Consider the following 55,363-nt stretch of genomic DNA (forward strand, 5'->3'; position numbering starts at 1 on the left):
CAAAAACCCACAACAGTTGAGCCTCGCAATATGCGGAAGCTGAACCGGACAGCCGTGGGTCAAGCCCGGCCATGACGACGTGGAGGGAGACGAGCACATAGCTGCGATGTTCGACGCGAGCCTTGCCTCCAGGGAGGTCGGCCGCTGCGTAGAAAATAGGGCGGGTTAGCCGAAGACGTAACCCGCCATCTTCGCGGGAAAACGGCGGATGACGCTTGCTCATCCGCCCTACTCCCAATCACGCCTGCTCGATCGCGGCAGGCATCTTGGCGACGGACATCAGCGAGCGGGCGACCTGGTTGAGGAGCTGATCGGCGTTCTCCTCCTCGGCCAGCGACTTCGACAGCAGGGCGACGACGGCGCTGTGGCGGAGCTGCTGGGCGAGATTGCGCGCGGTGGTGTAGCCGGACATCTCGTAATGCTCGACGCGCTGGGCGGCGCCGATCAGCGCCAGATCGGCGGCGGCATCCTCCTTGTCCTCGCCTTGCGCGATGATCTCCTGGCCTTCCTCGACCAGGCCCATCATGCCCTTGCAGGGTTTTGCCCGCGGCGTCTTGCCGAGCAGCTCGAAGCATTCGTTGATGCGCTCGATCTGCGCCTCGGTCTCGGCCAGGTGCTGCTCGAACAGTTCGCGGAGCTGATCGAAGCGCGCGGCCTCCGCCATCTTCGGCAGCGCCTTGGTGAGCTGCTTCTCGGCGTGGAGGATGTCGCGCAGCTCCTCGATCAGGAGATCGCCGAGGCCGGCCTCGTCGGCCGGCGGCGAGCTCTCGGTGACGATCGCATTGGCCGCGCCGTTGTCGGCCTGGATCGCCGGCGATTCCGTGAACACCCAGTCGCCGCCCTCGTTCCAGGGACCGCGGGTGTCGATCTCGCCGTGGTCGCCGGTGCCGGTGGAATCGTTGAAGAACTGATCGACCAGGCCCGGCGTCGGCGCGATGCGGCCGATGCTGAAGGCCGGCTTGTTCATGCTCTCCAACGCCAGCGCGAACGCCTTCATGTGGGTGATCTCGCGCGTCATCAGGAACTGCAGCGCGTCCTTGGTGCCGGCATCGTCGGTGAAATTGATCAGCCGCTCATAGACGATCTTGGCGCGGGCTTCGGCGGCGATGTTGCTGCGCAGGTCGACGTCGAGCTCGCCGGTGATCTTGAGATAGTCCGCGGTCCAGGCACTGCCCTGCGAGTTGAACAGGTTGACGCCGCCACCGCCGGCGATCGCGATCAGCGGATCGGCCTCGGCCGCCTCGCGGTCGAACTTGGCGGGCTTGAGATGCATGCGGGCCAGCGTGCCGACGACCTCGAGATGGCTCAGCTCCTCGGTGCCGATGTCCATCAACAGGTCCTTGCGATCGGGGTCCTCGCAATTGAGGCCCTGGATCGAGTACTGCATGGCGGCGGCGAGCTCGCCATTGGCGCCGCCGAACTGCTCCAGCAGCATGTTGCCGAAGCGCGGATCGGGCTCGTCGACACGGACGGTGAACATCAGCTTCTTGACGTGGTGATACATGGGAAGGCCTCGGACGTTTGCGGGGACGGCAAGCAAGGTCCGAACGGCCGGGCATCACGGTTGTTCCTTACCTCCGACTGATGGCCTTGCGCGTTCCTGCCGGCCGCGCGGCCCGGCAGACCGGCCACGGCACGAAGGGTCGGGGGGCCGCGTCAAACCAGCTCCCCCGCCGGCCAGGTCCATATGCACGCCGAAACGCACTTCACACCTGGGTTGCCGGCGTCATCGGCGCTTCGCGCGTTCGTGCCAGGGATCCGCAAGAGGAACCTGCCGGGGGTCAGCGCATGCGCCGCCGGGCGCCGGCTACTGCGCGACATCCTGTTGGCAGCTGAACGATGGCCTCTTGCTAAGGTTTTCCCTGCTCGCCTAAGCTGTTCCGCTGGAGAGTGACATGTTGATGCGAACACCGGCCAGGGAGAAGCCAGGTCTCGGCGAGCGAGTCCGCCGGGTCATCGAGCGACTCCGCGACCACGCATCGTCGTTTACGCTATCATCGCCCGCGAATGGGGCGACAGTGCGGAAGCCCTCCTACGTCGTCGAAGAGGAGCCTGACGACAGCAACATGGATGTCGCGCTGGCGGCGCTGATCGACCAGATCGAACGTCCCGCGCGGACGCCGCCGCCGCGATTTCCAGGTCTGGCACGCATCACCTCATCGCGTCAGGCGCCGCACATCCCGGTCTACGAGCGGCCGCCTTATTTCGACGTCGCGCCACGCCCCGTCGAGGTCGAGCCGCGGCGGATGCCCTATGATGAGCCAGCCGAGCGGATCGTGCCGGAGGACGAGCTGTCGGAGCTGCGCAAGGATCTGATGAGCGCGATCTCGGCGCGACTCGGATCGCCGGAGGATCATCTGGCGACGATCAGGAACCTGCTGAGGTCGGTGAAGTAGGATGTGGGGCCGCAGCAACATCGGCAAGACGGTCGAGGAGCTGACCGATCATCTGCGGCTGGTCGATCACGTGCGCGCGCTGCAGGACGGCCAGAAGGAGATCGCCGAGGCGATCCGGGCGGTGAACCAGCGCCTGACCTCGATCGAGGCCGAGTTCAGGGTGCTCAAGGCCGAGACCCAGCGCGACGCACTGCGCGAAGTGCAGCACGCCGTGCAGGGCGTTCAGGGCTCGGTCCATGACGAACTGACGCGCATGGCGACGCGGCTGGTGGTGCTGGAGCAGGCCCTGCGGCGCGAGGCCGTGCGGCAGCAGGCTCCGGCCGCTGCCTCGCGCGCAGCGCCCGTCCCCCGGTCCGACGGCGCCAAATAGGCGGCAGAGGCGGATCGATCGCGTGCGGCCGGTCGCGCCACGACGGGGCAGCCCGACGCCCGCGGGCCCTGCGGCGCGCCCAAACGCCGCGAGGCGCGTTGAGACATTGTTAACCCGGCGGCGCGAGCCTCGCGGCGGACCTCACGCACGAGGCCAAAGGCGACGACAGTCCCGTCGCAGGGTGCGGACGTCAGCACCGGATCCGCAGCCCGCATCGGCCTCACATCCGAGCGAGGCGAGCCATGCCCATCAATGCCATCGGCTCCGTCACCACGACGTCAGCAGCCCCGGCGGCGACCGCCCTGGCGCGAACGGGATCGCGCTCCGCGGTCAGCACGGCCGGCGTCCCGACGGCGAGCAGGATCGTGATCAGCAAGGTCTCGATCACGGTCGCCGGCGAGATCATCACCACGACCACCTATTCGGACGGCACAACCGGGGTGACGGTCTCCACAGCGCCGCCGAGCACGGGGCTGCAGACCTACACCGCCCGGGGAACGCTCAGCGGCGGCCGCATCGCCGCGTGAGACGGTGCGCTTGGCGTCGCCGTCGGCCCTCAGCGCAGCCTGGCCGCGCGGCTCGCGATGTCGATGACAACGCTGCCGGTCTTGGCGTAACCCTGCGGCACCGAGCCCTCGCCCGCCGCGGGCTCGCGCATGTCTTCCGCATCCTTCGGCTTCGGAAAGCCTTTGCCACAGGCTGTCTCGATCGTCTCGCGGTCGGCGTAGCTCACGTCCGCAACGACCGTTCCGGGGCTCGGCCCGGCCGCGAGCTTCGACAGATCGAAATATTTGAGCTGCTCCGAACAGGTAACGATGTTGGTCAGGTAGGCTCCCGTCGTGTCCTCGGCCTGCAGCAGAAAATCATAGGACATCTCGATGGGCCCGCCGCTGGCATTGGCGAAGCCGACGCGCGCCACGCCCGTCTCGACCACCCCCTGCCCCATGTGCCCGGTCAGGCAGACGAGCACGTCCTGCGCTTCGTTCCTGGTGGTGGAGATGACGCATTCATCCACCTGCATGCCCGGCTGGAAGCCGCGAAATTTGTAGGCGCCGCCGACCTGCTCGAACACGACCGCGCCGCCGAAATCGGTCGCGTGCGGCTCGCAGCCACTGCCATAGCTCACGAGCAGCAGCGGATTGCTGGAGGCCAGGAAACGTCCCTGCTGCCGCTCCGGCTTCAGGGTGACGTCACAGCGGCGCCCCTCGGAGTCGGGATAGGATCTGGCGCGCTTGCAGGTGGTGCCCGCGATCGCGCCGGGCGCGCAGAACAGCGACAGCAGCGCGCGGTCGGTGGCGGCAGCCTCAGCGATCCCCGGGAAGACCTGACAGAGCAGCGGCAGCGACAGCAGTACTGAAAAGAGCTTGGTCATCGAATTGCCTTGCAAAACATCGCAGTTCTGCGCGGGACGATAGCGGACGCCGATACTGTTGCAAACCAGTCGTAAACCACGGCGAGACTCATGGCGAACGCTCGCCTCCGGTCACGCCCGCATTCCCTTCGCGACCAATGACCGCTTCAGCCCTTGGCGCGACCAGCGGATGATGTAGGCTGCGGTGAGATGCAGGACTGGACAAATGGCCGGCGGCAACGCAGCGGCCGGCGCACACGCATGAGGAGCCCATGACCGACCATCTGATCGTCACCGACGAGGGCGAGACGCGGACGATCAAGCTCCGGCGTCCGGAGAAGAAGAACGCGATCACCCAGGCCATGTATCTCGGCATGAGCGATGCGATCGACACCGCGCAGAACAACCCGCTGGTGCGATGCATCATCATCACCGGCGGCTCCGGCGTGTTCACGGCCGGCAATGATCTGGAGGATTTCCTGCATGCCGGCAATGCCGGCAGCGACGCCGCGCGCACGTCGGCGGCGACCAAGTTCCTGTATTCGCTGGCGCATAACGTCAAGCCGATCATCGCCGCGGTCGACGGCGTCGCGATCGGCATCGGCACGACGATGCTGTTCCATTGCGACTACGTGCTGGCGTCGACCACGGCGACGTTCTCGACGCCCTTCATCCATCTCGGCCTGGTGCCGGAGGGCGCCTCGAGCCTGCTGATGCCGCAGACCATGGGCTATCAGCGCGCGTTCGCGATGCTGGTCATGGGGCGCACCATGACCGCGGAGGATGCGCAGATCGCGGGCTTCGTCAATACGGTGGTGGCGCCGGGCCATACCGAGGTCGAGGCGCACAAGGTGGCGCGCGACATCTGCCGGCTGCCGGCCGAGGCGGTCGCGATCGGGCGCAGGCTGATCCGCACCGCGCCGGACGAGCTGACCCGCCGCATCGACCAGGAGGCCTATCTGTTCGCCGAGCGCATGACCTCCGAGGAGGCGGTCGGCGCGTTCAAGGCGTTCCTGTCGCGCAAGAAGAAGAAATGAGCGGAGCCGCGGCGGGCGCGCATGGCGCAGTTTGATGTCATCGTGATCGGCTGCGGCGCCGTCGGCAGCGCCGCATTGCTGCATCTCGCCAAGGCGGGCAAGCGCGTGCTCGGCATCGACCGCTTCCAGCCGCCGCACAAATTCGGCTCGACCCATGGGGAGACCCGCATCACCCGCGCGGCGATCGGCGAAGGCGTCGACTACACGCCGCTGGCGCAGCGCTCGCACGTGCTGTGGCGGGAGCTGGAGCGCGAGACCGGCGCACGGCTGTTCGAACAATGCGGCTGCCTGTTCATCCCGAGCCAGGATGGCGGCGAGGTCCACGGCGTCAGCAGCGCGCAGTTCTTCGCCAACATCGAAACCGCGGCGCGGCTGCACGGCGTCGACGGCGAGACGCTGTCGTCAGAGCAGTTGCGCGCCGCCTTTCCGGCGTTTGCCACCGCGGCGAACGACCGCGCCTTCCTCGATCGCGAGGGCGGCTATCTCATGGTCGAGGACTGCGTGCGCGCCGAGCTTGCGGTGGCCGCGCGCCATGGCGCGGAGCTCGTGACCGGCCGGTGCGTGGCGGCGTTTCGCCGTGCCGCGGGCGCCCTCGTCGTGACCCTGGACGACGGCGCGACGACCTCGGCGGACACATTGATCGTCACCACCGGGCCGTGGATCACCGAGCTGATCGCGCCGCTGCGCCGCCGCGTCAATGTCACCCGCCAGGTGCTGTACTGGTTCGAGGTGCTGTCCCATCCGGAGCGCTTCGGTCCGGATGCGCCGGTCTTCATCTGGGACGTCACCGGCCGCGACCGCGCGGCCTCCGACATCTACGGCTTTCCGTGGCTGGGCTCGCCTGACAATGGCGTCAAGATCGCCAACGAAGTGCTGACCGGCGAGACCGATCCGGACGACGTCGCGCGCGAGGTCACGCCGGACGAAATCGCCGCGACCTATGAGACCTATGTCCGCCCCTTCGTGCCGGATCTCGGCCCGCGCTGCCTGCGCAGCGAGGTCTGCCTCTATACCAACGCGCCGGGCGGCCGCTTTATCATCGACCGCGATCCGGGCGATGCGGACGTGATCTACGCCTCGGCCTGCTCCGGCCATGGCTTCAAGCATTCGCCGGCGGTCGGCGAGGCGCTCGCCGCGATGGCCCGGGGCGAGACACCGAGGGTCGATCTCTCCGGCTTCACGCTGGACCGGCTGGCCGCCGCCGATCCGGCCTGACTACTTGCCGGACTGCAGCGCAGCCGTCTGCTTGGCCAGCCCCTCGTTGAACTGCGTCTCCAGCTTGTCGAGATAGGCATTGAACTCGCCCGGCTTGACGAACGGGTTGGCCGCGCCTTCCGCGATCTTCGCCCGCTTGCCGGCCATGTCGTACATCTCCGGATGGGGCGCCAGCAGGATGTCGGGATGCGCCGTCTTGGCCCAGGCGAAGGTCTTCTTGTAGTCGTCGACGATGCCCGGATAGGTGGGACGGCCGACCAGCCGGTTCAACGCCACGGTGGCGCTGCAGAAGAAGATCAGGCTGCGGGTGGCGTCGCCGTCCTTCACGTCGGTCGTCCAGCTGGTGCAGCCCGGCGAATGGCCCGGCGTCTCGTGCGCCGTCAACGTCACGCCGCCGAGCGTGACGGTGTCGCCCTCGCGCACGGCGCGGTCGACCTTGACCGGCGGGAAGCCGAGATAGCGCTCCTCCTCGCGGCCCGGATAGAAGCCGCCTTCGAGCAGCGGCACGTCCTTGGCGCCCGCCACCATCTGCGCCCCGGTCTCCTGCTTGATCTGCGCCAGCCCGCCGGTGTGGTCGATATGGGCGTGGGTGTTGAGGATGTATTTGATGTCGGCGACCTTGAAGCCGAGCTTGCCGATGCTGGCCTCGATCTGCGCGGTCGATTCCGGCATCACGGTATCGATCAGGATGTGGCCCTGCGGTGTCGTGATCAGGTAGGAGGCCAGCCCGTTGGTGCCGACGTAGTAGACGTTGTCGATCACCTTGAACGGCTCGGTCGGCTTATTCCACGCCGCGACCATCTGCTTCATCAGGTCCGGCAGCGATTGCGCTGCAGCGGAGCCGGCGGCCAGCGACAATGTCGCCGCGAGCAGCATCATTCTTTTCATTCCGGCCTCCCGATGTATTGTTGTTATGCAATCTTTTTATGTCATTGCGACCGCGGCGGGGCAATCGCGCTTCGGCCGTCGGACCTGCACCACACGTGACCCTGCCATGAGCCGTCTGTCCCGCTTTGCGCTTGCCTGCCTGCTGACCGGCGCCGCCGTTGCAAGCATCGCCGGCCGGCCCGCCTCGGCCGAGGACGAGCCGGTGGCGTTGCGCATCCTCGCCATCAACGACTTCCACGGCAATCTGAAGCCGCCCTCCTCCGGCATCCGCGTCGCCGATCCCGCCGACCCGACCAAGACCACCGTGGTTCCAGCCGGCGGCGCCGAGCACATGGCGAGCCTCGTCAAGCTGCTCGCCGACGGCCAGCCCAACACGATCTTCGTCGCCGCCGGCGACCTGATCGGCGCGAGCCCGTTCCTGTCGGCGATGTTCCACGACGAGCCGACCATCGAATCGATGTCGCAGATGGGGCTCGCGCTGTCGGCGGTCGGCAACCACGAGTTCGACGAGGGCAAGGCCGAGCTGCTGCGGATGCAGAACGGCGGCTGTCATCCGACCGACGGCTGCCGCGGGCCGCAGCCGTTCACCGGCGCCAAATTCCATTATCTCGCGGCGTCGACGTTCCTCGCCGGCACCGACAAGACGGTGTTTCCGCCCTACGAGATCCGCACCTTCGAGGACATCCCGGTCGCCTTCATCGGGCTGACGTTGAAGGGGACTGCGGGCATCATCTCGCCGGCGAGCGCGGCCGGCCTCGACTTCCGCAACGAGGCCGAGAGCGTCAACGCGCTGATCCCGGAATTGAAGGCCAAGGGCGTGCAGGCGATCGTCGTGCTGATCCACGAGGGCGGCTGGCCGTCCGGCGGCATGAACGAATGTCCCGGGCTGTCGGGGCCGATCGTCGACATCGTCAAGGACCTCGACAGCGCGGTCGACATCGTGATCTCCGGCCACACCCACCAGGCCTATGTCTGCACCATCGACAAGCGGCTCGTCACCTCGGGCGACAAGTTCGGCACGCTGGTGACCGCGATCGACGTCAAGCTCGACCGCACCACGCGCGACGTGATCAGCGCGACCGCCACCAACATTGTCGTCGACACCACGCTGCCGAAGGATCCGGCACAGACCGCGCTGATCGACGCCTATGAGAAGCTCGCCGCGCCCTACGCCAACCGGCCCGCCGGCGTGCTCAGCGCAACGCTGTCGCGGATGCCCGATGCGTCCGGCGAGAGCGTGCTGGGCGACGTCGTCGCCGATGCCCAGCTCGCGGCGACGCGGGCGGCCGACAAGGGAAGCGCGGTGATCGCGATGACCAATCCCGGCGGCATCCGCACCGATCTCGTCCGCCGCGACGACGGCGCGGTGACCTATGCCGACGTGTTCGCGAGCCAGCCGTTTCGCAACCAGCTGATGACGGTCACCCTGACCGGCGCCGAGATCAAGGCCGCGCTGGAGCAGCAATGGCTCGACCCGGCGCGGCCGCGCATCCTGCAGGTCTCCAGCGGCTTCTCCTATGCCTTCGACGCCAAACAATCCGCGGGCGCGCGGATCGATGCCGCCAGCATGATGCTCGACGGCAAGGCCATCGATCCCGCCGCGTCCTACCGGGTCACCATCAACAACTACCTCGCGCTCGGCGGCGACGGCTTCACCGCGTTCAAGAGCGGCCGCGATCCGATCACCGGCCCCTATGACGACGAGGCGCTGTTCGCCTATCTCAAGGCCAACGGCCCGCTGGCGCCGCCACCGCGCGGCCGCATCGTCAACAAGGCCTCGTGACGCCCCGCACGCTGGGCGGAAAGCCGGTCATATCGCCCGCGGGGCTCTTTCCGAGGCTGCGTTCAGCGCATAGATTGGGCACTCCCGCAACGCGCGAGTGGCAGAGCCCTGATGTCGACGCTGTATCTCTCTCATGAAGCCTGCCTCGATCACGCCACGCCGTCCGGCCACCCCGAGCGCGCCGACCGCCTGCGCGCGGTCGAGGAGGCCCTGACCGAGGAGCGCTTCGCCCTGCTCGATCGCGACGAGGCCCCGGAGGCGGACATCGAGCTCGCCCTGCTCTGCCACAACGAGCACTACGTCACCGAGCTGCGCCATATGGCCCCGACCTCGGGGATCATCTATCTCGACGGCGATACCTCGATGTCGCCGGGCACCTGGGAAGCGGTGATGCGCGGCGTCGGCGGCGCGGTCGCGGCGACCGAGTCGGTGATGTCCGGCCGCCACCGCAACGCCTTCGTCGCGGTGCGCCCGCCCGGGCACCATGCCGAGATCGCCAAGCCGATGGGCTTCTGCTTCTTCGACAATGTCGCGATCGCCGCGCGCTACGCCCAGCGCACCTTCGGCATCGCGCGCGCCGCCATCGTCGATTTCGACGTCCACCATGGCAACGGCACCCAGGACATCTTCTGGGCCGACAAGAGCGTGATGTACTGCTCGACCCACCAGATGCCGCTGTTCCCGGGCACCGGCGCCCGCGGCGAGCGCGGCGAGCACGACACCATCGTCAACGCGCCGCTGGCCTCCGAGGACGGCAGCCTCGAGTTCCGCTCCGCCTTCGAGAACCTGATCCTGCCGCAGCTCACTAAGTTCAGCCCGGAGCTCGTGATCATCTCGGCCGGCTTCGACGCCCACTATCGCGATCCGCTGGCGTCGCTCAACCTGCGGGCCGAGGATTTCGGCTGGGTCACCCGCAAGCTGATGGATCTGGCTGACAAGACCGCCGGCGGCCGCGTCGTCTCGGTCCTGGAGGGCGGCTATGACCTTCAGGGGCTTAAGGAATCCGTCGCGGCCCACGTCGCGGCGCTGACCGGGGCGTAATCCCCAGGTTCCGGCCGATCCACCCCGGCAGGGCCTGACAGGGCCGCGAGCGGGGTGTAAAAGCACGGCCCCGGAGTTGAGTGAGCTGCAGGGAACCCGCATGGCGGACAACACCGTAACCGACGTCAAGAAGCTGTCGTTCGAGCGCGCGATCGAGGAGCTGGAAACGATCGTGAAGCGGCTCGAGGACGGCAAGGTGCCGCTCGAGGAGTCGGTGACGATCTATGAGCGCGGCGAGGCGCTGAAGCGGCGCTGCGAGGAACTGCTGCGCCAGGCCGAGGCCCGGGTCGAGAAGATCACGACCGACGCCAGCGGCCATGCGGCGGGAACCGTGCCGCTCGACGTGCAATAGCCGCTTGCGGCGGGCCCCTCCGGGCAACAGTCCGGATTTATTTCGCTGCCGTCCGGCGCGACTTTCACGCGCGGTCGGAGCGCCTCTCAATCGTGCAATTCGGCCGCACATCGGAGCAGCTGCATTGTCGACGGGCTTGGCCGCCAAGTGCCCCCTGGCGAAGTCTCTGCCCCGCGTTCACCGATCGAGAGCCGCCGCTACGTGCTTCGTTTACCATGCGACACGATTGGATCCTGGCAGTTCGACCATGGCGTCCCCGATCCCATGATCGCGCCGGTCCACGGCTGCAAGCGTCCGGGCCCGATCATGACAACGTGCTGCGCTCATAGGCCTTCCGCGTCCGCTTCGTGACGGCCCACGAAAGGCCGCACGCCGGCGACTTCTTCATGATCTTCCGCGGACCGATCCCCTTACGCGAACGCATGGCTCACCGCGCCGCGGCGCGCGCAATCGCCGCATCGGCGGATTCTGTGCCGCGGGAAAAAGCCTGGACCGAGCTCGCGTCCCCGGTCTATTGCGGAGCGCTGGCTGCCGTCGATTTGAGCAGCGCACTGGAACCTCCGGCACGCCGCCGCGGTTGAGACGTGGCGCAAAGGTACCGTTTGCGGGCTTGCCAACGCCCGCCGGGTTGGCTTTAAGACGCACTTTGGTGTAAAGCTTCTCGCAACTGCGGGTTTTTGGAAGTGTCCATCCTCTCCAGAGAGAGGAATCTAAGCGCTTGCAAGAGCTAGCAAAACTCACTTGGCTGAACGACTTGGCGATCTTGGGCGACTAACGAGGACGGCAAGGCCACCAAGAGTGACTTACATCACATAGATCGATCCCAAACCCGGCTAGTCTTCGGACTGCGGCTTCGATCCGCGCGGATGTGACCTTCAAGACCTCAGGTTTCGCCGCCCGTTACGATGAACCTCTCAGATGTCGGCCCTTGAACCCGACCTGCAAAATTGGAATGTCACCGTGACCACATTTAGTAAGACGCCGCTTCTCGACACCATCAAGACCCCGGAAGATCTGCGCCGGCTGAAGGTCGAGCAGGTCCGGCAGGTCGCCGACGAATTGCGCCAGGAGACCATCGACGCGGTCTCGGTGACCGGCGGCCATTTCGGCGCGGGTCTCGGCGTGGTCGAGCTGACCACGGCCATCCATTACGTATTCGACACCCCGCGCGACCGCCTGATCTGGGACGTCGGCCACCAGGCCTATCCGCACAAGATCCTGACCGGACGCCGCGACCGCATACGCACCTTGCGTACCGGCGGCGGCCTGTCCGGGTTCACCAAGCGCGCCGAGAGCGACTACGATCCGTTTGGCGCCGCGCACTCGTCGACCTCGATTTCCGCCGGCCTCGGCATGGCCGTGGCGCGCGACCTGTCGGGCGGCAAGAACAACGTGATCGCCGTGATCGGCGACGGTGCGATGTCCGCCGGCATGGCCTATGAGGCGATGAACAATGCCGGCGCGATGAACTCCCGCCTTATCGTGATCCTCAACGACAACGACATGTCGATCGCGCCGCCGGTCGGCGCGATGTCGGCCTATCTGTCCCGCCTCTACTCGGGCAAGACCTACCGTACCCTGCGCGATGCCGCCAAGCAGCTCGGCCAGCATCTGCCCAAGGTGATTGCAAACCGCGCCAGCCGCGTCGAGGAATATTCGCGCGGCTTCATGATGGACGGCGGCACGCTGTTCGAGGAGCTCGGCTTCTACTACGTCGGCCCGATCGACGGCCACAACCTCGACCATCTGCTCCCCGTGCTGAAGAACGTCCGCGACATGGAGACCGGCCCGATCCTGGTCCACGTCGTGACCCAGAAGGGCAAGGGCTACTCGCCCGCGGAAGCGGCAGCCGACAAATATCACGCGGTCGCCAAGTTCGACATCGCCACCGGCACCCAGGCCAAGGCCAAGCCGAACGCGCCGGCCTATCAGAACGTGTTCGGCCAGAGCCTGGTCAAGGAAGCCGAGAAGGACGACAAGATCGTCGGCATCACGGCCGCGATGCCCTCGGGCACCGGCATTGACATCTTCGCCAAGGCGTTCCCGAAGCGCACCTTCGACGTCGGCATCGCCGAGCAGCATGCGGTGACCTTCGCCGCCGGCCTCGCGGCGGAAGGCTACAAGCCGTTCTGCGCGATCTACTCGACCTTCCTGCAGCGCGGCTACGACCAGATCGTCCACGACGTCTGCATCCAGAGCCTGCCGGTGCGCTTCGCGATCGACCGCGCCGGCCTGGTCGGCGCCGACGGCGCGACCCATGCCGGTTCGTTCGACAACGCCTATCTCGGCTGCCTGCCGAACATGGTGATCATGGCGGCCTCCGACGAGGCCGAGCTGGTGCACATGGTGGCGACCCAGGTCGCGATCAACGACCGGCCGAGCTCGGTGCGCTATCCGCGCGGCGAAGGCCGCGGCGTGGAAATGCCCGAGGTTGGCGTTCCCTTGCCGATCGGCAAGGGCCGCATGATCCGCCAGGGCAAGCAGGTCGCCCTGCTCTCGTTCGGCACCCGGTTGGCCGAGTGCGAGAAGGCGGCCGACGAGCTCGCCGCCCATGGCCTGTCCGCCTCGATCGCCGATGCGCGCTTCATGAAGCCGCTCGACGAGGAGCTGGTGATGAAGCTCGCCCGCGAGCACGACATCCTGATCACGATCGAGGAAGGCTCGATCGGCGGCTTCGGCTCGCACGTGATGCAGTATCTGTCCGACCAGGGCATGCTGGACGGCGGCCTGAAGATGCGTTCGATGGTGCTGCCCGACGAGTTCCAGGACCACGACACGCCGGCGGCGATGTACGCCCGCGCCGGGCTGGACGCCAAGGGCATCGTCCGCAAGGTGTTCGAGGCGCTCGGCAAGGACTACGCGACCGAGTCGGTCAAGCTCGCCTGAGGGCGGGCTTGCGTCCCGCAGTGGTGAGCCATGAAGATCTATCTGGCAGGTCCCGACGTGTTCCTGCCGGATGCCATTGAAATCGGCCGGCGGAAGGCCGCGATCTGCGACCGCCACGGCCTGATCGGCCTCTACCCCCTCGACAACAGCATCGACCTCGCCTCCTCCGACGCCTCGCGCCAGATCTTCCATGGCAACGAGGCCATGATGGACGACGCCGATGCCATCATCGCCAATCTCACGCCGTTCCGCGGCCCCGGCGCCGATGCCGGCACGGTCTATGAGTTCGGCTACATGGCCGGATCCGGCAAGCTGTGTCTCGGCTACTGCAACGACCCGGCCATCTACGCCGATCGAGCCCGGCGCTTCACGGCGGTGACGGAGCAGGACGGCCGCCTGGTCGATGGCGAAGGCCTGACGGTCGAGGATTTCGGCCTGCCCGACAATCTCATGATGATCCACGCGCTCGAGCTGCGCGGCCATCCACTGGTGCTGCCGCGCGAGCGGCCGGCGAATGTCTGGAACGATCTCTCGGCGTTCGAGCTGTGCGTGAAGCTAGCGGCGGAGCGGCTGGCCACGGTCTCGTAGGGTGGGCAAAGCGGCGCCGCCAGGTGCAGCGTGCCCACCGTCCATCCACGCTCTGCAATCGAGATGGTGGGCACGGCGCGTCAATTGCGATACGAGCTTGCGGAAACACCGGTGCACGCGCCTTTGCCCACCCTACGAGTCTCGCGTGGTGGCACGATCGATGACACGAACTCCCATGTCGTCCCTGCGAAAGCCGGGACCCATAACCACAGGACGGTGTGTTGGGCAGACACGTAGTTGCCATCTTCCTACAAACTACGTCCTGTGGTTATGGGTCCCGGGTCGGCGCACCGACGCGCGATGCGCGCCAGTGCTTGCCCGGGACGACACCGGAATGGTTGCGCGACCTCCACAACTCATGACCACTCCACAACTCATGACCATTCATCAAACCGCCCATGACCCCTGCCCGCAAACGCGCTGACATCCTCCTCGTCGAACGCGGCCTGTTCGAGAGCCGCGCGCGGGCGCAGGCGGCGATCGAGGCGGGGCTCGTGTTCGCCAACGACAAGCAGGTCGGCAAAGCCTCGGAGAGCATTCCCGCCGACGCCGTCCTGCAGGCCGAGCCGGCGCATCCCTGGGTGTCGCGTGGCGGCGTCAAGCTGGCGGCGGCGCTGGAGCATTACGGCATCGAGGTCGAGGACCATGTCTGCCTCGATGTCGGCGCCTCCACCGGCGGCTTCACCGAGGTGCTGCTGGCGAATGGCGCGGCGCTCGTGTTCGCGGTCGACGTCGGCCGCGACCAGTTGCACCCGTCATTGCGCAATCACCCGAAGATCATCTCGATGGAGCAGACCGACATCCGCAGCTACGACGGCAAGCGGCTGGCGCAGCGCCCCGACATCGTCGTGATCGACTGCAGCTTCATCTCGCTCAAGGCGGTGCTGCCGGCCGCGCTATCGCTCGCCGCCTCGCCGATGAGCCTGCTGGCGCTGATCAAGCCGCAATTCGAGGCGCAGGGAAAGCACGGCAAGGGCGGCATCATCAAGGATGCAGCCGTCCATCAAGCCGTGTGCGATGACATCGCCGCCTTCGCCGCCTCGCTCGGCTGCAGCGAAATCGCGATCTTTCCGTCATCGATCAAGGGCGGCGACGGCAACGCCGAATTCTTCCTGGGAGCGCGCCGCCATGGTTGAACGTCTCGTCATCGACCAGGTCGGCCATCGCGGCGATGGCGTGTCGCTGTCATCGGGCGAGGCGCTGTACGTGCCCTACACGCTGGCCGGCGAGACCGTGGAGACGGCCGTCGTGCCCGGCCATCCCGATCGCCGCAAGCTGCTCGCGGTGGAGACGGCGAGTCCCGAGCGGATCGCGCCGTTCTGCGCGCATTTCGGCGTGTGCGGCGGCTGCGCCATCCAGCACTGGATGCCCGGGCCCTATCAGCAATGGAAGCGCAACATCATCGTCGAGACGCTACGGGCCGCCAAGGTCGACTGCGACGTGGCCGATCTGATCGATGCCCACGGCGCCGGCCGGCGCCGCGCCACCTTCCACGCCCGGATGGGCACGCACGACGTTCTCAGGGTCGGATTCTCGGCCGCGAACAGCCACGATATCGTGCCGATCGACCGCTGCCCGATCCTCGATCCTGCTCTGGACGGTGCGCTGGAAGCCGCATGGGCCCTGGCTGAGGCGCTGAAGCCGACCGGCAAGCCGCTCGACATCCAGGCGACCGCGACCAGCAACGGCCTCGACATCGACATCCGCGGCTCCGGCCCGCTGCCGCCGCCGCGCATCGCGGCCCTGTCCCGCCTCGCCGAACAGCACCGACTGGCGCGGCTGACGCGCCACGGCGAGCTGGTGCTGATGCGCAATGCGCCAGTTGTCACGATGGGCACGGCGCAGGTGACGCTGCCGCCCGGCTCGTTTCTGCAGGCCACCGTGCAAGGCGAGGAGACGCTGGCGCAGCTCGTGATGGAGCGGACCGGCAAGGCCAAGCACGTCGCCGACCTGTTCTGCGGCGTCGGCCCGTTCGCGCTGCGGCTCGCCACGCGGGCGCGCGTCACCGCCATGGACAATGATGCCGGCGCGATCGCGGCGCTGCAGAAGGCGGCCGGGACGCCCGGCCTCAAGCCGATCAAGGCCGAGGCGCGCGACCTGTTCCGCCGCCCGCTGATGCCGCCGGAATTGCGCGACATCGATGCCGTCGTGTTCGACCCGCCGCGCCAGGGCGCGCAGGCCCAGGCCAGGCAGCTCGCGGCCAGCAAGGCGCCGGTGATCGTCGCGGTGTCCTGCAACGTCACCACCTTCGCCCGCGACGTCCGCATGCTGATCGACGGCGGCTACAAGCTCGAGACGGTCGTCCCCGTCGACCAGTTCCGCCACACGCCGCATGTGGAGTTGGTGGCGCGGCTGGTGCGGTGAGGCGGTGATGCGGGATGCCTATTAGTTGAGCGCAGAGCTTGCTCGGCACGAACGGTGCGCACCCTCTCCCCGTTCTTACGGGGGCGCGACGAGCTTCGCTCGCGCTGAGAGGGTTGGGGTGAGAGGCAGCCGCACGGGAAGTGTCAGCAGGGGCAAACGCACCGGGTGTGTGCGTGGATAGACCTGTCCCCCTCACCCGGATTGCATCTTCGATGCAATCCGACCTCTCCCCGCAAGCGGGGTGAGGTGCACTGCCGCCGCTGCGAGATCCCGGCCACTCAAGAAACACGAGAGGTCAAGCAGCGGCGCTGCCGTGTCTATGACTGCTACCGCACCACGCTGACCTTCACCGGGGCGACGCCGGTGTGGATCATGCCGAGCGCCTGGGCGGCGGAGTAGGACACATCCACCACCCGGCCCTGCACGAACGGTCCACGGTCGTTGACACGCACCACCACCGAGCGGCCGGTCTTGACGTTGGTGACCTGCAAACGGGTGCCGAACGGCAGGCTGCGATGGGCGGCCGTCAGCTCGGAGGGATCGAAGCGTTCGCCGCTCGCGGTCTTGCGGCCTTCCGAGTAGTAGCTGGCGAGGCCCGACGAGGTGGCGTGGGCTGGAGGCGGGCTGAGCTCGGCCTGCTGGACGCGCACCACCGACTCCGGCGCCGTCTCCGCACGCTGCACCTGCGGCCGGAATTCGGCGGCAGCTTGCTTCGTCGGCGCCGCCCAGCGCGCCTGCCGGACCGCCGACGATTGCGCGCAGGCGGCGAGCGAAGCCGCCGCCGCACACAGCAGCGCTGGCCTCAGAAGTTGGGATGCGAGCCCTGCACCCGGGCCATGGACGACTGACGAGGGACCTGCTGTCCGGTCGATGATACGCATGTTCTGTGCGCCTCCGCCTCAACCCGCTCATGGTCGCGGCCCAATCGCGGCGGCACAGTGGCAAAGAGAATTTTGGCGCCATGCAACCCCTGGTTTTCAGATCATGTGTGGCTGTGAGGTCACAGATTCGCCGGATCGGCAACAGGACGGGGTTTTTCCACACGAGATCGGGATACCAATCCTTGCACCCGACACGCGTCCGATGGGTGCGCAGTGCACGCCTCCGACCAGGACAGGCGGTGTGAAGCGCTGCGCGCCGGTCGATGGCGGATCAGGGGCGCCGGTGTGGCGCAGCCCGGGTCACCGGCCCCAGCGATCCTGCCAGATCTTCTCGCCGATCGTGCAGGACACGCGCGGCTCCTTGTCGGCGTCATCGGCGACCGGCACGATGCGCGGCGGCGGTGCCCGTCCGGCGACCTCCATCAGCAGCTTGGTGCGGATGGCCTCCTTGAACTCCTCGCGGCTCTTGATCGTGACCACGAACGAGCCGTGGCCGCCGGTGACGCAATCCTTGTAGTAGAGATCGAGGTTCTCGATATCCATGGTCGAGTAGGACGGCTCCTTGACCATGATCGGCAGGCCGTTGATCGTGATGCCCTTGTTGACGGCCTCGTCGCGCGCGATCGTCACCGGCGAGGGACCGTTGTTGTTGGGCCCGTCGCCGGAGATGTCGATGACGCGGCGCAGCCCGCGATAGGGGTTCTCATCGAACAACGGCATGGCGAAGTAGATCGCGCCCGAGATCGAGGTGCGCGACGCCCGGCGGATCGGCGTCTTCATGATCTCGGCGGCGACGGCGTCGGCACTTTCCGGTCCGTCGATCAGGCGCCATGGAATGATGATCTTCTGGTCGCTCGAGGCCGCCCATTCGAAATAGGTCACGGCGATGCGGCCGTGCACGCCGTTCTTCAGCGCCTGCAGGAACTCGCGCGAGCTGAGCGCCTGGGCGTAGCCTTCGCGCTGGATCGCCAGCTCGTCCAGATCCATCGAGTAGGACACGTCGACGGCGAGGATGAGCTCAACGTCGACGGAGGCTTCCTTCTCGCTCAGTTGCTGCGCCGGCTGGGTCCTCGGCGCGGCCACGACGCTGGCGACGTCGCCGCCAGCCAAGGCGCCCGCCAGACACGCCACCCCGATCGAGATCCACCAGCGCATGAGCTGCCCTCCAATCGCGTCTGATGATGGTGACATGCAATCCGCAGAGCGCAAAGCGGGAACGCACACATCCATTCACATTCCGGTTAGTCCCCTGGATTTCCCGGATGTCAGGCAGCCGCGTGCGCCCATCGCGCAAGGCATGCAGCCCGTGGTTTCCCGGAGCGTTCGAAGCCTGTATCGTGGCGTGACTGCCGCATCAGGAACACAGGCGCGCCCTTCAAATGAACGATGCCGTCACCAAGCCCAAGACGAAGGTACGCACCAAGACCGAGCGTCCGCGGCTCTACAAGGTGATCCTCGTCAACGACGATTTCACGCCGCGCGATTTCGTGGTGATGATCCTGAAGGCGGAATTCCGCATGACCGAGGACCAGGCCTACAAGGTCATGATCACGGCCCATAAGCTCGGCGTCTGCGTGGTGGCGGTGTTCACAAAGGACGTCGCCGAGACCAAGGCGACGCGCGCGACCGATGCCGGCCGCGCCAAGGGATATCCGCTGCTGTTCACCACCGAGCCGGAGACCTGAGCCGGCGAACTAATTCCCTTCCTCGCGCAGCCCGAACACGCGTTGCGCGGTCGCGAGGCCAGCGATCGGAAATTCGCCGAGATCGGTCCAGAGATCGGTCAGCGGCTCGGGACAGGCGCCGGCAAAGGCCTCGGACGCGACCACCGTGCGCTTCAGCTGCGCGGCCATCTTCTCCAGCCTTGCGGCGAGATTGACGGCGGGGCCGATGCAGGTGAAGTCGAGCCGGTTGCCGCCGCCGATATTGCCATAGAGCAACCGTCCGACATGCAGCGCCACGCCGAAACGAAACCGCTCCCCGATGTCGCCGACCGCATATTCCAGCGCGTCGACGCGGGCGCGCGACGCCCGCGCCGCCGTGAGCACGCGGCCGCAGACCTCGCTCGGATCGCCGCCCTGCGCGCGAATGGGGAACACCGCGAGCAGGCCGTCGCCCATGAACTTGAGCACCTCGCCGCCCTGCTCGCGGATCGGATCCACCTGGCAGTCGAAGTACTGGTTGAGGATGTCGACGACGTTCTCGGCCGGCAGCCGGTCCGACAGCGGCGTGAAGCCGCGCAGATCCGACAACCAGATCGCCGCATCGAGCGTATCGGTGTGGCCGCGGCGGATCTGGCCGCCGAGGATGCGCTCGCCGGCGCTGTTGCCGACATAGGTGTCGAGCAGCATCGAGGCGGTCCGGCGCAGCGTGACGATCTCGGTGTAGCGTGCGAGCGCAGGCATCAGCGACCGGATCGCGTTCAGCTGCGCGTCGGTGAAGCCTCTTGGAGATTTGGTGGTCCAGCTCGAGGCATGGACCGCGCGATCGATGAAGGTCATCGGCAAGGCGAGATAGTCGGTCACGCCCTCGGCACGCAGATCCATCAGGATCGGAAAACGCTCCGCCTGCGGATGGCGAGGATCGGCCCCGAACTCCCTGCCATGCTCGAACACGAGCGCGAGCGGACTGTCCGTGTAGGCCGGGGTGCTCTCGAAACCGAAATCGACCGTGCCCATCTCGACCTCGGCGCCCTGGCGCCAGATGAAGCTGCGGCCGGCGATATCGGGATGAAGGGTGCGGACGAACACGCCGACGCGCCACAACGGGATGCCGAGCCCGACCAGGCGCTCGCAGCATTCGGACATCATCTGGCTCGGCGTCGCCGCGGAGCGCGCACCATCGACCAGCCAGTCCTTGATGTCCCGCAGCTTGGAAGTGTCCATGGGCTGAGATTAAGCGACGGACGTGACAACAGTAAACAGGTACTCCGTGCGCGACCAACCGACCTGGCCGCGATGGCGCAGCAGATGATCGGCGAGCACGCAGGCCATCATCGCCTCGCCCACCGGGCCCGTGCGGATTGCCGACGCAGGGGTCGTGATGGCCCTTGGTGAGGCTCTTCGTGACAGCTCATGGAGACAGCGAGACGCACGCGGCGTGGCGGCAATTTTAGCCATTTGCGAGGAAGGCCGTTCAGCTCCGCGCGGTATCCTGACACGATGAGAGAGACCCCCCGCAGCGTATCATCCACCATTGTTCCTCAGACCTCGTTCGGACCGTTGCGGCTACTGCCGGCGCTGCCATGGCTCATCCTCGCCGCGGCAATGCGGGTGATCGCGTTTGCCGGCGGACCGGCCAGCCTGCCCGCTCTGGTCGTGGCCGCGGTCGCCGTGCTGCACGCCTTCATCGTCACGGCGCAGCGCTGTATCGAGGCAAGCGGCGGCCAGACGAACCTCGGCGAGCTGAGCGTCACCGACCAGCTTCGATTGTCCCTGGCCGTGCTATGGCGGATCGCCTTGCTGATGATCGCGGCTGCGCTAGCCCTGGTGTTCACGCCCTATGCGGGACAGAGCCCCCATCTGATGGCCGGACTGGATGGCATGGCCTTCGACCAGTTCACGCATCTCGGCCGGTTCTGGAGCGCATTCATCGCAGCGCTGGTGCTGCTGATGATCCTGCAGGCCGAGCGCAACAATGGCCGGACCGCGTTCTTCCCCGCACTCGGTGAGTTCGCCCGGCGCGGGCTATGGCTCGGGACAGCCGTGCTGGTGCTGGGCCTGGTCAACATCGGACTGGGCCACAGCCAGAATGCCGTCCGTGGCCTGATCTGGACGTTCGGGCAGACCGAGGCCAGTCAGTTCGCCAAGAACCTGGTGTTCTTCGTGTTCATCTTCTCGTTCGCGATGCTGCGGCTGTGGGTCACGCTCTCGATCGTGACCTTCGGGCTGAAGGCGTCGTATGTGTACGGCGAGAACGATTAACCTACCCCACCTGGCCGCGATGGCGCAGCAGGTGATCGGCGAGCACGCAAGCCATCATCGCCTCGCCGACGGGAACCGCGCGGATGCCGACGCAGGGGTCGTGACGGCCCTTGGTCAGGATCTCGGTCTCCTGGCCTGAGCGGTCGACGGTTTGGCGCGGGGTGAGGATCGACGAGGTCGGCTTGACCGCGAAGCGCAGCACGATCGGCTGTCCCGTGGCGATGCCGCCGAGAATGCCCCCGGCATTGTTGGAGAGGAAGCGCGTGCCGTCATTGGCCGAGCGCATCTCGTCGGCATTCTCCTCGCCGGTCAGCTCGGCCGCACCGAAGCCGGCGCCGATCTCGACCCCCTTCACGGCGTTGATGCTCATCATCGCCGCGGCGAGATCGGCATCGAGCTTGCCGTAGAGCGGCGCGCCAAGTCCCGCCGGCACGCCCTCGGCGACGATCTCGAGCACGGCGCCGATCGACGAGCCGGACTTCCTGATGCCGTCGAGATAGTCCTCGAAGAACGCTGCCTTGTCCTTGTCGGGGCAGAAGAAGGGATTGCGCGCGACCTCGTCCCAGTCCCAGTTGCCGCGGTCGATCTTGTGCGGCCCCATCTGCACCAGCGCGCCGCGCACCTTCACGTCGGGCAGGACCTTGCGCGCGATCGCGCCGGCCGCAACGCGCGTCGCGGTCTCGCGCGCGGAGGACCGGCCGCCGCCGCGATAGTCGCGCAGGCCGTATTTGGCCTCGTAGGTGAAGTCGGCATGGCCGGGACGAAACTTGTCCTTGATCCCGGAATAGTCCTTGGAGCGCTGATCGGTGTTCTCGATCAGGAGCGCGATCGGCGTGCCGGTGGTGACCTGCGCTCCCGTGTCTGGATCGGCCATCACGCCGGACAGGATCTTCACCTGGTCCGGCTCCTGGCGCTGGGTGGTGAAGCGCGACTGGCCGGGACGGCGGCGGTCGAGATCACGCTGGATCTCCTCCGCTTGCAGCGGGATCCGCGGCGGACAGCCGTCGACCACGCAGCCGATGGCCACGCCATGGCTCTCGCCGAAGGTGGTGACGCGGAACATGTGGCCGAAGGTGTTGAAGGACATGAGCTGATCACCCAATCGGAAAAACCGTCATTCCGGGACGGTCCGAAGGACCAGACCCGGACTCTCGAGATTCCGGTTTCGCCTCTCACGACGCGCCCCGGAATGACGGGGACAAACTAACTGTACTTCTCGAAGCCGTTCTCGCCGAACACATAGACCGCGCCCTGCTGGATCGGCAGGTCGACGGCGCCGTGCGGCGTCTCGAAGCCCAGCGCGACCATCAGCGCCCGCGCCGTGCCGCCATGGGCGACCGCCACGATATCGCCAGACAGCCCATCGTACCAGTCGCGCACGCGGCGCTCGACGTCGGCATAGGTCTCGCCGCCCTCGGGCGCCAGCGACCATTTGTCGGTCAGCCGCCGGGCATAGAAGGCGGGATCGGCCGCCTGCATTTCCGGCAGCGTCGCCCCTTCCCATTTGCCGTAGCCGATCTCGCGCAGCCGGGCATCGAGCGCATAGCCCTCGGCTGGCAGCCCCAGGGTCTCACGCACCAGCTCCATGGTCGCGCGGGCGCGGCTGAGCGGGCTCGCGACGTAGGGCAGGCGCGCCGCATCATGGCCGTTGCGCGCAGCGAGCTCGGCCAGGAGGTTGCCGGCCTGCACCGCCTGCACCCGCCCGAGCGCGTTCAGCGGAATGTCCTGCGTGCCCTGCAGCCGGCCGAGCGCATTCCATTCCGTCTCGCCGTGGCGGATGTAGTAGATCGTGGGCCGTGGCATTGCGTGTTGACGTTAGTCCTTGGCGCCGACGGAGTTGCTGAGCGAGATGTCGGGCGCCTCGGGCCGCTTCATGCCGACGACATGATAGCCGGAATCGACGTGATGCACCTCGCCGGTGACACCACGCGACAGGTCGGACAAGAGATACAGCGCGCTGTCGCCGACCTCTTCGATGGTCACAGTCCGGCGCAGCGGCGCGTTGTATTCGTTCCACTTCAGGATATAGCGGAAGTCGCCGATGCCCGACGCGGCCAGCGTCTTGATCGGGCCGGCCGAGATCGCGTTGACGCGGATGCTCTTCTCGCCGAGATCGGCAGCGAGATAGCGAACGCTGGCTTCCAGCGCGGCCTTGGCGACGCCCATCACATTGTAGTGCGGCATCCACTTCTCTGCACCATAATAGGTCAGGGTGATGATCGAGCCGCCGTCGGTCATCAGCTTCTCGGCGCGCTGCGCGATCGCGGTCAGCGAGTAGCAGCTGATCAGCATGCTCTTGGAGAAATTGTCCTGCGTGGTCTCGATGTAGCGGCCGTCGAGCTGGTCCTTGTCGGAGAAGGCGATGGCGTGCACGACGAAATCGATCTTGCCCCACTTCTCCTTGAGCACGTCGAACACGGCATCGATGGTCGATGGATCGGTGACGTCGCAATGGCCGAGCACGAGGCCGCCGAGCTCAGCCGCCAGCGGCTCGACCCGCTTCTTCAGCGCGTCGCCCTGGTAGGTCAACGCGATCTCCGCGCCGGCCGCGCGCGCGGCCTTGGCAATGCCCCAGGCGATCGAGCGGTTGTTGGCCACGCCGAGGACCACCCCGCGCTTGCCCTGCATCAAACCTGAAATCTGCGCCATGCGGCTTCCCATCGAACTGATTATGAGAGCATGATCCGGAAAAGTGGAAACCGGTTTTCCGAAAGATCATGCTCAAACAAGGAGATGAGCATCATGCGTTTCCGTGGAAGCGCATCATGCTCTGAGGACTGGACGTACACCACCGGTCTGGCCCGGTACAGCCCCATTCCGCCCGCTCTGTGGCAAACGCCCAGCCAGCTTGCCCGGCTGGAATAGGCCTGAGATCGCGGGGTTATGATCTTTGCAAGGCGCCGGCTGCGGCCTGCGCCCTTGTCATCGCAGCGAACAGCCGCAGGGCAGTCCATGAACGCGTTCCGCCAGAGCGTCGAGACCATGATTCCGGCACTGCGCCGTTATGCCCGGGCGTTGGCGCGCGACATGGACGCGGCCGACGAGCTGGTCCAGGACACGCTGGTGCGGGCGCTGCGCTCGGAACGGCTGTTCCTGGGCGGCGACATCAGGAGCTGGCTGTACACGATCCTGACCAATCTGAACAAGAACCGCCGGCGCTCCCTGGCACGGCGACCTCACTTCATGCCGCTCCAGGACGACAATGCCGACGCCAGCGGCACTGAGGCCGAGGGCCGGGACATCGAGCGCGCGCTGGCGACCCTGGTGGAGGAGCAGCGCGCGGCGCTTCTCCTCGTCGTGCTCGAAGGCATGAGCTACCGCGAGGTCGCCGACATCCAGGGTGTCCCGATCGGCACCGTGATGTCCCGCCTCGCCCGCGCCCGCGTCCATGTCCGTGCCGTGCTCGAGGGCGAGCGGCCGGCGCTGCGGAGGGTGAAATGACCACTGCACAAAAGCCGCCCTGCCATGTTCGGCTGCCCAAGCCTGCAGCGACCGCGCATCGCCGCAGCCGCTCGATTGCAACGAGATCCCGATGATGACCGAGCCGACCATTCCCGTCACCGAAGACGAGCTGCACGCCTACGTCGACAACGAGCTGCCGGCCGAGCGCCGCAGCGACGTCGAGCGCTGGCTGGCCGCGCATCCGGCGGACGCCGAGCGCGTGCAATCCTGGCGCAGCATGGCTGAGGCGCTCCATGCCCGCTACGATTCGATCGTCAACGAGCCGGTGCCGCCGCGGCTCGACCTCGACGGTCTGGAGCGCCGGCCGCGGCGCTGGGTCGTCGCGGCCATGGCGGCAAGCGTGGCGGCCTTCGCGGCCGGCGGCGCGGTCGGCTGGGTCGCGCGTGGCGCTGCGTCCTCGCCGTCGCCGCTGCAGGCCCTCGCCGGCGAGGCGCTCGATGCGCACCGACTCTACGTCGTGGAGGTGCGCCATCCGGTTGAGGTCCCCGGCGACGAGAAGGCCCATCTGCAGCAATGGCTGACGCGGCGCTGCGGCCGCACCGTGCAGGCGCCGGAGCTGGAAACCACCGGACTGAAGCTCGTCGGCGGCCGGCTGCTGCCGGGGCCGACCGGTCCGGCGTCCTTCCTGATGTACGAGAGCACCTCCGGCGAGCGCTTCACGGTGTATGCGACCAAGGTCGGGATCGAGGCGGCCGAGATGCGCTATACGGCGCAGGGCAACACCGCTGCGCTGTCCTGGGCGGAGCGCGGCGTCAGCTACGTCGTCAGTGGCAGCAGCGACCGGACGCGTCTCACCCAGGTCGCGCGCCTTGTTTATGACCAGTCCGAACGGGCGGGCGGCTAGCGGCGGACCATTGCCCGATTTCGCGAGGTGCCGGCCTCGGCGCGATTACGGCCGTGATCAGAAGCGTTTGCAGGATGGCCGCAAACGCTGCGCGAAAGCGTACCGATCCCCGCCTCGCCCGGGCGGGAGACACGCCAAGGTCGGCGCCGCAATTCGGTCACCGGAAATCTGGAATCAGGTCACCGGCACGTCTCAATATAGCGCCAAATGTTCACGAAAAAATGAGGAGTGTTCGATCCGCCGATCGACACGGAAGCGGCCTCGATCGGGGTTTTGTACCGCGCTGGTCCCCCTTTCGAGGCCGCACTTTTTCTCTCAGCTTTCCAGCTCGCCCCCTCAACTTTAAGCCGAGTGGCCTACAACGCGCAACCTCAGGAGAGGTTGCTGCGCGGATTGTAGGGATGGCGGTCGCGCCATTTGGTCATCAGGGCTTCGAGCTCGGCATCGTTGCCGTCGGGCAGCACGATCCGGGTGGTGACGAACAGATCGCCGACCGAGCCATCGCTCTTGGGCAGGCCCTTGCCCTTGAGCCGGAAGGTGCGGCCGCTGGAGGTGTTCTTCGGGATCGACAGCTCGACCGCGCTGCCGAGCGTCGGCGCCCTCACCTTGGCGCCCAGGACCGCCTCGTAAAGCGTGATCGGCAGATCGAGCCTGAGGTCGCTGCCCTCGACCTTGAAGAACGGATGCGGCGCGATCTGGATCGTGATCAGGAGATCACCTGGCCGGTGTCCGGGCGCGCTCTCGCCCTGCCCCTTCAGCCTGATCTGCTGGCCGGCGGTGACGCCAGCGGGGACCTTGACGTTGAGCTCCTTGCCCGACGGCAGCCGAACGCGCTTCTCGCCGCCCTTCACGGACTCCTCGAGCGAGACCGACATCGCAACCTTCAGATCGAGGTCGAGGCCGACTCCGCCGGTGTCGAACTCGAACGAGCCGCCGCCGCCACGTGCACCGCGCGGGCCAGCGCCGCCGAACATGCTGTTCAGGATGTCCTCGAATCCGCCACCGCCAAAGCCGCCACCCGGCCCGCCGCCGCTGCGGAAGGTATAATTCTCGAATCCGCCCCCCGGCCCGCCGCGGCCGGCGCCGCCGCCAGGGAAGCCCTGGAAGCGCGGCTTGCCTTCGGCGTCGATCTCCCCGCGATCGAACTGCTTGCGCTTCTCCTCGTCGCCCAGGATCTCGTTGGCCGAATTGATCTCGGCAAACCGCGCCGATGCCTTCGGATCATCCTTGTTGCTGTCGGGATGGTGCTTCTTGGCGAGCTTGCGATAGGCGCTCTTGATGGCCGCAGCGCTGGCGCTTCGCGGCACCCCCAAGACCTCATAGGGGTCGCGCATCCGTCACGTCTCCTTACAGAAAGTCAGATACTAACCTATGGGCTCCCCGCCCGCTTTGCATTTCATCTGGGGAGTCCGTTGTATTTTTGCAACGGGTTCCTGATGGTCCCGGCTAGCTTTGCTGCCAGGGTTTGAGCGTCTGGATGTCCCAGCGCCCACGCTCGATACGGCACGCCGAGCCCTGCAGCCAGCGCTCCGTCTTGCCGTTGACGTAGCTCGCGAGGAAATCGCGGCACGTGCGGCCGTTGTCGGCCGTGTAGGACTTGGCGATCGGCGTCACCGAGCCGCGAGCGCCGGTCTGCGGATTCTGCCAGGGCTGGCTGGAATCCTTGCTCCCCCTGGTCAGCACGTCCGACGCGGCGTTGCGGGCAAAAGCGAGATCGGCTTCGGTCGGCTCGCGCTCGGGCGGCGGGCTGACCGCGCCGGTGATCTCCGCATCGTCCATCTTGGCAAAGGCCGTTTCAGGGCGAGACAGGCTGCAGCCGCCGCCGGACAGGCCGATTAGAATGAGTGTCAAAGCGGTGCCGGCATGACCGATCGCGGATAGGCCAAGTCGGACCGATGCCCTATATAGGACCGGACCCGGATGGACTTGCGCGCGCTTGGCCGCGGGTGAACGCAAAACTCGGACTCCCCAAAGACATGACCGACCCCACGAGCATCAAACACCAGACAACCTTAACATCCGGTACATCGGCCGATTTTACCCAGGCCGGCGAGCCGTTTGCGCTGTTTGCCGACTGGTTTGCGGAGGCCAGCAAGAGCGAGCCCAACGATCCGAATGCGATGGCGCTGGCGACGGTCGACGATAGCGGGTTGCCCGACGTGCGCATGGTGCTGATGAAGGGCTATGACCAGGACGGCTTCGTCTTCTACAGCCACAAGGCCAGCCAGAAGGGCCGTGAGCTCGCCGCCAATCCGAAGGCCGCGCTGCTGTTTCACTGGAAGTCGCTGCGCCGCCAGGTCCGCATCCGCGGCCTCGTGACGCCGGTGAGCGACGAGGAGGCCGACGCCTATTTCGCGACCCGGCCGAAGCAGGCGCAGCTCGGCGCCTGGGCCAGCAAGCAGTCGCAGCCGCTGGAGAGCCGGTTCGCGTTCGAGCAGGCGATCGCCAAGGTCGCCACGCAATACATCATCGGCGAGGTGCCGCGGCCGCCGGGATGGAGCGGCTGGCGCATCGCGCCCATCAGCATGGAGTTCTGGCACGACCGGCCGTTCCGCCTGCACGACCGCATCGAATTCCGCCGCGACGCCGCCGACCAGCCGTGGACCAAGGTGCGGATGTATCCGTGAGACATCGCCGAGCGCGCTAGCGCCCGGCTGCCGGCGTCTGATGCCTTGTCGGACGAATCGCCCGCGCGTGCGTGAATCGAGCGCCGCACCTGCAACCATTGTGGTAAGTTGATCCGTCCGGGATCGTGAGAGACCCAGTTCATGCCGACTCCTTCGAACCAGCCGCGGCGCACGATGCTGCTGACCGGCGCCAGCCGCGGCATCGGTCATGCCACCGTCATCCGATTCTCCTCCGCCGGCTGGCGCGTCATCACCTGCTCGCGGCATCCCTTCCCCGAGGAATGTCCGTGGGGCGCAGGTCCCGAAGACCACATCCAGGTCGACCTTGCCGATCCCGAGGACACGCTGCGGGCGATCGAGGAGGTCAAACAGCGCATGGACAGTGGCGAGCTGCATGCGCTGGTGAACAACGCCGCGATCTCGCCGAAGGGCGCCGGCGGCGCCCGGCTCGGCACCGTCGACACCGACCTCGACACCTGGAATCACGTCTTCCGCGTCAACTTCTTCGCGCCGATCATGATGGCGCGCGGCCTGATCAAGGAGCTGAAGGCGGCCAAGGGCTCCGTCGTCAACGTCACCTCGATCGCCGGCTCGCGCGTGCATCCCTTCGCCGGCGCGGCCTACGCGACCTCCAAGGCGGCGCTGGCGGCCCTGACCCGCGAGATGGCGTCGGATTTCGGCCGGGTCGGCGTCCGCGTCAACTCGATCGCGCCGGGCGAGATCGATACCTCGATCCTGTCGCCCGGCACCGAGAAGATCGTGCAGGAGCAGATCCCGATGCAGCGCCTCGGCACGCCCGACGAGGTCGCAAAGATCATCTACGTGCTGTGCACCGAGACCAGCTCCTACGTGAACGGCGCCGAGATCCATATCAACGGCGGCCAGCACGTCTGAGACCGTCGCCGCGGAGGGGCCTGCCCGTCTCCGGTTTGGTTCACGGCGGATTGCCGCGCGCGGCAAGTTCCAGATGGCCGTGCGAAGCGGCGATTAACACCGTTTCCGAAGATCGATTCGGCCGCCACAAACAAAACAGCGCTCCCGGAGGGAGCGCTGTTCAAGGGATGACATCGGCTGCTGAATTTCCGATCGTGGACTTTCGGGCGGCATTGCCGGGATACCGCTCGGCCGAGAACAGTCGTTCAGCCTTCGCACACCAGGCCACGAAGGATCTGCGCGGCGCGCCAGCGCAGGCGGTCGGACTCGACGTTGAGGGCGCTGGAGCAATCATCCTCGCGCTCGTCGTCATCGAGCTCGGCGCCGCAATAGCGGCAGGTGCGCGGCGACAGCGCATGGGCCACGACGATGTCGGCGCGGCTGCGTTGATAGTTGGCCAGCTCGATCACGTTGTTCGATGCCGTTATGCGTTTCTCAACCATTGCCGCCTCTTGGATAAGGCGCGATGAACGCGCCCTCGAGCTCTGCCTTGCATGCCACGCGCCGAGGCGCTCGTAGTCGGTCATGCTCACGAGCAGATTTATCGCAGAGAAGTTTCGATCAAACGTTCAGGGTTCCCGTCAAATTTTACCTGAGGAATTGGGGCGGCTTTGCAGCGGCGTTGCGGCTGGCCTAACAAGTATTTCTGTTATGCGTTGCACGTTGCCGCTTGTGACACTTGCAGTGCATAGCGACTATCAGTCGGCGGCACGCGACCAACGAACATGTCGCCCACGCAGCTAACAACGGGGCACGAATGAGGCGCTGCGGATGGCGCTTTGCCGCAGCCTTCGCGCGGGCGAGCGGCCTGGGGCGGCCGGCGATTCCAGCTCGGCTGCGCTACAGCCACTTCTTCAATTTGAAGATGTAGTACGGCACGATCGCACAGATCAGCATCAGCACCAACGCCATCGGATAGCCGTGCACCCATTCGAGCTCCGGCATCATCTTGAAGTTCATGCCGTAGATCGATGCGATCAAGGTCGGCGGCATCAGGACCACCGCCATCACCGAGAACAGCTTGATGATGTTGTTCTGCTCGAGGTTGACGACGCCGAGCATCGCATCCAGCACGAAGGTGATCTTGCTCGCGAGGTAGGACGCGTGGTCGGTCAGCGAGGCGACGTCGCGCTGCATGGTCTTGAGCTGCTCGCGCATGTCCTTCGACCACTTCACGCCTTCGACCACCGCAGACAGGAAGGTGACGAGGCGGCCGATCGACACCAGGCTCTCACGCACCTTCGAGGTCAGGTCGCCCTTGCGCCCGATCGCGATCAGGATCTGCGAATATTGCTTGGCGTGTCCGTGACGCTCATTGTTCGGCTCGAAGATCTCGTGGCTGACCTGATCGATATCAGCCCCGACCTTCTCGAGAATGTCGGCGCAGCGGTCGATCACGGCGTCGAGCAGCTCCATCAGCACCATCTCGCCGGTGATCCCGGGCGCACAGTTGCGGGCGAGCTTGGCCTCCACCACCGCGAACGGGCGCGGCTGGTCGTAACGCACCGTCACCAGGCGGTGGCCCGCCAGGATGAAGGTGACTGCCGTGGTCCTCGGCATATCGGAGTCCGAGTGACACATCAGCGTGGCCGTCATGTAGCGGGCCCCGTTCTCGATGTAGAGACGGCTCGAGATCTCGATCTCCTGCATGTCCTCGCGGGTCGGCACCGCGATCCCGGCCAGCTTTTCCACGGCCCGGTCCTCGGCGCTGCTCGGGTTCACGAGGTCGACCCAGACCGCATTGTCGGGCAGAGCCGCGGGATCGGTGATCGCCAGCTTCTTCAGCGCGGCTTCGGACGGAACGAACACCGAGAACATGGACAAAACTCCGAATCGCGAAACGTGAATTTTCGGGGACTTAGCGGCGGGATGCTGCCGCCTTGTGACGCAGCTTGCCGGCCCGGTCCATGGGCTTTCTCGCGAAGGCCATGGTCTCAAGGGCAACGCCCCCGGGAGAGAGACGATCGTGCCATTCGGAGCACAGCTGTGGATGACTGCCCGCATTTTTGCGGCAAAAAAGCAACAATCGCGGCGCTGCAGCGTGACCTGTGCGTGTATCGGCTGGAATTGAGAACGATTTTGACGATAATGGGACATGTGGAATCGCGCTGCAGTAGCGCGGCCGTACCATTGCAACGTCAGCTGTCAATTGGAATTGGTGACATGTCGCTGAAGGTGAAACTCGGACTCCTGGCCGCCGGCCTGATGCTGTCGGGCTGCATGCAGGCCACGACGTACGAGGCGACCAACACGCAGGCCTTCAAGCCGAAGGACAAGGAGCTTCTCGCGAAGATCCGCTACACCAACACGCCGGTGGCCGAGCCCTATCGGCGCGCGATCGTCGAGTATCACCGCAAGGAAGCCCCGGGCTCGATCGTCGTCGATTCCGACAGCCACTACCTCTATTACGTCCTCGATGGCGGCAAGGCGATTCGCTACGGCATCACCGTCGGCGAAGAGGCGATGGCGTGGTCGGGCATCGCGAAGGTCGGCGCCATGACCGAATGGCCGGCTTGGCATCCGACCAAGGGCGAGATCGAGCGCCTGGGCGTTCCGACCTTCGTCGCTCCGGGTCCCGACAATCCGATGGGCTCGCGCGCGATGTACCTCTATGCCAACGGCAAGGACACGCTGTTCCGCATCCACGGCACCAACCAGCCGGAATATATCGGCGCCTCGATCTCCTCGGGCTGCATTCGCCTGACGAACGAGGACGCGATCGATCTCTATAACCGCGTGAAGGTCGGCACCATCGTCGTGGTGCTGGATCCGAAGAAGGGTGATTCGCCCTACAAGCCGCAGATGGCGCTGCAGGGCGGCGGCACCTTCGCTGCGATGCAGTGAGCCCCGGCTGAAGCCGGTACGATATTCAAAAGCCGAGAAGCGCGTTTAGCAGCCTTTCCAAGGCTGCCGGTCACCCGGCGCCTTTTTGTTTGGGGCTAGAACAATCCGCGGAACGGATCCCAGCCACGCCGGCCGTGATGGCGCTTCCGTGGAGCCGGCTTCGATGGCGAAGCCCGTTCCCCACTTGAGCTGTTCAGGGCGCGCTGGTCCCGCCCGGCTGTATTCCGTGCCTTGTCGGACGCTACGGTCGGCGCGCGCGTCTCTGCGGCGACGCGTCCGGACTTTTGCTGTTCAGGCGCAGACTTCGACGCGGTCTGCCGATTGCGGACCGTTCCGGCGGGCTTTGCGGCCGGAGGCTGCGCTTCCGTATCGGCCCGTCCGGAGCGGTCGTCAGCAGAAGGGCTCTGCGCTGTGGCCGGCGGCTCGGCCTTCTCGTCGGCACCGGCGCGACCGCTGTTGTTGTGTTCGGCGTCGGTGCTCGCGGTCTTCCGGACATTTTCGGTGCCAGCCTGCGCGGTCTCGCGTGACGGCGCGTCGTCGGGCCTGGCGGCGGGCATCAGGGGCGCGACCTTCGGCAGCGGGTCGAGCACGTCCCATTGGCAGATGCGGTAGTTGTTGCGGCGTTCGATCAGGTCGAGATGAATGTGGTCCTCGTGGTACCAATCCGAATCGGGGCCGAGCACCGTGGAGAAATGGGTGCAGACCGCGTGCAGCACGGACTCGCGCAAATCGCGCGGCTGATTTCGGTCGGTGAGATCGATCATGCGGCCGTCGGCCAGCTTGAAGCCGTGGACGTCCAGCGCATTGGCACGGCCGTGCTCCGATAGCTGCGCGCCGCTGACATTGTTGCGGCCGCGGCACTGATAGGAATCGAAATTGTCGAGCGCAGTGACCGCGCTGCCGAGCCGTTCGGCCAGCGGCGCCACATCGTTGCGCACCCAGTTGACGACCGCGGTCGCCATCGGACAACGCATGGTCGCCGCGGGCGTCAGCGCCACCCTGCGCTTGTCAGGCAGCACCACCGCCTCCAGCCGCACCAGGTCCTCGCCGCCGCAGCCGCCGGGCCCCTTGATCGGCGGAATCGACGGCGCGATCGCGACCTCTTCGGTCAGGGCCAGCCTGCAGGCCGAAGGCGGCGGCGGGGCTTGGGCATCCACCTTTGCACCGGCGCTGGCCGCGTCGCGCGGAGCGGCATCCTCCCCCTTGGCCGCCTCCCGCGCCGGCGCATCGGCAGGCCGTGGCTGCGGAAGCGGCACCTTGGCAACACCGTCGGCCAGCTTCGCTGCGGGCTCGGCGGCCGTGGGCGGGCTGCGGTGCGCCGATTTCGCGGCCGCCGCCGGCGCCGCCATGAGCCAGCTCAATGCGATCGCCACGGCCACAGCGCTAACCATCACGCCCGGCGCGACGTCGTGGCCATCACAAGCCCATTTGCGTCGGGTGCGGCGCGCGCTAAAATTGACCAAAGAGACCAAAAGACCCTCGCTGCAAGCGAATACCGGAGGAACGACCTGATGCTTGGTTTGATGCAAGACTGGCCCCTGCTTTGTCACCGGATCATCGAGCATGCGGCGACAATCCACGGCTCCCAGGAGGTCGTGACCCGCTCGGTCGAGGGCCCCATCGTTCGCACCACCTATCGGCAGATCCGCGACCGCGCTCTCAAGGTCTCGCAGAAGCTGACGCGCGACGGCATCAAGCTGGGCGACCGCGTCGCCACGATCGCCTGGAATACCGGCCGTCATCTCGAGGTCTGGTACGGCATCATGGGAATCGGCGCGATCTGTCACACGGTCAATCCGCGCCTGTTTCCCGAGCAGATCGGCTGGATCATCAACCATGCCCAGGACCGCATCGTCATCACCGATCTGACGTTCGTGCCAATCCTCGAGAAGCTCGCCGACAAGCTGCCGAGCGTCGAGCGCTACATCGTGCTGACCGACGCCGCGCACATGCCGCAGACGACGCTCAAGAACGCCGTCGCCTACGAATCGTGGATCGGCGAGGCCGACGGCGACTTCGCCTGGGGCACCTTCGACGAGAACACCGCAGCCGCGATGTGCTACACGTCCGGCACCACGGGCGATCCGAAAGGTGTGCTGTATTCGCATCGGTCCAACGTGCTGCATGCGTTGATGGCCAATAGCCGGGATTCACTCGGTACGTCCGCAGCAGACACAATGCTTCCGGTGGTTCCGCTGTTCCATGCCAACAGCTGGGGCATTGCCTTCTCCGCTCCGTCGATGGGCACCAAGCTGGTGATGCCCGGCCCCAAGCTCGACGGCGCGTCCGTCTACGAGCTGCTCGACACCGAGAAGGTGACCTACACCGCCGGCGTGCCGACGGTGTGGCTGATGCTGCTGCAGCACATGCAGGCGCATAACCTCAAACTGCCGCATCTGAAGATGGTGGTGTGCGGCGGCTCGGCAATGCCGCGCTCGATGATCCAGGCCTTCCTCGACATGGGTATCGGCGTGCGCCATGCCTGGGGCATGACCGAGATGAGCCCGATCGGCACGCTCGCTACCCTGAAGCCGCCGTTCCTCGCCGCCGACGGCGACGCCAAGCTCGACGTGCTGCAGACCCAGGGCTTCCCGCCGTTCGGCGTCGAGATGAAGATCACCGACGATGCCGGCACCGAGTTGCCGTGGGACGGCAAGACCTTCGGCCGGCTCAAGGTGTCCGGGCCCGCGGTGTCGAAGGCCTACTACAAGGTCGACAGCAACATCCTCGACGATGAAGGCTTCTTCGACACCGGCGACGTCGCAACCGTCGACGAGCATGGCTACATGCGCATCACCGACCGCTCCAAGGACGTCATCAAGTCCGGCGGCGAATGGATCTCCTCGATCGACCTGGAGAATCTCGCGGTCGGCCATCCCGCGATCGCCGAGGCTGCCGTCATCGGCGTCTATCATCCAAAATGGGATGAGCGCCCGCTGCTGATCGTGCAATTGAAGCCCGGCCAGACGACGACGCGCGAGGACATCCTGAAATACATGGAGGGCAAGATCGCCAAATGGTGGATGCCCGATGACGTCGCCTTCGTCGACGGCATTCCGCACACGGCAACGGGCAAGATCCTGAAGACCGCGCTGCGCGACCAGTTCAAGAGCTACCGCTTCCCCAACGCCGCAGCTTAGCAACAACTCCCGTTCCGCGCGAGACTCACGGCCCCTGCGCCCCCGCGGGGGCCGTTTGCGTTCCGCGCAAAAAGTTCCATCGCCCTCGCCTCGACCAAAGGCGAATAGGAAGCCCATGGGCGGGTTCCTAAGGTCCGGCACCATAAAAAACGAGGGAACGCCACCATGCGAAAATCAATCCGCCTGCTGCCCTGGCTGCTGGGAGCATCACTGGTCGCCACGGCCGCTCACGCCGCCGGCAACAAGGTCGTGATCGGCGACATCGACGACATGTCCGGGCTCTATGCCGACGTGATCGGGCCGGGCGGCGTCGAGGCTGCAAAGATGGCGATCGAGGATTTCGGCGGCAGCGTGCTCGGCAACAAGATCGAGTTCATGGAGAGCGATCATCAGAACAAGCCGGACGTCGGCGCCCAGAAATTGCGCGAGTGGGCCGATCGCGACGGCGTCACCATGATCCTCGGCGGCTCCAACACGGGGGTCAGCCTCGCGATGGCCACCGCCGCCAAGGAGAAGAAAATACCGTTCATTGCGATCGGTGCCGCCGGCGCCTCGCTGACGGGCAAGGACTGCACGCCCTACACCGTCCACTACGCCTACGATACGACCTCGCTCGCCAACGGCACCGCCAAGACCATGGTCAGCCAGGGCGGCAAGAGCTGGTTCTTCCTGACCGCCGACTACGCCTTCGGCACCCAGTTGCAGGAGGCCGCGTCCAAGGTGGTCGAGGCCAATGGCGGCAAGGTGGTCGGAGCGGTCCGCGTGCCGCTCTCGACCTCGGATTTCTCCAGCTATCTGCTGCAGGCGCAGGGCTCGGGCGCGCAGGTTCTGGGCCTCGCCAATGCCGGCAACGACTTCACGAACTCGATCAAGGCCGCGGATGAATTCGGCATCGCCAAGACGATGAAGCCGGCGGCGCTGCTCGCCTTCGTCAGCGACATCCACAGTCTCGGCCTGAAGACCGCGCAGGGTCTCTATCTCACCACCGGCTGGTATTGGGACCTCAACGACAAGACCCGCGCCTTCGCCAAGCGCTACTTCGAAAAGACCAAGCGCGAGCCGACCATGAACCAGGCCGCCTACTACTCGGCGACGACGACCTACCTCAATGCCGTGAAGGCGGCCGGCACCACCGACTCCGACAAGGTCATGGACCAGCTGCGCAAGATGAAGATCGACGACATGTTCACGTCGAACGGCAAGATCCGCGCCGACGGCCTGATGGAGCACGAGATGTACATCATGCAGGTCAAGAAGCCGGAGGAGTCGAAGTACCCCTGGGACTACTACAAGCTGATCCAGACGATGTCGGGCGAGGAGGCGTTCGGCAAGCTCGCCGACTCGGCCTGCCCGCTGGTGCATGGCCACTGAGCATCGGCGCAGCCTGACCAAGGAAGCCGCGGCCCCTCCCTTTCGGCGGGGCCGTGGCGTTTGTGCCGCTGCGGCTTTGACGTGGCGCAAGACGGCAGGCACGGCCGCATCTAGAAGAGGGGCATGGGTTCAAGAGCGCGCGTCCCGGCTTCCACGACATGGCGCGACGTACCGTCGACGGTGCTGACGCTCGGGCTGGTGTCGCTGCTGATGGACATCTCCTCGGAGCTGATCCACGCGCTGCTGCCGATCTTCCTCGCGACCGTGGTCGGCGCGTCCACGGTGACGATCGGCCTGATCGAAGGCGTGTCCGAGGCGACCGCCGCAATCACCAAGGTATTCTCCGGCGCACTGTCCGACCGCATCGGCAAGCGCAAGCTGCTGGTCGCAATCGGCTATGGGCTGGCGGCCCTGACCAAGCCAGTGTTTCCGCTCGCCGGCACATCCTGGCAGATCCTCGCCGCGCGCTTCGTCGACCGCATCGGCAAGGGCATCCGCGAGGCGCCGCGCGACGCACTGATCGCCGACGTCACGCCGGAAGGCATCCGCGGCGCGAGCTACGGCTTGCGCCAGGCGCTCGACACGATCGGCGCCTTTGCCGGTCCCCTCCTCGCGGTGGCGCTGATGGCGCTCTATGCCAACGACTTCCGGGCGGTGTTCTGGTGGTCGGCGCTGCCGGCCGCGCTCGCCGTGCTGCTGATCCTGTTCGGCGTGCGCGAGCCGGTGGAGACAGCGCCTGCGCCGCACCCCGGCTGGCCGGTCCATACGCGCGAACTGCGACGGCTGCCATCAGCCTATTGGATCGTGGTCGCCATCGGCGCGGTGTTCGCGTTGGCCCGCTTCAGCGAGGCGTTCCTGGTGCTCAAGGCGCAGGCCGACGGCCTCGCTCTCTCCCTCATCCCGTTGGTCTACGTGCTGATGAACCTGATCTATGCCGGCGTCGCCATGCCGGCCGGCATCCTCTCCGACCGCATCGGCCGCAACAACGTGCTGACCTGCGGCCTCGTGGTGCTGACAGCCGCCGACCTGACGCTGGCCTTCGTGCCCGGCCTGATCGGCACCGCGATCGGCGTCGCGCTGTGGGGCTTCTACCTCGGGCTGTCGCAGGGGCTGCTGTCGGCAATGGTCGCCGATACCGCCCCGCAGGACCTGCGCGGCACCGCGTTCGGCCTGTTCAACCTTGTGACCGGCGCTGCGCTGCTGGTCGCGAGCCTGCTGGCGGGATGGCTGTGGCAAGCCTATGGGTCGCAGGCGACGTTCGCGACCGGCGCGGCATTCTCCGTCGCAACCATCCTGTTGATGCTGACGGCCTTGCGCGCGCGCCCCACCCCAAGCGTCTGACACAGTCGACGGATCAACCGCCCTCTCCGGGCCAGACCCCTCTTGAATTTAGCCCCTCCGCGTGGTCTCACACGGATGACCCGGCCGCCCGGCGCAACGCAGGCAGCGGCCCAACCCGGCAGTTCCTGACACGATGGCACGCAGGTTTCACGCCCCCTATCTGTCGGAGCCCATCTCCAGCCTCGCGACCTGGACCCGCAATCTGGCGGTGTTCTCGGTCGTCGCCGTGCTGGTCTCGATCCTGATCCTGCGCTTCGATTTTCTGGAGATGAAGCCGGCGCTGGCGACGTTCTTCGGAGCGCTGGGGCTTGCCGTCCTGTCGATCCTGCTCGGGCTCGCGGCCTTCGTCGCGATCTGGCGCAACGGCAGCCGCGGCATGAGCCGGATCCTGCTCGCCTTCATGATCGATGCCGTGGTGCTGGCCTATCCGGCCTACCTCGCGCTCCAGTACCGCAAGCTGCCGAAGATCTACGACATCACCACCGACCCGATCGATCCGCCGCGCTTCGAGGCCTTGGCGCCGCTGCGCAACGGCGACGGCACCAACACGGCCGTGTATGCCGGGCTGTATTCAGCCGAGCAGCAGCAGAAATTCTATCCGGACATCGAGCCGGTGCAGATCGAGCTGCCGCCCGATCGTGCCTATGCGATCGCGCTGAAGCTGGTCAACCGGCGCAAATGGTTCGTGGTCGACGAGCGCGCGCCGCAGCCGCCGCGCCGCGTCGGCCGCATCGAGGCGGTCGCACGCACGCCGATCATGGGCTTTCGCGAGGACATCTCGATCCGGATCCAGCCCGACGGCGAGGATTCCCGCGTCGACGTCCGCTCCGCCTCGCGCTATTTCGAGTCAGATATCGGCAGCAACGCCGCGCGCGTGACCAAGCTGATCGAGGATCTCTCCAGCGCCGGCGAGGCCGAGGCGCAGAAGCCGGTGAAGAAGGTGACGCCGCCGCCCATGGCAGCGAAGGGGAATGCGAAGACGGTGAAGAAGTGAGAGGCGAATTGCGAAGAGGGAGGAGCGAATAGGGAATGAAATCGGTCCCCGCTCGCGCTCTTGCCCTGCTTGCTATTCGCTCCTCCCTGTTCGCTATACCAGCCGATACGTCCCGCCGATCACCGGATCGCCTTCCGTCGCGACCACGCCGCGGGCGACGAGGTCTTCCAGATGCGCCAGCACGGAATAGCCGGCCGCCGTGGTGAGCCGCGGATCGATGCCGATATAGATCGCGCGCACCATGGTCGGGATGTCGGCCTCGCCCTTGGCGAGGCGATGCAGGATCGAGGCTTCGCGCGCCTGGCGATGGCGCATCAGGAAGCGCGTGTAGCGCGGTCCCTCCGGAATTTCCGGTCCGTGGCCTGAGAAATACAGCTCCTCGGGCCGCGCGGCGAGCCGCTCCAGCGAAGCCATGTAGTCGACCATCGAACCGTCGGGCGGCGCCACGATCGAGGTGGCCCAGCCCATCACGTGATCGCCGACGAAGGTGGTGCTACGCGCGCCCCAGGCGAAGGCGAGATGGTTGGCGGTATGACCGGGTGTCGCCAGCGCCTCGAGCTGCCAGCCCTGCCCCTCGATCACGTCACCATCGACAACGGTGACATCGGGCGCGAAGTCCCGATCGACGCCGGATTCCGGGCTGTGCTTCTCGCTCTCGTAGCGCGGCCGCGACGCGCGATGCGGGCCCTCGGCATAGACGGTGGCGCCGGTCGCGGCCTTGAGCCGGCCGGTGTTCGGCGAGTGATCGCGGTGGGTGTGCGTCACCAGGATGTGCGTGACGGTCTCGCCTCTGACGGCATCGAGCAGCGCCTGCGCATGGGCCTCGTTGTCCGGACCCGGATCGATGATCGCGACGTTACCGGTGCCCACGATGTAGCTGACGGTACCGGTGAAGGTGAACGGGCTCGGATTGTTGCAGAGGACGCGGCGAATGCCCGGACGCACCTCCTCGACGACTCCAGCTGCAAGCGGGAAGTTGCGGTTGAATGGGACGTCTTCCTCGACCATCTGCTGCCCTTAACTCTGCGCGGGCGCTTGAATGGCCCGCTTCCTCCGGCGTCATGCCCCGCGCAGGCGGGGCATCCGGTACGCCCTGGCGTATCGGCTGATCACTCTCGTCTCGGCATACTGGATCGTCCGCTTGCGCGGACGATGACAGTTGAGGACTCAGGGCCCGTCCCCAAGATCGACCAGGCGAATTAGAAGAACGCCTGACTAGAAGAACGCCTGGATGCCGGTGATGGCGCGGCCGAGGATCAGCGCGTGGACGTCGTGCGTGCCCTCGTAGGTATTGACCGTCTCGAGGTTGGCGACGTGGCGCATCACCTGATACTCGATCGAAATGCCGTTGCCGCCGTGCATGTCGCGCGCGACGCGGGCGATGTCGAGCGCCTTGCCGCAATTGTTGCGCTTGACGATCGAGATCATCTCCGGGGCCATCTTGCCCTCGTCCATCAGCCGGCCGACGCGCAAGCTTGCCTGCAGGCCAAGCGCGATCTCCGTCTCCATGTCCGCAAGCTTCTTCTGCACCAGTTGCGTGGCGGCCAGCGGACGGCCGAACTGCTTGCGGTCGAGCGTGTACTGGCGGGCGCGATGCATGCAGTCCTCGGCGGCGCCGAGCACGCCCCAGGAGATGCCGTAGCGGGCGCGATTGAGGCAGCCGAACGGCCCTTTCAGGCCGGACACGTTGGGCAGCAGCGCGCTCTCCGGCACCACCACGCCGTCCATCACGACCTCGCCGGTGATCGAGGCACGCAACGAGAGCTTGCCGCCGATCTTCGGCGCCGACAGGCCCTTCATGCCCTTCTCGAGGATGAAGCCACGGATCTGGTTGTCATGCGCGGCCGACTTCGCCCACACCACGAACACGTCGGCGATCGGCGCGTTCGAGATCCACATCTTGCTGCCGGTCAGGCGGTAGCCGTCGGCGACCTTCTCGGCGCGGGTCTTCATGCCGGCCGGATCGGAGCCGGCATCCGGCTCGGTGAGGCCGAAACAGCCGACCCATTCGCCGCTGGCGAGCTTCGGCAGGTACTTCTTGCGCTGGCTCTCGTCGCCATAGGCGTAGATCGGATACATCACCAGCGAGGACTGCACCGAGTTCATCGAGCGGTAGCCGGAATCGACGCGCTCGATCTCGCGTGCCACGAGGCCATAGGCGACGTAGCTCGCATTGGCGCAGCCATATTCCTCCGGCAAGGTGATGCCGATCAGGCCGAGCTCGCCCATCTCGTTGAAGATCTCGCGATCGGTCTTCTCGTCGAGATAGGCCTTGGTCACGCGCGGCAGCAGCTTGTCCTGGGCATAGGCGCGCGCGGTGTCACGCACCATGCGCTCGTCCTCGGTCAACTGCTCGTCCAGCAGGAAGGGATCGTCCCACTGGAAGCTCGACTGGGCCGGCTTGTCCTTTGCCTGAGGGCGCGCGCTCATGAATGGTCCTTTCGCGTCTCGCTGCGCACGGGTCGCAGCAGTCTAGAGGTTAAATCCTGGAAGTTCAGCCTTCAAGCCGCTCGTTGGCGACGATCTCGATGCCGAAACCCGACAGGCCCTTGTAGTCATGCGCTGACGACGTCAGGTTCCGGATCGAGGTCACGCCGAGATCACGCAGGATCTGCGCACCGACGCCGACCTCGCGCCACTGCCGATGGCGATCGGCCTCCGCGGTATGCGGCTCTTCGACCGGCTCGACGGGAACGCCGGCCGCGCCGTCGCGCAGATAGATCAGCACGCCGCGACCGGCCTGCTTGAAGTGCTGCAGCACCGCCTGGATACGCTGCGGGCCCGCGATCAGATCCTTCACGATGTTGGGCTTGTGCAGCCGCGTCAGCACGTTCTTGCCGTCGCCGATGCCGTTGTAGACGAACGCGGCGTGGGTGATCGGATCGAACGGCGAGCGGTAGGCGAAGCCCTGCAGCGGCCCGATCGGGCTGTCGGTCGTGAAAGTCGATACCCGCTCGATCAGCTTCTCGCGCGCCTGCCGGTAGGAGATGAGATCGGCGATGGTGACATGCTTGAGATTGTGGGCCGCGGCGAAACGAACGACCTGCTCGCCCTTCATGACCGTGCCGTCATCGTTCATCAACTCAGAGATGACGCCGACCGGCGGCAGCCCCGCGAGCTTGCAGAGATCGACCGCCGCCTCGGTGTGGCCGGAGCGCAGCAGCACGCCGCCGTCACGCGCGATCAACGGGAAGATATGGCCGGGGCGCGCGAAATCAGCGGCACCGGCATTCGGGTTGGCGAGCGCACGACAGCAGGAGGCGCGCTCTTCGGCCGAGATTCCGGTGCCACCGTCCGGCTTGTAGTCGATCGAAACGGTGAAGGCCGTGGTGTGGTTGGAATCATTGTGCGCGACCATCGGGTCGAGCCGCAGCCGCCGCGCGTCGTCGGCGGTGATCGGCGCGCAGACGATGCCGGAGGTATGGCGAATGATGAACGCCATCTTGTCGGGCGTGCAGAGCGAGGCGGCGACGATGAGATCGCCCTCGCCCTCGCGGTCGTCGTCATCGGTCACGACGACCATCTCGCCCTTGGCGAAGGCGTACAGAACTTCCTGGATCGAGTCGGCCATTGCAAGTCTCGCTGCTTTTCCGGGCTGCTTTAGCCGGGATCGCAGGCGCGCGCCAGAGCGGCGGAACCGCCGCTCGAAGGTCGCCTTCCCCGGGAAAAGGACCTGCCCTGCCAGGACAAGCGCCCTGGTATCTGTTTAAAGTCGCCTCAAATCGAGAACAAGGGAGCCGCGCCTCATGGCCGCATTCGATTTTGCACCCCTCCTCAGCCCCGGCCTGCCCGCACCCGCCGCGCGCTGGACGGGACTCGCAAAATACAGCTTCGTCGGCGGCAACAACGACGCCGATGCCGTGCCCGTGGAGGGCTTGCGCGCGGCCGCCGACGCCGTGCTCGCCCGCGAGGGACGCGCGCTCGCCACCTACGGCCTCGCGCACGGGCCTCAAGGCTACCGACCGCTGCGGGACTTTCTTGCCGCCAAGCTGACGCGGGACGCGGGCATGTCGGCGCGCGCCGACGACATCATGATCCTGTCCGGCTCGCTGCAGGGCCTCGACCTCGTCAACCAGGCGCTGCTCACGCGCGGCGACACCGTGCTGGTCGAACAGGACAATTACCAGGGCACGCTGACGCGGCTGGCACGACTGGGCGTCAAGGTCATCGGCATCCCGCTCGACCAGGACGGCATGCGAACCGATGCGCTGGCGACGGTGCTGGCCGATCTCAAGGACCGCGGCATCCGGCCGAAATACATCTATACCATTCCGACGGTGCAGAATCCGACCGGCACCATCATGCCGGAAAGCCGCCGTGCCGAGCTGCTGTGGCTGTCGCGCGCCTATGGCGTGCCGGTGTTCGAGGACGACTGCTACGCCGACCTGATCTGGGACGGCAAGCGGCCCCGCGCGATCCACGGCATGTCCGATCATGGCGGCGTGATCCACCTCGGCTCGTTCTCGAAATCGGTCGCGCCCGCGCTACGGGTCGGCTTCCTGGTCGCCCCCTGGGAGATCATGTCGGTGCTGCTGTCCCTCAAGACAGATGCCGGCTCGGGCGCGCTGGAACAGATGGTGCTTGCGGAATATTGCAGACCGCATTTCGCGACCCACGTGCCGCAGTTGGTGCGGGGCCTGCGCGCCAAGCTGGACACCCTGATCGAGGCGCTCAACGCGGAGTTCGGCACCGCCGCCGAGTTCGCGCCGCCCAAGGGCGGGATCTTCCTCTGGGTCAAGCTGCCGGACCAGGTTGACGCGATGAAGCTGTCACAGGCAGCGCTCAAACGCGGCGTCTCGATCAATCCGGGACCGGAATGGTCCACCGACGCCGCGCATGCGCGGAGCCGCCTGCGGCTGTGCTTCGCCAGCCCCTCGCATCAGGAGATCCGCGAGGGCATCGCAGTGCTCGCCGACGTCTGCCGGGAGGAGTTCGGCGTGCCGCTCCGCTCGTCCAATGTGGAGCGGACGCGCGCGATCGAGTGATTTGCGCGCCGCTCACCGCACCGAAAAGGGCGACTGATAGGGCCGCCCGAACGGCACGCCATTGATCACCGTCTGCACCGGCTTGAGCTGCAGCTTGCCGTCGCGCTTGTTGCCGCGGGTATCGACGAAGCTGACGGGACCCTCGACCAGGTCCATGATTGCAACGTCGGCCGGCGCGCCGACCTGCAAAGTGCCGATCTTCGGCGCACGGTTGATGATCTTGGCCGGCACAGAGGTGGCCATGTTCACCACCTGCTCCAACGAAAATCCCATCGCGATGAATTTCGCCATCACGTTGGGCAGGAACGGCATGCCCGGACTGTTGCCGGAGAACACATGGATGTCGGAGGAGATCGTGTCCGGGCCGCAGCCGCCGGGGATTGCGACTTCGGCCACGGTGAAATCGAAGCTGCCGCCGCCGTGGCCGACATCGAACAGCACGCCGCGCTGCTTGGCGGCGAGCGCCGCGGGCAGCAGCTTGCCGTCCTGGACGATGTTGGTGAAGGCGCCGCCCATATTCGGCGCGCCGGAATAGGCATGGGTCAGGATGTCGCCGGGGCGCAGCAGGTCCAGGATCTGTGACATCAGCTCGCCGGTCTCGACGCCACCGATATGCACCATCATCCGCGCCGGCCAGCCGCACAGCTCGCAGGCCTTGATGGCACGCTTCAGCGGCTCGATCCCGTGCTTGAAGATCACGTTCTCCGACATCCGCACCTTGACCCCGAGCAGGAAGTCCGGGTTCTCCGCCAGCGCCATGGCGCAGGCGTCGACCTGCGCGTTGTCGATGTTGTAGAGCTCGGCCACCGGGAACGCCGACAGGCCGTTGTTGGCGATGTGGACGAAGGCGTAGATGCGTGCCCGCGACTGGGCGGTGATGAAGCGGCGCAGCGCCGCCAGATTGTTCACACCGGCGTCGCCGGCCGAGACGACCGTCGTGGTGCCCTGGAATTGCACCAGTTCGTCCGGGGGAATCCCGATCGCCGAACCATAGGGGTAGACGTGACTGTGGAGATCGATCAGGCCCGGCGTCACCAGCCGGCCGTTGGCGTCGATCGACCGCAGCGCCCGCTCGGCCGGTATCTCGGGCTCGACCGCTTCGACGACGCCCCAGCGGATCCCGATGTCGCGCCTGCCTCGGAGCGACTGGCTGGGATCGATCACGTCGCCGCCCTTGATCACCAGATCGAACTTGTCGGCCGGCCCCATCGCGGCGCCGGCGGGACCCGATAGCGCGGCCATGGCGGCCGCTCCGGACGACAGCAGGAATTTGCGGCGCGACAGCGCAGACATGGTCAGCCTCCCCACGCTTGTTTGTAGTTGCGGGGAGCATGCGCCTTGTCCCCCTCGCCATCAAGGCCGGCCCGGAAAGAATGAGACTTTGTGCCAACGATCTCGGCGCAGGTCTGTCGTTGCGCCGTTGACGCAGTGCATTAAGATGTCACGGCAGTCATCCCCGCGAGACCGCATGATTTCGATCTCCCGCCCTCTCATCGCAATCGTCCTCTGCGCATCATCAGCGTCTGCCGCCCGGGCCGACGACACCGTCGAGGTCGCCCGGACCTGGGGCCTGATCGGAACCTGGGCCGCCGACTGCAGCGCACCGCCGGTCAAGGGCCGCGGCGCCATCATCTCCTACGAAGTCACTGACGATCGTCACCTGATCTATCGTCGTGACCACGATCCGTCCGACGTCAACCAGGTGGCGAGCGCACGCGTCGAGGCGGACCAGACGCTGGTGCTCTCGATCGTGCTGCCCAAAGCGCGCCAGACGCGAGAGAACGGGATCACCCGGACCGCCGACGGCAACATCCGCTCCGTGTTCAATCGCGGCGAGGACGACAGCTACACCATTCGTGACGGCCGCTTCGTTGCCAACGGCAAGCCGACGCCAGCGCTCAGGAAATGCGACTGACGCGGCGGGCTCGAGGGGGCGCCGCGATTCGCCCGCGAGCTTGAAGACCAAATCTGAACGTGCATTCAGCAACTTCGTGGAAGTTCCTGCGGAACGTTCTTTCACACTTCAAGTTGATCCCGCACTTTCATTCTGGAGGACAACATGAAGAAAATCGCTCTCGCACTCGCTTCCCTGGCGGTCGTCGCGCTCGCGGCACCGTCGATCGCCAATGCCGAGACCGTGGTCATCAAGCGTGGCGGCCATCACTACCACCACGGCTGGGATCGGTCCCGCGCCGAATACCGCATGCATCGTGAGTACCGGCCTCACCGTTATGTCCGGCCCTTCCACCGCCATCACGATCGCACCGTGATCATCCGGCGCGACTGATCTGCAACTTCGACACAGCAATGGCCCCGCAAGGGGCCATTTTCTGTGGCGTTCGTTCTGACGCCCGTTCTTGCAGGGCTTCGCGTGGTCGTCAGCGGTCCCAGTCCGGCGCAAAGGCCGGATTGACGAAGCGCTTGTCCTTCGGGAGGGACGCGATGGTGGCGCGATCCTCATCGTCGAGTTGAAGCTTCATCGCATCCCAGTTCGCACGCTGACTTTCCGGGCGCGCTGCCTTGGGGATCGCCGCCACCCCATCCTGGTCCAACAGCCATTTCAGCGCGACCTGGGCGGCGCTGGCGCCATGCTTCCTGCCGATGGCCCCAAGCGTCTCGTCGGCGGCGGCCCGTCCCTGCGCCAGCGGGCAATAGGCCACCAGGGGAATCGAGCGGCCCGCCATGTAGGCCATCAGCTTCGACTGGTCGAGCATCACATGATATTCGACCTGATTGCAGGCGACAGGTACCTCGACGTCCTCCACCGCCTGCTTCAGAAGCGCGACGGTGAAGTTTGCGACGCCGATCGCGCGCGTGCGCCCCTCCTCCTTCAGCTTCAGCAGCGTCTCCAGGGCGGCGGGCAGGTTCATCCCCTTGGCCGGCCAGTGGATGAGATAGAGATCGACGAACTCCAGCCGGAGCTTCTTGAGGCTCGTGTCGAAGGCACGGCGGATCGCATCCGGCGCGAGGTTCTCCGGCCAGACCTTGGTGGTGACATGCAATTCGGCGCGCGGCAGATTGGTCGCCGCAAGTGCAGCACCGATCGCGTCCTCGTTGGCGTACATCTCGGCGGTGTCGACGTGGCGGTACCCGAGCGCAAGCGCGCTCTCGACGGCCTCGCGGCAGACGGTGCCCTGCATGCGAAAGGTGCCGAGCCCGAGCTTGGGCAGGCGGATACCCTGGGTGTCGATGGCGTTTCATGAAATCTCCTGGAATCGCGCGAGCCGCTCGCCAGCGAGCGCCGGCGGCAGCCTCGAAACATCAAGACCTTGGCGGGAAGTGCTCAGCTTGCCTTCGCTCCGCTTGCGAGTTCAAGCAAGCCGGCATCCACCTCGATCAAGATGTCGGGAGCGAAGTTCCTGGACGCAACAGGCGCGCGGGTAGACCCGCCGATCAGCGCCAGTTGCAGATGCCGCCGCTGCCAGGCCGGCACGGCCAGGTCTGAATGCGCGTATCCATCGCCTGCGCGTCGAGCGGATTGCCGCGCCGATGGACGAGCTTGGTGCGGGCGGCGCCGCGGGGCCGCTCGGCCGTCCTCGTACCATGAGGCCGCCGGGTGGCGACGGCGCGCGGGATTCCGGAACTGACGTCGGGGTCAACAGCAGAACGGACGGCGACCGCAGGTCGATCTGTTTTGGCTTCGATGGGCACGGGTTCGAAATGCGCCTCGGGGCCGAGCGGCTCCGGCGACAACACGGCCTTCGACAAATCGAGCTTGAGGAAGTCACCCGGCTGATAGGCCCCTGCCACAGCATCGGTCGCTGCGAGCAACACGGCGCATGTAATCGCGCCGACAACAGCTCTCAACACCATCCCATCCTCCCGTTCCCCCGCGTAACGCCACTTACGCGCGCCCCTGCCATGAGATCTCCGCGCGCCCGCTGACGGCAAAGGCGCACGGCTGCAAGAACCGGCTGCGAGCGCCTGAGTTCGCGCCACGCATCATGTTCGATGATCGACCGTTATCAGTTCGGAGAAAGCGCCCGCCAACCGCCGGTCGTTCGACGCATCATAGCCAAAGTTCCGCGCTCGTCTCTCATGTAGGTCACGGCGCCGTCATTTCCAGGCCCAAAACTGCTGATCACGGTTACCGCTGTGCACGCAAACGGGCGCTCGCGAGATAAGTCATACTAATTCGAGGAATCGATTCTGATGCGGCAGCGTAGCCTCTCGGCGACGCCCGGCGCGATATGCATGACGCCGGGCTTGGCCGCGAACTCGCCGTCGAAATTGAGCGGACTAGCGAAACCGCGCCACGGCTCGATGCACAGGAACGGCACGCCGCCGGGCTTCGACCAGATTCCAAGCTGACGAAAATTATCCCAGGCTAACTCAAGCGCCGGTCCCCTGGTTCCGACGAGGCGAACCGAACGGCTGGCCGGCGGATCGAGGATCACGGCATCATCGTCGAACAGGCGTTCGCTCAACGGGAGAACGCGCCCCTCGATCGGTGAGGGCTCCGGCCGCTCGCGCAGCAAACCGCCGGTCAGACGGCGGATCGGCGCCAGCTCAGGCTCTGCAAAAATCAGCCGATAGCTCTCCTTCGGCTGGCCGGGGAGCAGCGGCCAGTTGAAGGCGGGATGGCCGCCGAACGAGGCGGGCAGCATCTCCGCACCGGGGTTGGCGATCTCGACCGCCACGTCCAGCGCGTCAACGGCGATCCGGTAGCTCACCGTGAGACGGAAGGCGAACGGATAGCGCACCCGCGTCGTCTCGTCGTCGGTCAGTTGCAACACGCACGACTCGGCCCCGCGCTCCAGCCAGGTGAAACGCAGGTCGCGGGCGAAGCCGTGCTGGGTCATCGGATAGGTCTGGCCGCGGTGGTGGAGCTGGTCATTCTTGAGTCGGCCGACGATTGGAAACAGCCATGGCGCATGGCGCGGCCAGGCGCCTCCGGCCTGCCAGAGCAACTCCAGGCCCCCGGCCGTCTTCAGCGAGCACAGCTCGGCGCCATCAGCCTTGACCGAGGCGGTGATGCCGCCCGCGCCGATCGTGTGAAGGTCGTCGCTCATCTGCCGTCACCCTCGTCGCAAAGAGATCACACGAGGTGATGCCGGATCGCGGCAGCAACGTCCAGGGTGCGGTTCATCACCAGCGCGGAGACCACCGCCACAAGCACAGGGGACGGGGATGTCGAACACGCGGCCGAAGCCGAGGATATCGCCGCGTTCATAGGGCCCGCGCGGTGTCCGAAGGGTAGGCAACCTGCGCCGAATCTTCGTGCAGGGCGCCGCTTGCCGGACATGATCATTCGTGTACGAATGACCGAAACCGGCTTGATGCTGCGCCGCGTGCAGGCGCAAACTGCCGCAAATGCTTTGCCAGAAGAGAAGGATATCCCGATGGCCCATGACGCGCCGCAAGCAATCGGTCCCAGCAAGCTGGTCATCCGCAACATCGGCCTCTTGCTGTCCGGCGCCCTGGAACGGCCCATCCTGGATGCCGACACGATCGTCGCCGAGAACGGCAAGATCACGGGAATCGGCCGCTTCAAGGACGTCGACACCGAAGGCGCGACGACCATCGTCGATGCCCATGGCACGACGGTGGCGCCAGGCCTGATCGACAGCCACGTCCACCCGGTCGCCGGTGACTGGACGCCGCGGCAGAACCAGAGCAACTGGATCGATTCCTATCTGCATGGCGGCGTCACGACGATGATTTCCGCCGGCGAGGTGCACATGCCGGGCCGGCCGCGCGACGTCGTCGGCCTGAAGGCGATGGCGATCTTCGCGCAGCGCGCGTTCTGGACGCTCCGCCCCGGCGGCGTGAAGGTGCATGCCGGCGCGCCGGTCATCGAATGCGAGATGGTCGAGGACGATTTCAAGGAGCTCGCGGCGGCCGGCGTCAAGCTGCTCGGCGAGGTCGGCCTCGGCGGCGTCAAGGACGGCCCGACCGCGCGCAAGATGGTCGGCTGGGCGCGCAAATACGGCATTCAGAGCACCATTCACACCGGCGGTCCGTCGATCCCCGGCTCCGGCCTGATCGACAAGGACGTCGTGCTGGAGGCCGGCACCGACGTCATCGGACACATCAATGGCGGCCACACCGCCCTGCCCGACGATCAGATCCGCTGCATCTGCGAGGGCTGCAAGGCGGGGCTCGAGCTGGTGCACAACGGCAACGAGCGCTCGGCGCTGTTCACCCTGCGCACCGCGCGCGAGATGAACGAGCTCAACCGCGTGATCCTCGGCACTGACGCGCCGGCCGGCTCGGGCGTGCAGCCGCTCGGCATCCTCCGCATGGTCTCACTCTTGTCCTCGCTCGGCGACGTCCCGGCGGAGATCGCGTTCTGCTTCGCCACCGGCAATACCGCGCGGATGCGCGAGCTGGATTGCGGCCTGATCGAAGTCGGCCGCTCCGCCGACTTCGTCATCATGGACAAGGCGCAGCACTCGCCGGCCAAGACCCTGCTCGACAGCGTCCAGCTCGGCGACCTCCCCGGCATCGGGATGACCATCATCGACGGCATCGTCCGCACCCAGCGCAGCCGCAACACGCCGCCGGCGACGAAAATTCCGGAGATCGTGGCGAAGTAGTTGCCACAAGCTTCGTCATTGCGAGCGCAGTGCTCGTGAATGCGCCCTCTCCCCTTGCGGGAGAGGGCATGCAGGACGGAGCAGAAATCTCGGTCGGGTGAGGGGTATCTCTCCGCGAGTCTCGCTCGCCGAGAGATACCCCTCACCCAATCGCGAATGTGGATGGACCGGAGATGCCCTCTCCCACAAGGGGAGAGGGTGCTGTATCGGGCTGCGCTCATAGCGACTGAGCAAACAAGTAGGGTGGGCAAAGCGACGCCGCCAGGCGGCGCGTGCCCATCATGTGCAGATGCGCTCTCGGTGAGAATGGTGGGCACGCTTCGCTTTGCCCACCCTACGCGGGCGGTTTGCAACAGCTATTTCAGCCGGCTCAGCAGCGACAGCAAGCTCTCGCGCTCTCTCGCATCCAGCGGCGCCAAGGTCTCCTTGGAGATCGCGAGCGCCAGCGGCGCGGTCTTCTCCGCGAGCTGCTGACCCGCGCGGGTCAGGCTCACCAGTAGCCGGCGGCCATCCTGCGGATCCGAGCTGGTCTCGGTGAGACCGCGTGCGGTCAGCCGGTCGATCACGCCCTTGATCGTCGCGACGTCCATCGCCGTGAACCGTCCCAGCTGGTTCTGCGAGCACGGTCCGGTCTCGACCAACTTCGACATGGCCGCCCATTGCGTCGGCGTCAGGTTGCTGCCGATGTCGCGGGCGAAGATCATGGTGTGGCGCTGCCAGACCTGGCGCAGGATGAAGCCGATCTGATCGTCGAGCACGTAGTTTGATTTCGCCGCCTTGGCCGTGGCCTTCGCAGCGGGCTTTGCCTGCGGCCTCGGCGCAGTCTTCGTCGTGGCTTTCGCCGATCGCTTCGGCGGGGGACTCTTGGCCATATCTTCCCTCGCCTCAGATCGACAGATGCGCGTCGCGGATGTCGGGCCGCGCGTCGAGCTCGGTCATGGTGCCGGAGAAGCAGATGCGGCCGCGCTCGATGATGTAGGCTCGGTCCGAGATCAGCTTGGCGAAATGCAGGTTCTGCTCGGAGACGACCAGCGAGACGCCTTCCTTCTTCATGGTCAGGATCGCATCGACCATCTGCTCGACGATCTTCGGCGACAGGCCTTCCGAGGGCTCGTCGAGCAGCACCAGCGACGGATTGCCCATCAGTGTACGGGCGATGGTGAGCATCTGCTGTTCGCCGCCGCTCATGCGGCCGCCCGGGCGGTTCTTCATCTCGCCGAGATTGGGAAACAACTGATAGAGTTTCTCACGCGTCCATTGCGGCGCATTCGGCCGCGGCTTCTGCCGCCCGACCTCCAGGTTTTCCTCCACCGTCAGCTCGGTGAAGATGCGGCGCTCCTCCGGAACGTAGCCGAGGCCGGCGCGGACGATCTCATGGGTGGGCGCCGACGAGATGTCATGCCCCTCGAACATGATCTGGCCCTCGCGCAGCTCGACCAGGCCGACGATCGACCGGAAGGTCGTCGACTTGCCGGCGCCGTTGCGCCCGAGCAGCGCCACCACCTCGCCCTCGCCGACCTCGAGGCCGATGTCGAACAGGATATGCGCCGGACCATAGTGGCTGTTGAGATTGGCGACGGACAGCTTCATGCCGGCGCTCCCTCGCGATGATCGGCATCATAGAGCAGGCCTTCGCCGAGATAGATCGCCTGCACCTCCCGGTTGGCGCGCACCTCGGCTGGCGATCCCTCGGCAATGAGGCTGCCGCGATTGAGCACGAGAATGCGGTCCGCATGCTCGAACACCACGTCCATGTCGTGCTCCGTGAAAAGGACGCCGATCGACTGCTCGCGCGCGATTCCAGCCGTCAGCCGCATCAGCTCGACACGCTCGCGCGGCGCCATGCCGGCGGTCGGCTCGTCCATCAGCAGGAGCTTCGGTTGGTTGGCCAGCGCGATCGCGAGCTCCAGCCGCTTGAGGTCGCCATAGGCGAGCTCGCCGCACGGACGCTCGGCATAGCCGGCCATGCCGACGAGATCGAGCAGGCGATCGGCCTCGCCGCGCTCGATTGAAATCATCGGGCTCCAGAAATCGAACAGACGGTGATGATGCGAGACCAGGGCGACCTGGATGTTCTCGCGCACGGTCATGGTCGGATAGGTCGCGGTGATCTGGAAGGTGCGGCCGACCCCGAGCCGCCAGACCTCGCGCGGCCTGTGCCCCGTGGTCTCCTGCCCCATCACCGTGATGCGGCCGCTGTCCGGCACGTTCTGGCCGTTGAGCATGTCGAAGCAGGTGCTTTTCCCCGCGCCGTTCGGGCCGATCAGCGCCAGGATCTCGCCGGCCCGCAGCGTGAACGACACGTTGCGGACCGCGTGAATGCCGCCATAGGATTTCGACAGGCCTTCGACCGAGAGCAGCGACACGCCGGGGCTCATTGCGCGCCCTCCATCTTGGCCGACAGCGAAGCGCCCTTGGGGGCCAGTGCGCGACGCCGATGCATGACGGTTTCGACCACACCCACGATACCTTTCGGGAACACCACCACGATCAGCACGATGAAGATGCCGAGCACGAGCTTCGACCAGTCGGTCTGGCTGACCAGCCAGATGTTGAGCGCCTTGTAGACGATGGCGCCGAAGATTGCGCCGGGCACCGTCTCCACGCCGCCCAGCAGCACCATGACCAGCGCATCGACCGAGAGCGAGATGCCCATGTTGTCCGGAAACACGCTGCCCTTGAGATAGGCGAACAGGGCGCCGCCGATGCCGGCCGTGGTGCCGGCGATGATGAAGGCCGTCCACTGGATGCGCTTGCCGTTGATGCCGATGGACTCGCTGCGCAACGGCGAGTCCCGCATGCCGCGCAGGGCATAGCCGAACGGCGAGAAGGTGATCAGGCGCAGCACGCCGACGACGAAGGCGGAGACGCCAAGCGCGAGCCAGTAGAAATGCGACGGCGACGCCGCCCATTTCTCCGGCCAGAGCCCGAGAATGCCATTGTCACCTCCGGTCACCGCGACCCATTGGAACGCGATCGACCACACAATTTGCGCAAAGGCCAAGGTGAGCATCGCGAAGTACACGCCGGAGAGCTGCACGGCGAAGGCCCCGAACACGGCCGCACCGAGCGCGCCGAGCAGCGGCCCGAGCAGCAGGCAGACAATCATCGGCAATCCCGCAAGCTTGGCGAGGAACGCGACGCCGTAAGCGCCCAGGCCGAAATAGGCGGCGTGGCCGAACGAAGCGAGGCCGCCGACCGCCATCAGGAAATGCAGCGACGCCGCGAAGATCACGAAGATCGCGATCTCGGCGCCGACGGTCAGCGCGTAGTTGCCGGCGATGAAGGGCAGCATCGCCGCCAGCGCCAGCGCGACGAGAGAGGCCAGCCGCTCGACCGAGCTCAGCGGGCGCCACGGAATGACGGTCAGGCCCGGCGTGCGGCGCGCCGGCGCCTCCTTCTTGCCGAACAGGCCCCAGGGCCGCACGACCAGCACGACGGCCATCACCAGGAACACGAGGATCAGCGAGATCGTGGGGAAGATGAGAATGCCGAAAGCATTGAGCTCCGACACCAGCACGGCGGCAACGAACGCGCCGAGGATGCTGCCGAGGCCGCCGATCACGACGACCACGAAAACCTCGACGATGATGCGCAGGTCCATCGCGTGATGGACCGCGTCGCGCGGGATCTGCAGCGCGCCGCCGAGCGCGGCGAGGAAGACGCCGACCGCGAACACCGAGGTGAACAGCCATTTCTGATTGACGCCGAGCGCCGCGACCATGTCGCGGTCCTGCGTCGCCGCGCGCACCAGGACGCCCCAGCGGGTGCGCTGGAACAGCAGCCACAGCACCCCGAGCACGATCGGACCGAGCGCGATCAGGAACAGGTCGTAGCTCGGGATGTTCTGACCGAAGAAGTCGACCGCCCCCTTGAGGCCAGGTGCACGGCGGCCGACCAGATCGTCCGGTCCCCAGATCAGCACCACGAGATCTTCGACCATCAGGGTCAGGCCGAAGGTCGCGAGCAGCTGGAACAGCTCCGGCGCGTGATAGATCCGGCGCAGCAGCACGATCTCGACGAGGACGCCGATGGCCGCGACCGCGAGCGCCGCCACGACGATGCCGCCCCAGAAGCCGAGCGAGCCAGACAGCCGCTCCGTAAGCGAGAACGCCACATAGGCGCCGAGCATGTAGAACGCGCCATGGGCGAAATTGACGATGCGGGTCACGCCGAAGATGATCGACAGTCCCGACGCCACCAGGAACAGCGAGGCTGCGCTGGCAAGGCCGGTCAGGAACTGGACGAAATAGAAGGCCATGGGCGGTCCGCGTCAGGAGATCGTCTGTATCGAATGAGCCGCGTTCGAGCTCGTGTGCCCTGTCAATGAGCCGGCGAGCAAGCGTGGGGTGAGGGATCTCGGCCTGAACCTGTAGATCAGGCGTCGCGCGCCCTCACCCCGCCCGCTCTCCTCCGCGGGAGGAGGAGGCAGGAAGACCTCACTCAGTCCTTCGGACGGAGCTTGGAAACTTCGGCATCGCTCGGCAGATAGTCCGAGCCCTTGCGGTAGACGGTGTCGACCATGATGCCCTTGCCGTCCTTCAGCGCGGTCTTGCCAACATAAGCGCCGAGCGTCGACTGGTGGTCGATCTTGCGGAAGGTGATCTCGCCGAAGGGCGACGGAACGGACAGTCCCTCGGCCGCGGCGATCAGCTTGTCGGTATCGGTCGAGCCGGCCTTGGCGAGGATGGCGGCCGCCGACTTGATGGTCTGGTAGCCGACGATCGAGCCGAGCCGCGGATAGTCGTTGTACTTGGCCTGGTAGGCCTTCACGAACGCGTCGTGCTCGGGCGTCTTGATCGAATACCAGGGATAGCCGGTGACGATCCAGCCCTCGGGCGTCTCCTCCTTGAGCGGATCGAGATATTCCGGCTCGCCCGTCAGGAAGCTGACGACCTTGCGGTCCTTGAACAGGCCGCGGGTGTTGCCTTCGCGGACCAGCTTGACGAGATCGGCGCCGAAGGTGACGTTGAGGATCGCCTCCGGGTTGGCGGCGGCGACGGCCTGCACCACCGGACCGGCGTCGATCTTGCCCTGCGGCGGCCACTGCTCGTCGACCCACTGGATGTCCGGGCGCTTCTCGGAGAGCAGCTTCTTGAACACGGCGACGGCCGACTGGCCGTATTCGTAGTTCGGCGCGATGGTGGCCCAGCGCTTGGCGGGAAGCTTCGCGGCCTCCTCCACCAGCATTGCCGCCTGCATGTAGTT

At 66.3% G+C, this 55,363-nt stretch carries 53 protein-coding genes and 2 pseudogenes (1 of these 55 cut by a window edge); 27 read left to right on the forward strand and 28 right to left on the reverse strand.

Annotation, left to right across the window (positions count from 1 at the left end):
- Together ACQR1H_RS31915 and ACQR1H_RS31920 are read right to left on the reverse strand one after the other, a co-directional pair.
- Nucleotides 1-223, reverse strand: a 223-nt coding sequence (locus tag ACQR1H_RS31915; protein ID WP_434908734.1) for a hypothetical protein, incomplete at its 3' end; no start/stop codon positions are given.
- Between the two features lie 15 nt (nucleotides 224-238).
- Nucleotides 239-1,504, reverse strand: a complete 1,266-nt coding sequence (locus ACQR1H_RS31920; RefSeq protein WP_316218412.1) for a DUF892 family protein — start codon at nucleotides 1,502-1,504, stop codon at nucleotides 239-241.
- Between the two features lie 514 nt (nucleotides 1,505-2,018).
- Between ACQR1H_RS31920 and ACQR1H_RS31925 the strand changes: the two genes are divergently transcribed.
- The 3 genes from ACQR1H_RS31925 to ACQR1H_RS31935 all read left to right on the forward strand — a co-directional run bounded on the left by ACQR1H_RS31925 (nucleotide 2,019) and on the right by ACQR1H_RS31935 (nucleotide 3,293).
- Entirely contained in the window at nucleotides 2,019-2,396 is a 378-nt protein-coding gene (locus ACQR1H_RS31925) for a hypothetical protein (RefSeq protein WP_315802332.1), read from the forward strand.
- A 1-nt stretch (nucleotide 2,397) separates the two neighbouring features.
- Nucleotides 2,398-2,766 carry a hypothetical protein gene (locus ACQR1H_RS31930; RefSeq protein WP_315802331.1) on the forward strand — a complete coding sequence of 123 codons (369 nt, stop codon included), beginning with the start codon at nucleotides 2,398-2,400 and terminating at the stop codon, nucleotides 2,764-2,766.
- A 242-nt stretch (nucleotides 2,767-3,008) separates the two neighbouring features.
- Nucleotides 3,009-3,293, forward strand: a complete 285-nt coding sequence (locus ACQR1H_RS31935; protein WP_315802330.1) for a hypothetical protein — start codon at nucleotides 3,009-3,011, stop codon at nucleotides 3,291-3,293.
- A gap of 29 nt (nucleotides 3,294-3,322) precedes the next feature.
- Here ACQR1H_RS31935 and ACQR1H_RS31940 read toward each other — a convergent pair whose 3' ends face one another.
- Nucleotides 3,323-4,138, reverse strand: coding sequence for a hypothetical protein (locus ACQR1H_RS31940; RefSeq protein WP_316218411.1), 816 nt, complete (start codon nucleotides 4,136-4,138; stop codon nucleotides 3,323-3,325).
- Between the two features lie 251 nt (nucleotides 4,139-4,389).
- On the opposite strand from ACQR1H_RS31940, the gene ACQR1H_RS31945 reads away from it, so the two are divergent.
- Nucleotides 4,390-5,154 carry a crotonase/enoyl-CoA hydratase family protein gene (locus ACQR1H_RS31945; RefSeq protein WP_315802328.1) on the forward strand — a complete coding sequence of 255 codons (765 nt, stop codon included), beginning with the start codon at nucleotides 4,390-4,392 and terminating at the stop codon, nucleotides 5,152-5,154.
- A gap of 21 nt (nucleotides 5,155-5,175) precedes the next feature.
- Nucleotides 5,176-6,369 carry an N-methyl-L-tryptophan oxidase gene (solA, locus tag ACQR1H_RS31950; RefSeq protein WP_316218410.1) on the forward strand — a complete coding sequence of 398 codons (1,194 nt, stop codon included), beginning with the start codon at nucleotides 5,176-5,178 and terminating at the stop codon, nucleotides 6,367-6,369.
- Here the strand turns inward: solA and bla are convergent, their stop codons facing one another.
- Entirely contained in the window at nucleotides 6,370-7,257 is an 888-nt protein-coding gene (bla, locus tag ACQR1H_RS31955; protein ID WP_316218409.1) for a subclass B3 metallo-beta-lactamase, read from the reverse strand.
- A 106-nt stretch (nucleotides 7,258-7,363) separates the two neighbouring features.
- On the opposite strand from bla, the gene ACQR1H_RS31960 reads away from it, so the two are divergent.
- The 7 genes from ACQR1H_RS31960 (at nucleotide 7,364) to ACQR1H_RS31990 (ending at nucleotide 16,271) form a co-directional block, all read left to right on the forward strand.
- Complete coding sequence (locus tag ACQR1H_RS31960) at nucleotides 7,364-9,040, forward strand: bifunctional metallophosphatase/5'-nucleotidase (RefSeq protein ID WP_434864247.1); 1,677 nt, start codon at nucleotides 7,364-7,366, stop codon at nucleotides 9,038-9,040.
- 111 nt (nucleotides 9,041-9,151) lie between these two features.
- On the forward strand, nucleotides 9,152-10,081 hold the full coding sequence (locus ACQR1H_RS31965; protein ID WP_315802324.1) for a histone deacetylase family protein: 930 nt from the start codon (nucleotides 9,152-9,154) through the stop codon (nucleotides 10,079-10,081).
- 100 nt (nucleotides 10,082-10,181) lie between these two features.
- A complete protein-coding gene (locus tag ACQR1H_RS31970) occupies nucleotides 10,182-10,433 on the forward strand; it encodes an exodeoxyribonuclease VII small subunit (RefSeq protein WP_315802323.1) in 252 nt (83 codons plus the stop codon).
- Between the two features lie 960 nt (nucleotides 10,434-11,393).
- Nucleotides 11,394-13,319 carry a 1-deoxy-D-xylulose-5-phosphate synthase gene (gene dxs / locus ACQR1H_RS31975; protein ID WP_315802322.1) on the forward strand — a complete coding sequence of 642 codons (1,926 nt, stop codon included), beginning with the start codon at nucleotides 11,394-11,396 and terminating at the stop codon, nucleotides 13,317-13,319.
- A 30-nt stretch (nucleotides 13,320-13,349) separates the two neighbouring features.
- Nucleotides 13,350-13,907: a nucleoside 2-deoxyribosyltransferase gene (locus ACQR1H_RS31980; RefSeq protein ID WP_315802321.1), complete on the forward strand. Its 558-nt coding sequence runs from the start codon at nucleotides 13,350-13,352 to the stop codon at nucleotides 13,905-13,907.
- Between the two features lie 398 nt (nucleotides 13,908-14,305).
- Nucleotides 14,306-15,043, forward strand: coding sequence for a TlyA family RNA methyltransferase (locus tag ACQR1H_RS31985; RefSeq protein WP_315802320.1), 738 nt, complete (start codon nucleotides 14,306-14,308; stop codon nucleotides 15,041-15,043).
- Entirely contained in the window at nucleotides 15,036-16,271 is a 1,236-nt protein-coding gene (locus ACQR1H_RS31990) for a class I SAM-dependent RNA methyltransferase (RefSeq protein ID WP_315802319.1), read from the forward strand. Before ACQR1H_RS31985 ends, ACQR1H_RS31990 begins: the two co-directional genes overlap by 8 nt.
- 326 nt (nucleotides 16,272-16,597) lie before the next feature.
- Here the strand turns inward: ACQR1H_RS31990 and ACQR1H_RS31995 are convergent, their stop codons facing one another.
- Nucleotides 16,598-17,152 carry a septal ring lytic transglycosylase RlpA family protein gene (locus tag ACQR1H_RS31995; protein WP_315802318.1) on the reverse strand — a complete coding sequence of 185 codons (555 nt, stop codon included), beginning with the start codon at nucleotides 17,150-17,152 and terminating at the stop codon, nucleotides 16,598-16,600.
- A gap of 300 nt (nucleotides 17,153-17,452) precedes the next feature.
- The gene (locus tag ACQR1H_RS32000; RefSeq protein ID WP_315802317.1) at nucleotides 17,453-18,307 is read right to left on the reverse strand and encodes a DUF1194 domain-containing protein; all 855 of its coding nucleotides are present in this window, start codon (nucleotides 18,305-18,307) and stop codon (nucleotides 17,453-17,455) included.
- Between the two features lie 224 nt (nucleotides 18,308-18,531).
- Here ACQR1H_RS32000 and clpS point away from each other — a divergent pair, with 224 nt between their 5' ends.
- Complete coding sequence (clpS, locus tag ACQR1H_RS32005) at nucleotides 18,532-18,837, forward strand: ATP-dependent Clp protease adapter ClpS (protein WP_035654766.1); 306 nt, start codon at nucleotides 18,532-18,534, stop codon at nucleotides 18,835-18,837.
- A gap of 9 nt (nucleotides 18,838-18,846) precedes the next feature.
- Here the strand turns inward: clpS and ACQR1H_RS32010 are convergent, their stop codons facing one another.
- Nucleotides 18,847-20,037, reverse strand: a complete 1,191-nt coding sequence (locus ACQR1H_RS32010; protein ID WP_315802316.1) for an adenylate/guanylate cyclase domain-containing protein — start codon at nucleotides 20,035-20,037, stop codon at nucleotides 18,847-18,849.
- 9 nt (nucleotides 20,038-20,046) lie between these two features.
- Nucleotides 20,047-20,218 (reverse strand): annotated as a pseudogene (locus ACQR1H_RS32015) (chorismate synthase); the annotation flags it as partial.
- A 95-nt stretch (nucleotides 20,219-20,313) separates the two neighbouring features.
- On the opposite strand from ACQR1H_RS32015, the gene ACQR1H_RS32020 reads away from it, so the two are divergent.
- Complete coding sequence (locus tag ACQR1H_RS32020; protein WP_315802315.1) at nucleotides 20,314-21,075, forward strand: hypothetical protein; 762 nt, start codon at nucleotides 20,314-20,316, stop codon at nucleotides 21,073-21,075.
- Between the two features lies 1 nt (nucleotide 21,076).
- Here ACQR1H_RS32020 and aroC read toward each other — a convergent pair whose 3' ends face one another.
- The 3 genes from aroC to fabI form a co-directional block, all read right to left on the reverse strand.
- Nucleotides 21,077-22,162: a chorismate synthase gene (gene aroC, locus ACQR1H_RS32025; RefSeq protein WP_315802314.1), complete on the reverse strand. Its 1,086-nt coding sequence runs from the start codon at nucleotides 22,160-22,162 to the stop codon at nucleotides 21,077-21,079.
- A gap of 116 nt (nucleotides 22,163-22,278) precedes the next feature.
- Entirely contained in the window at nucleotides 22,279-22,878 is a 600-nt protein-coding gene (locus ACQR1H_RS32030) for a histidine phosphatase family protein (protein WP_315802313.1), read from the reverse strand.
- 12 nt (nucleotides 22,879-22,890) lie between these two features.
- Nucleotides 22,891-23,724 carry an enoyl-ACP reductase FabI gene (fabI, locus tag ACQR1H_RS32035; protein ID WP_316238314.1) on the reverse strand — a complete coding sequence of 278 codons (834 nt, stop codon included), beginning with the start codon at nucleotides 23,722-23,724 and terminating at the stop codon, nucleotides 22,891-22,893.
- 303 nt (nucleotides 23,725-24,027) lie between these two features.
- Between fabI and ACQR1H_RS32040 the strand changes: the two genes are divergently transcribed.
- Together ACQR1H_RS32040 and ACQR1H_RS32045 are read left to right on the forward strand one after the other, a co-directional pair.
- On the forward strand, nucleotides 24,028-24,516 hold the full coding sequence (locus ACQR1H_RS32040; RefSeq protein ID WP_434873941.1) for a sigma-70 family RNA polymerase sigma factor: 489 nt from the start codon (nucleotides 24,028-24,030) through the stop codon (nucleotides 24,514-24,516).
- Between the two features lie 91 nt (nucleotides 24,517-24,607).
- A complete protein-coding gene (locus ACQR1H_RS32045) occupies nucleotides 24,608-25,381 on the forward strand; it encodes an anti-sigma factor family protein (protein WP_316218403.1) in 774 nt (257 codons plus the stop codon).
- A 371-nt stretch (nucleotides 25,382-25,752) separates the two neighbouring features.
- On the opposite strand, the gene ACQR1H_RS32050 is transcribed toward ACQR1H_RS32045, so the two are convergent.
- Nucleotides 25,753-26,715: a DnaJ C-terminal domain-containing protein gene (locus ACQR1H_RS32050; RefSeq protein WP_315802309.1), complete on the reverse strand. Its 963-nt coding sequence runs from the start codon at nucleotides 26,713-26,715 to the stop codon at nucleotides 25,753-25,755.
- A gap of 112 nt (nucleotides 26,716-26,827) precedes the next feature.
- The gene (locus ACQR1H_RS32055; protein ID WP_315802308.1) at nucleotides 26,828-27,232 is read right to left on the reverse strand and encodes an RT0821/Lpp0805 family surface protein; all 405 of its coding nucleotides are present in this window, start codon (nucleotides 27,230-27,232) and stop codon (nucleotides 26,828-26,830) included.
- Nucleotides 27,233-27,357: 125 nt separating this feature from the next.
- On the opposite strand from ACQR1H_RS32055, the gene pdxH reads away from it, so the two are divergent.
- Complete coding sequence (gene pdxH / locus ACQR1H_RS32060; protein ID WP_315802307.1) at nucleotides 27,358-28,008, forward strand: pyridoxamine 5'-phosphate oxidase; 651 nt, start codon at nucleotides 27,358-27,360, stop codon at nucleotides 28,006-28,008.
- Nucleotides 28,009-28,149: 141 nt separating this feature from the next.
- Complete coding sequence (locus ACQR1H_RS32065; protein WP_315802306.1) at nucleotides 28,150-28,902, forward strand: SDR family NAD(P)-dependent oxidoreductase; 753 nt, start codon at nucleotides 28,150-28,152, stop codon at nucleotides 28,900-28,902.
- A 245-nt stretch (nucleotides 28,903-29,147) separates the two neighbouring features.
- Here the strand turns inward: ACQR1H_RS32065 and ACQR1H_RS32070 are convergent, their stop codons facing one another.
- Together ACQR1H_RS32070 and ACQR1H_RS32075 are read right to left on the reverse strand one after the other, a co-directional pair.
- Nucleotides 29,148-29,468, reverse strand: a complete 321-nt coding sequence (locus tag ACQR1H_RS32070) for a hypothetical protein (protein WP_409997915.1) — start codon at nucleotides 29,466-29,468, stop codon at nucleotides 29,148-29,150.
- Between the two features lie 313 nt (nucleotides 29,469-29,781).
- Complete coding sequence (locus ACQR1H_RS32075; protein WP_315802305.1) at nucleotides 29,782-30,759, reverse strand: magnesium transporter CorA family protein; 978 nt, start codon at nucleotides 30,757-30,759, stop codon at nucleotides 29,782-29,784.
- Nucleotides 30,760-31,104: 345 nt separating this feature from the next.
- Between ACQR1H_RS32075 and ACQR1H_RS32080 the strand changes: the two genes are divergently transcribed.
- Nucleotides 31,105-31,785 (forward strand): L,D-transpeptidase, encoded by a 681-nt coding sequence (locus ACQR1H_RS32080; protein ID WP_315802304.1) that lies wholly within the window; start codon nucleotides 31,105-31,107, stop codon nucleotides 31,783-31,785.
- A 308-nt stretch (nucleotides 31,786-32,093) separates the two neighbouring features.
- Here the strand turns inward: ACQR1H_RS32080 and ACQR1H_RS32085 are convergent.
- A pseudogene (locus ACQR1H_RS32085) lies at nucleotides 32,094-33,176 on the reverse strand (extensin family protein); the annotation flags it as partial.
- Between the two features lie 120 nt (nucleotides 33,177-33,296).
- On the opposite strand from ACQR1H_RS32085, the gene ACQR1H_RS32090 reads away from it, so the two are divergent.
- From ACQR1H_RS32090 to ACQR1H_RS32105, 4 genes are all read left to right on the forward strand, one after another.
- A complete protein-coding gene (locus tag ACQR1H_RS32090; protein ID WP_316238309.1) occupies nucleotides 33,297-34,925 on the forward strand; it encodes a fatty-acid--CoA ligase in 1,629 nt (542 codons plus the stop codon).
- 165 nt (nucleotides 34,926-35,090) lie between these two features.
- On the forward strand, nucleotides 35,091-36,296 hold the full coding sequence (locus ACQR1H_RS32095; protein WP_316218401.1) for an ABC transporter substrate-binding protein: 1,206 nt from the start codon (nucleotides 35,091-35,093) through the stop codon (nucleotides 36,294-36,296).
- 123 nt (nucleotides 36,297-36,419) lie between these two features.
- On the forward strand, nucleotides 36,420-37,637 hold the full coding sequence (locus ACQR1H_RS32100) for an MFS transporter (RefSeq protein ID WP_434839805.1): 1,218 nt from the start codon (nucleotides 36,420-36,422) through the stop codon (nucleotides 37,635-37,637).
- 133 nt (nucleotides 37,638-37,770) lie between these two features.
- Nucleotides 37,771-38,631 (forward strand): DUF1499 domain-containing protein, encoded by an 861-nt coding sequence (locus ACQR1H_RS32105; RefSeq protein ID WP_315802299.1) that lies wholly within the window; start codon nucleotides 37,771-37,773, stop codon nucleotides 38,629-38,631.
- Nucleotides 38,632-38,724: 93 nt separating this feature from the next.
- On the opposite strand, the gene ACQR1H_RS32110 is transcribed toward ACQR1H_RS32105, so the two are convergent.
- From ACQR1H_RS32110 to ribB, 3 genes are all read right to left on the reverse strand, one after another.
- A complete protein-coding gene (locus tag ACQR1H_RS32110) occupies nucleotides 38,725-39,639 on the reverse strand; it encodes an MBL fold metallo-hydrolase (protein WP_434908735.1) in 915 nt (304 codons plus the stop codon).
- A 207-nt stretch (nucleotides 39,640-39,846) separates the two neighbouring features.
- Complete coding sequence (locus ACQR1H_RS32115) at nucleotides 39,847-41,061, reverse strand: acyl-CoA dehydrogenase (protein WP_315802297.1); 1,215 nt, start codon at nucleotides 41,059-41,061, stop codon at nucleotides 39,847-39,849.
- A 64-nt stretch (nucleotides 41,062-41,125) separates the two neighbouring features.
- Nucleotides 41,126-42,202, reverse strand: a complete 1,077-nt coding sequence (gene ribB / locus ACQR1H_RS32120) for a 3,4-dihydroxy-2-butanone-4-phosphate synthase (protein WP_315740903.1) — start codon at nucleotides 42,200-42,202, stop codon at nucleotides 41,126-41,128.
- Nucleotides 42,203-42,377: 175 nt separating this feature from the next.
- On the opposite strand from ribB, the gene ACQR1H_RS32125 reads away from it, so the two are divergent.
- Nucleotides 42,378-43,616, forward strand: coding sequence for a PLP-dependent aminotransferase family protein (locus tag ACQR1H_RS32125; protein WP_434908736.1), 1,239 nt, complete (start codon nucleotides 42,378-42,380; stop codon nucleotides 43,614-43,616).
- Nucleotides 43,617-43,628: 12 nt separating this feature from the next.
- Here ACQR1H_RS32125 and ACQR1H_RS32130 read toward each other — a convergent pair whose 3' ends face one another.
- Nucleotides 43,629-44,909: an amidohydrolase family protein gene (locus ACQR1H_RS32130; protein ID WP_434908737.1), complete on the reverse strand. Its 1,281-nt coding sequence runs from the start codon at nucleotides 44,907-44,909 to the stop codon at nucleotides 43,629-43,631.
- A 175-nt stretch (nucleotides 44,910-45,084) separates the two neighbouring features.
- Between ACQR1H_RS32130 and ACQR1H_RS32135 the strand changes: the two genes are divergently transcribed.
- Both ACQR1H_RS32135 and ACQR1H_RS32140 read left to right on the forward strand, forming a co-directional pair.
- A complete protein-coding gene (locus tag ACQR1H_RS32135; protein ID WP_315802293.1) occupies nucleotides 45,085-45,531 on the forward strand; it encodes a hypothetical protein in 447 nt (148 codons plus the stop codon).
- Nucleotides 45,532-45,675: 144 nt separating this feature from the next.
- Nucleotides 45,676-45,903, forward strand: a complete 228-nt coding sequence (locus tag ACQR1H_RS32140; RefSeq protein ID WP_315802292.1) for a hypothetical protein — start codon at nucleotides 45,676-45,678, stop codon at nucleotides 45,901-45,903.
- 91 nt (nucleotides 45,904-45,994) lie between these two features.
- Here ACQR1H_RS32140 and ACQR1H_RS32145 read toward each other — a convergent pair whose 3' ends face one another.
- The 3 genes from ACQR1H_RS32145 to ACQR1H_RS32155 form a co-directional block, all read right to left on the reverse strand.
- The gene (locus ACQR1H_RS32145; RefSeq protein ID WP_434908744.1) at nucleotides 45,995-46,807 is read right to left on the reverse strand and encodes an aldo/keto reductase; all 813 of its coding nucleotides are present in this window, start codon (nucleotides 46,805-46,807) and stop codon (nucleotides 45,995-45,997) included.
- Nucleotides 46,808-47,009: 202 nt separating this feature from the next.
- On the reverse strand, nucleotides 47,010-47,429 hold the full coding sequence (locus tag ACQR1H_RS32150) for a hypothetical protein (RefSeq protein WP_316178335.1): 420 nt from the start codon (nucleotides 47,427-47,429) through the stop codon (nucleotides 47,010-47,012).
- A 317-nt stretch (nucleotides 47,430-47,746) separates the two neighbouring features.
- Nucleotides 47,747-48,628, reverse strand: coding sequence for an aldose 1-epimerase family protein (locus tag ACQR1H_RS32155; RefSeq protein WP_434908738.1), 882 nt, complete (start codon nucleotides 48,626-48,628; stop codon nucleotides 47,747-47,749).
- Between the two features lie 330 nt (nucleotides 48,629-48,958).
- Between ACQR1H_RS32155 and ACQR1H_RS32160 the strand changes: the two genes are divergently transcribed.
- Complete coding sequence (locus ACQR1H_RS32160; RefSeq protein ID WP_434908739.1) at nucleotides 48,959-50,155, forward strand: amidohydrolase family protein; 1,197 nt, start codon at nucleotides 48,959-48,961, stop codon at nucleotides 50,153-50,155.
- Between the two features lie 356 nt (nucleotides 50,156-50,511).
- Here ACQR1H_RS32160 and ACQR1H_RS32165 read toward each other — a convergent pair whose 3' ends face one another.
- The 5 genes from ACQR1H_RS32165 to ACQR1H_RS32185 all read right to left on the reverse strand — a co-directional run.
- Complete coding sequence (locus ACQR1H_RS32165) at nucleotides 50,512-51,027, reverse strand: MarR family winged helix-turn-helix transcriptional regulator (RefSeq protein ID WP_316178332.1); 516 nt, start codon at nucleotides 51,025-51,027, stop codon at nucleotides 50,512-50,514.
- 13 nt (nucleotides 51,028-51,040) lie between these two features.
- On the reverse strand, nucleotides 51,041-51,745 hold the full coding sequence (locus ACQR1H_RS32170) for an ABC transporter ATP-binding protein (protein ID WP_316217230.1): 705 nt from the start codon (nucleotides 51,743-51,745) through the stop codon (nucleotides 51,041-51,043).
- Nucleotides 51,742-52,533, reverse strand: coding sequence for an ABC transporter ATP-binding protein (locus ACQR1H_RS32175; RefSeq protein WP_316217231.1), 792 nt, complete (start codon nucleotides 52,531-52,533; stop codon nucleotides 51,742-51,744). Before ACQR1H_RS32175 ends, ACQR1H_RS32170 begins: the two co-directional genes overlap by 4 nt.
- The gene (locus tag ACQR1H_RS32180) at nucleotides 52,530-54,416 is read right to left on the reverse strand and encodes an ABC transporter permease (protein WP_316217232.1); all 1,887 of its coding nucleotides are present in this window, start codon (nucleotides 54,414-54,416) and stop codon (nucleotides 52,530-52,532) included. Before ACQR1H_RS32180 ends, ACQR1H_RS32175 begins: the two co-directional genes overlap by 4 nt.
- Nucleotides 54,417-54,598: 182 nt before the next feature.
- Nucleotides 54,599-55,363, reverse strand: partial view of an ABC transporter substrate-binding protein gene (locus ACQR1H_RS32185; protein WP_434908740.1) — the 3' portion only. The gene runs 438 nt beyond the window's last position; the window shows 765 of its 1,203 coding nt (coding positions 439-1,203); its start codon lies off the right edge, out of view — the gene reads right to left on this strand; the stop codon is at nucleotides 54,599-54,601.

This window comes from Bradyrhizobium sp. HKCCYLRH2015 (assembly GCF_051168215.1).
In the GTDB taxonomy this organism is placed as follows: Bacteria; Pseudomonadota; Alphaproteobacteria; order Rhizobiales; family Xanthobacteraceae; genus Bradyrhizobium.

Coding starts and splice junctions, on each gene's coding strand:
- ACQR1H_RS31920 (WP_316218412.1), bottom strand. CDS start 1,504: ATGTATCACCACGTCAAGAAGCTGATGTTCACCGTCCGTGTCGACGAG.
- ACQR1H_RS31930 (WP_315802331.1), top strand. CDS start 2,398: ATGTGGGGCCGCAGCAACATCGGCAAGACGGTCGAGGAGCTGACCGAT.
- ACQR1H_RS31935 (WP_315802330.1), top strand. CDS start 3,009: ATGCCCATCAATGCCATCGGCTCCGTCACCACGACGTCAGCAGCCCCG.
- ACQR1H_RS31940 (WP_316218411.1), bottom strand. CDS start 4,138: ATGACCAAGCTCTTTTCAGTACTGCTGTCGCTGCCGCTGCTCTGTCAG.
- ACQR1H_RS31945 (WP_315802328.1), top strand. CDS start 4,390: ATGACCGACCATCTGATCGTCACCGACGAGGGCGAGACGCGGACGATC.
- solA (WP_316218410.1), top strand. CDS start 5,176: ATGGCGCAGTTTGATGTCATCGTGATCGGCTGCGGCGCCGTCGGCAGC.
- bla (WP_316218409.1), bottom strand. CDS start 7,257: ATGAAAAGAATGATGCTGCTCGCGGCGACATTGTCGCTGGCCGCCGGC.
- ACQR1H_RS31960 (WP_434864247.1), top strand. CDS start 7,364: ATGAGCCGTCTGTCCCGCTTTGCGCTTGCCTGCCTGCTGACCGGCGCC.
- ACQR1H_RS31965 (WP_315802324.1), top strand. CDS start 9,152: ATGTCGACGCTGTATCTCTCTCATGAAGCCTGCCTCGATCACGCCACG.
- ACQR1H_RS31970 (WP_315802323.1), top strand. CDS start 10,182: ATGGCGGACAACACCGTAACCGACGTCAAGAAGCTGTCGTTCGAGCGC.
- ACQR1H_RS31980 (WP_315802321.1), top strand. CDS start 13,350: ATGAAGATCTATCTGGCAGGTCCCGACGTGTTCCTGCCGGATGCCATT.
- ACQR1H_RS31985 (WP_315802320.1), top strand. CDS start 14,306: ATGACCCCTGCCCGCAAACGCGCTGACATCCTCCTCGTCGAACGCGGC.
- ACQR1H_RS31990 (WP_315802319.1), top strand. CDS start 15,036: ATGGTTGAACGTCTCGTCATCGACCAGGTCGGCCATCGCGGCGATGGC.
- ACQR1H_RS31995 (WP_315802318.1), bottom strand. CDS start 17,152: ATGCGTATCATCGACCGGACAGCAGGTCCCTCGTCAGTCGTCCATGGC.
- ACQR1H_RS32000 (WP_315802317.1), bottom strand. CDS start 18,307: ATGCGCTGGTGGATCTCGATCGGGGTGGCGTGTCTGGCGGGCGCCTTG.
- clpS (WP_035654766.1), top strand. CDS start 18,532: ATGAACGATGCCGTCACCAAGCCCAAGACGAAGGTACGCACCAAGACC.
- ACQR1H_RS32010 (WP_315802316.1), bottom strand. CDS start 20,037: ATGGACACTTCCAAGCTGCGGGACATCAAGGACTGGCTGGTCGATGGT.
- ACQR1H_RS32020 (WP_315802315.1), top strand. CDS start 20,314: ATGAGAGAGACCCCCCGCAGCGTATCATCCACCATTGTTCCTCAGACC.
- aroC (WP_315802314.1), bottom strand. CDS start 22,162: ATGTCCTTCAACACCTTCGGCCACATGTTCCGCGTCACCACCTTCGGC.
- ACQR1H_RS32030 (WP_315802313.1), bottom strand. CDS start 22,878: ATGCCACGGCCCACGATCTACTACATCCGCCACGGCGAGACGGAATGG.
- fabI (WP_316238314.1), bottom strand. CDS start 23,724: ATGGCGCAGATTTCAGGTTTGATGCAGGGCAAGCGCGGGGTGGTCCTC.
- ACQR1H_RS32040 (WP_434873941.1), top strand. CDS start 24,028: ATGAACGCGTTCCGCCAGAGCGTCGAGACCATGATTCCGGCACTGCGC.
- ACQR1H_RS32045 (WP_316218403.1), top strand. CDS start 24,608: ATGATGACCGAGCCGACCATTCCCGTCACCGAAGACGAGCTGCACGCC.
- ACQR1H_RS32050 (WP_315802309.1), bottom strand. CDS start 26,715: ATGCGCGACCCCTATGAGGTCTTGGGGGTGCCGCGAAGCGCCAGCGCT.
- pdxH (WP_315802307.1), top strand. CDS start 27,358: ATGACCGACCCCACGAGCATCAAACACCAGACAACCTTAACATCCGGT.
- ACQR1H_RS32065 (WP_315802306.1), top strand. CDS start 28,150: ATGCCGACTCCTTCGAACCAGCCGCGGCGCACGATGCTGCTGACCGGC.
- ACQR1H_RS32070 (WP_409997915.1), bottom strand. CDS start 29,468: ATGACCGACTACGAGCGCCTCGGCGCGTGGCATGCAAGGCAGAGCTCG.
- ACQR1H_RS32075 (WP_315802305.1), bottom strand. CDS start 30,759: ATGTTCTCGGTGTTCGTTCCGTCCGAAGCCGCGCTGAAGAAGCTGGCG.
- ACQR1H_RS32080 (WP_315802304.1), top strand. CDS start 31,105: ATGTCGCTGAAGGTGAAACTCGGACTCCTGGCCGCCGGCCTGATGCTG.
- ACQR1H_RS32090 (WP_316238309.1), top strand. CDS start 33,297: ATGCTTGGTTTGATGCAAGACTGGCCCCTGCTTTGTCACCGGATCATC.
- ACQR1H_RS32095 (WP_316218401.1), top strand. CDS start 35,091: ATGCGAAAATCAATCCGCCTGCTGCCCTGGCTGCTGGGAGCATCACTG.
- ACQR1H_RS32100 (WP_434839805.1), top strand. CDS start 36,420: ATGGGTTCAAGAGCGCGCGTCCCGGCTTCCACGACATGGCGCGACGTA.
- ACQR1H_RS32105 (WP_315802299.1), top strand. CDS start 37,771: ATGGCACGCAGGTTTCACGCCCCCTATCTGTCGGAGCCCATCTCCAGC.
- ACQR1H_RS32110 (WP_434908735.1), bottom strand. CDS start 39,639: ATGGTCGAGGAAGACGTCCCATTCAACCGCAACTTCCCGCTTGCAGCT.
- ACQR1H_RS32115 (WP_315802297.1), bottom strand. CDS start 41,061: ATGAGCGCGCGCCCTCAGGCAAAGGACAAGCCGGCCCAGTCGAGCTTC.
- ribB (WP_315740903.1), bottom strand. CDS start 42,202: ATGGCCGACTCGATCCAGGAAGTTCTGTACGCCTTCGCCAAGGGCGAG.
- ACQR1H_RS32125 (WP_434908736.1), top strand. CDS start 42,378: ATGGCCGCATTCGATTTTGCACCCCTCCTCAGCCCCGGCCTGCCCGCA.
- ACQR1H_RS32130 (WP_434908737.1), bottom strand. CDS start 44,909: ATGTCTGCGCTGTCGCGCCGCAAATTCCTGCTGTCGTCCGGAGCGGCC.
- ACQR1H_RS32135 (WP_315802293.1), top strand. CDS start 45,085: ATGATTTCGATCTCCCGCCCTCTCATCGCAATCGTCCTCTGCGCATCA.
- ACQR1H_RS32140 (WP_315802292.1), top strand. CDS start 45,676: ATGAAGAAAATCGCTCTCGCACTCGCTTCCCTGGCGGTCGTCGCGCTC.
- ACQR1H_RS32150 (WP_316178335.1), bottom strand. CDS start 47,429: ATGGTGTTGAGAGCTGTTGTCGGCGCGATTACATGCGCCGTGTTGCTC.
- ACQR1H_RS32155 (WP_434908738.1), bottom strand. CDS start 48,628: ATGAGCGACGACCTTCACACGATCGGCGCGGGCGGCATCACCGCCTCG.
- ACQR1H_RS32160 (WP_434908739.1), top strand. CDS start 48,959: ATGGCCCATGACGCGCCGCAAGCAATCGGTCCCAGCAAGCTGGTCATC.
- ACQR1H_RS32165 (WP_316178332.1), bottom strand. CDS start 51,027: ATGGCCAAGAGTCCCCCGCCGAAGCGATCGGCGAAAGCCACGACGAAG.
- ACQR1H_RS32170 (WP_316217230.1), bottom strand. CDS start 51,745: ATGAAGCTGTCCGTCGCCAATCTCAACAGCCACTATGGTCCGGCGCAT.
- ACQR1H_RS32175 (WP_316217231.1), bottom strand. CDS start 52,533: ATGAGCCCCGGCGTGTCGCTGCTCTCGGTCGAAGGCCTGTCGAAATCC.
- ACQR1H_RS32180 (WP_316217232.1), bottom strand. CDS start 54,416: ATGGCCTTCTATTTCGTCCAGTTCCTGACCGGCCTTGCCAGCGCAGCC.